We start from the raw sequence: 55,279 nt of genomic DNA, 5'->3' as shown, positions 1-55,279 counted from the left end.
GGATTTCCAGGGCGCCGGGAACGGTGGCGATGGCCATGTCGTCATCGGCCACGCCGAGGCGCTTGAGTTCGGCGATGCAGGCAGAGAGCAGGCCTTCGCAGACGGGCAGGTTGAAGCGGCTCATCACGACGCCGACGCTCAGGCCGGTACCGTTCAGGTTGTTGTCGTATTCGTAAACGTTGTCAAAGCGGGACATGGTTCAAAGCTCGGCGGGAGAAGAGACAAAACCGGTGACTTCCAGTTGGAAGCCGGTCATGGATGGCATCTTGCGTGGGCTGGAGAGCAGGCGCATCTTGGTCACGCCCAGGTCGCGCAGGATTTGTGCGCCGATGCCGTAACTGCGCGGATCCCACTTTTGCTGCGCCCGTGGGGATTTTGCATGGGCTTCGCCGGTCAGGCGAGTGAGCAGGGCTTCACCATCTTCCGGGCGATGCATCAGCACGATGATGCCGTGGCCGTTTTTAGCCAAGGCCGCCTGGGCTTCGTCAATCGAGAAGGATTGCACCTTGCTGCCGGGGTCGAGGAAATCAAGTACTGACAGCGGTTCATGGACGCGAACCAGCGTTTCGCCATCGGCCGGGATGTTTCCCTTGACCAGTGCCAGATGCGTTGCGCCATTGGCGCGGTCGACATAGGCGTGCAGGCAAAAATCACCGTGGGCGGTCGCTACTGTCTTGCTGACAATCCGCTCGACCAGGGTTTCCGAGGCCGCGCGGTAATGGATCAGGTCGGCAATGGTGCCGATCTTCAGGCCGTGCTCCTTCGAGAATTCGATCAGTTCCGGCAGGCGGGCCATCGTGCCGTCGTCGTTCATGATTTCGCAGATCACCGAGGCGGGTTCCAGGCCGGCCATGCCGGCCAGATCGCAACCGGCTTCGGTGTGACCGGCACGGACCAGCACGCCGCCTTCGCGGGCGGTGATCGGGAAAACGTGGCCGGGTTGCACGATGTCGTCGGCGACAGCCTGGCGGGAGACGGCGGTGCGGATGGTATGCGCCCGGTCGGCTGCGGAAATGCCGGTGGTGACGCCTTCGGCGGCTTCAATCGAGACGGTGAAGGCGGTACCGTACTGGGTCTTGTTGTTGCGCGCCATCTGGGTCAAGCCAAGCTTCTTGCAGCGTGCGTCGGTCAGCGTCAGGCAGATCAGACCGCGCCCGAATTTGGCCATGAAATTGATTGCCTCCGGGGTGACGTGCTCGGCGGCCATGACGAGGTCGCCTTCGTTCTCGCGGTCTTCTTCATCGACCAGAACGACCATGCGGCCGGCCTTCAGTTCGGCAACGATTTCTTCGGTAGAGGCAATGGCGGGATGCGGGGGCATGGGATTCCGGGGAGGCGAAAAAGGGTTGCTATTTTCGCAGAAACAGGGGGGGGCAGGGAAAGTTTACTATTGGCGGCAGGGACTTGCGGGTATTGGTCGGGGTTGCCCGGCCAGGGCTCAGTCTGCTGCGTTACGTTGTGTTGTGACAAATTCAATGATGTCGGCAGCCGGCAGTGCCCGACTGTACAGGAAGCCTTGCAGGGCATCGCAGCCGAGTCGGGACAGGAAGTCTCGCTGGGCGCAGGTCTCCACCCCCTCGGCAACGATTTCCAGCCCCAGGTTATGCGCCAGTGCGACGGTGGCTGAGCAAATTGCCGCATCGTTGGTGTCGGTTTCGATGTCTTTGACAAAGGAACGGTCAAGCTTGAGCCGGTGAATGGGCAGGTGCTTGAGGTAAGCCAGCGACGAATAGCCTGTGCCGAAATCGTCAATGGCCAGCGTGATGCCCATATCGGCAAATTGTTGCAGGATGTCCCGAGTCAGTTCCGGGTTCTGCATGGCGGTACTTTCGGTGATCTCGAGTTCGAGATCGCCGGGTGCCAGTTCGTAGCAGTCCAGGATGCCGCGTACGATCAGCGGCAGATTTTCGTGACGCAATTGCTGGGCAGAAATGTTGACTGCAACCCGCAGGTCATTCAAGCCGGCATCATGCAATGTTCGGATGTTGCGGCAAGCTTCCCAGAGAATCCAGTCGCCCAGCGGCTGGATCAAGCCACTTTCTTCTGCGATCTGGATGAAGCGCACCGGGGATATCTCGCCAAGAACCGGGTCGTGCCAGCGCGCCAATGCTTCGAGGCCGCAGATGCTGCCGGTAGCCACACTGATTTGTGGCTGGAAATGCAACATGAATGGTGAATGCTGGGGTGTGATGCTGGCCAGCGCCTGACGCAATGCATTTTCCATTTGCAGGCGTTCGCCGGCAGCCTCGTTCATCTGGTGGGCGTAAAACTGGTAGTTGTTCCGCCCGGCATCCTTGGCGTGATACATCGCCACGTCGGCGTTGCGCAGCAGGGTTTCGCGGTCCACGCCATCATCCGGGTAAAGACTGATGCCGATACTCGGTGTGGCATACAGGCCGTGCGGGCCGATGGTGTGAGATTGCTCGGCGAGATAGCGCTGAATTTTGCCGGCCATGGAGGACGCCATCAGGATGCCGTCAATGTCGGGCAGCACAATGACGAACTCATCGCCGCCAAGACGGGCCACGATGTCGCTGCTTCGTACACATTCGCGCAGACGGGTGGCAACACTTTTCAGCAGTTCGTCGCCGGTTGCATGGCCGAGCGTGTCGTTTACCGCCTTGAAGTGATCAAGATCGATCAGCATCAGAGCGAGCTTGGTGTGGGCGCGCTCGCATCCACGAATGGCAAGTTCGGTCTGAGACTCGAAAGCCAGACGGTTGGGTAAGTGAGTTAACGGGTCGTGGTAGGCAAGGTGCAGCAGCTTTTGGCTTGCCGCCATCCGTTCGCCGATGTCGGTGAAGGTTGCCACGTAATGGGTTAGCTGCCCGGCCTCATCGCGGACTTCGGAAATGACCAGCCAGACCGGATGGACGCTGCCATCCTTGCGTTGGTCCCAGATTTCACCGGTCCAGATGCCAGATTCATGCAGTGCTTGTTGCATCGCGCAGTAGAACTCGGGGGTGTTGCGGCTGGCGAACAGGATCTGCGGATTGCGGCCGAGTATTTCGTCCAGTCGATAACCGCTTAGATGCAGGAAGGCCGAGTTGGCGGCAATGATGCAGTTTTCGCCATCGGCGATCAGGACAGCCTCGCCGGATTGCAGGAAAAAACGCTGCAGGACGGCTGGGGCAAGTCCGGCTACTGCTTGTCCGACGGCGAGTGCATCCGCGTCAGTCACGATGCTTGCGTACCTGCCAATGTTTTCATTACTACGCTCTCAGACAAACCGCCATTGTGCCAGTACGGCGGACTTGTAGCGAGTTGCCGCACTTGGCACAGTGTTGATGTGCCGGGTGTTGTCTAAGGCGGGCGTTGGAAAACCAGGCAATTACACAAGATTCACACTCTGAACAAAGAGGCGGCTTGCGCCAGGCTCTTGCTACTTTCTTCCGTCTGGTTGGCGAGCCGCCAGGACGATTCGGCATCTTGGGCATTTTCGCCACAGAGTCGGGCAATGCGGTCAATTTGATTCGCCACTACGTCAGCGGCAACTTCCTGATTGATCACTGTCTGGGTAATGTCGCCGACGGCGGCGTTAATCGAATCCAGCGCACTATGGATTTCGATGATCATGCGGGCGGCTGACTCGGCCGTTGCTACGCCACTCTCGGCAAAATCTCGTCCAGCTTCCATGCAAGCTGCTGCCGAGGCGGTTTCCTGGCGGATTGTGCCCATGGTTTTCTGGATCTCTCCGGTGAAGTGGCGCGTCCGCTCGGCCAGTTTTCTGACCTCGTCGGCGACAACGGCAAATCCACGTCCTGACTCTCCGGCCCGCGCAGCTTCAATGGCGGCATTCAACGCAAGGAGGTTGGTTTGATCGGCAATTTCGGAGATAGCGGAAACAATCGCATCGACTTCGGCCGATTTTTTATCCAGTTCACGGATGTCGTTGGCTGCGATCTGGACTTGTTGCGCCACCTTGCTCATTTCCGCTGCCGTGCCTTTGACGATTTCGCTGCCTTGGTGGCCCAGTCTGGCGCCCGAGAGCGTAAGTTGCTGCGTTTCGGCGGCTCGTTGAGCGATGGCGTGGATATTGTCGACAATCTCGGAAATTTGCTCGCTAGCCTGACGTGTCACCTGATTTTGTTGTCCTGCACTCGCCGCGACGGATGCCGCCTTATCCAGCAGTATTGCGGTCGACACGATATTTTGCTCACTTTGTGTCCTGACGGAATTGGCAAACTGGCGCATCGATTCAAGAAGTTTATTCACCGCTCGGGCAATATCCGAGAGTTCGTCGCACCCCTTGACGGGAAGTCGCTGTGTCAAATCGTGTTCTCGCTCGATTTGCAGCATGCCATCCAGCAGCTCGAACGTATCGCGACTAATCGTTTTTAGTACTGCGCCGCCAAACACAATGGCCGTCAGAATCCCCACGCCGATGATGGTCGCAATCAGATTGAGGGTCATGCGGTAAATTGCGTCGGCTTCCTGGCGTTTTTTCTGGGTTGAGGACTCGATTGCTGCCATGAGATCGTTTCTGCTTTGTTTGATCGGGCTGTAGTACTTGTTCCCCACCGTGTTGATCAGTTCGTTCAGGCGCCCTGCATCACCCGCGAGCAGGGCCTGCTCAACCGGGCGCAAGTAATTCTCGATAAACGTACTGACGGTGCTGACAAACGCCCGGATGACCACGCCGTTGTCGGTTCGGTCAGCGAGTTTTTTAAGCGCCTCGATGTCCTGCAGGGTTTCCTGATTGTTTTCGCTCAGCACCTTGCCTTCCTTGACTAGATTGGCGCTATCGGTGTTATTGCGCGCTTGAGCCAGATGCAGGCGCGAGTCAAAAACCTTCACGTTAAGGCGCCCGACGATAACGATCACCGATTCGTCTTCGACCACCTGCTCAGTGACTTTGTGATTGACGACCGTGCCATAAATGCCAAGCCCGCCAACAGCCGACATGGCCAGACAAAGCAGGAAGAAAGTCAGCGCCAAACGCGTTCTGATCGTGAGATTTCTTAGCATGCTTTTTTCCTCGGGGTTTTATGCATTACTGATCTGTTCGTACGCGGCCGGGAAGGCAATCCGGATATCAAAACCTCTGCCATTTTCATAACAGGGTGAGTGGAGGGAAAATTGCCTGCCGCATTGCCCAAGAATCGTGTCTACGATGGATAAACCGATACCGGAGCCCGATTTCGTCTGGTCCGCTCGAACGAATCGATCACACAGGTTTTTTAATATTTCATCCGGTATTGCGGCGCAGTCGTTCCTGATGCTCAAGGTAGCATCGGCCGACAACTTGATCTGCAATGGGCTGTCGGGGGAGGCATAGCGATCCGCATTTTCCAGTAGATTCTGGATGACGATACCTAGCGCATCGAGATCACCCATGACCCACACGGCGTGCTTCGGGCTGGCAAACTGTACTGAACGTGGCGATCTGAATGAAAGGTCACGCACAAGCATTTCAATCAGCGCGCTCAAATTCATTTTTTCCACATTGAATGCAGCCCCTGATTCGGCCCTGGCCAGTTGTAACAACTTGACCGTCATCTGCTGCAGCCGCTCCATCATGCCTTTGGCGTCGGCTACGCGAGCTTGAGCGGACGGGCAAGTCAATTCCTCCCTGAGTACATCCAGTTGGGCCATTGCCGAGGCGATGGGGGTTCTCAATTCATGGGCACTATTTGCCGTGAAGGTCCGTTCGGCTTCAAGTGCAACTTTCAGTCGCGCCATCAACAGGTTGACGGTATTGCCCAGACCCATCAATTCACGGGGCAACACCTTGGTGTCGAGGGGGTGGAGGTCTCTGCTGCCGCGGGTTGAAAGTTCGTTATCCAGTTTGAAAATTGATTTCTGGACCGTTCTGACTGCGAAGTAGACCGCCAGAATAGCGAGCGGCAATAGCGCACCCAAGGGTAGAAGCAAGAGCCTCAGCGTGCTGTAAAAGGTACTTTTACGATGCCCCTTGCGCTCCGCCAGCTTGATCCAGTAAGCCCCATCCTTGCTTGATTCGACATAGAAGTGCTGATCGTCTGTTTTGTAAAAGCCAACTTTCAGGGGGGCTGCAAATGCTGTCTCTGGCGCAATATGCGAGCGCATCAGCATTGCACCGTCCTGACTGAATAATTGGTAAGTCAGATACTCGTCATGATCGCCGGGTTCCGCGAGTGGCAATTGCCGGTTCGATTCCTGCAACTGCAACTCGCGCACCGCGAGGGACAAAATCCGCTGCGAGGTCTCCTGAAGACTGCTGTCAAAAACCTCATTGGTTTCATATTCAAGCACCCAGGTCACTGAAGCAACGACGCCCAGCCACAGCGCAAGCAGCAGGAGAATCAACGAGTAATAAAGCTTTCTGGCGATACTTGGGCGCATCAACCATCTCCCGCCAAAAGTCGAGAGCATAAAACGCCAAGCTGAACATCAGCTTAAGGCGGTACGGTGTAGTCGGTTTGCGCTGAAGTGGTCGAAGAAATTATGGCGATGGAAGTCATGGGCTGAGATGGCCCAGACGTAAGAAACCCCGCTAAAGCTGCGCTTTGCGGGGTTCGGCGAGGTTTGGTACAAGCTCGTTGGCGACAGTATTGTTAGACGTTAAACAGGAAGTTCAGCACGTCGCCATCCTTGACGATGTATTCCTTGCCTTCGGCGCGCATCTTGCCGGCTTCCTTGGCGCCGGCCTCTCCCTTGTAGGTGATGAAGTCATCGAACGCGATGGTCTGGGCGCGGATGAAACCACGCTCGAAGTCGGTGTGGATGACGCCGGCTGCCTGCGGTGCGGTGTCGCCCTGGTGGATGGTCCAGGCGCGGACTTCCTTGACGCCGGCGGTGAAGTAGGTGGCCAGGCCGAGCAGCTTGTAGCCGGCGTGGATCAGGCGGTCGAGGCCGGGTTCTTCGAGGCCGAGGTCGGCCAGGAACATCTGCTTTTCCTCGTCGTCGAGGTCGGCGATTTCCGCTTCGATGGCGGCACAGACCGAGACGACTTCAGCCTTTTCGGTCGCGGCATGGGCGCGCACAGCGTCGAGCAGCGGATTGTTCTCGAAGCCGTTTTCGGCGACGTTGGCAACGTAGAGCACCGGCTTGCCGGTGATCAGGCAGAACGGCTTCAACAGCGCCAGTTCTTCCTTGGAGAAATCGAGGGCGCGGATGGCCTTGGCCTGATCAAGCTGGGCAAAGCACTTTTCCAGCACGGCGACCAGGATCTTCGCTTCCTTGTCGCCGGAGCTGGCCGGACGACGGTAGCGGTTGAGCGCCTTTTCCACGGAGGCCATGTCGGCCAGCGCCAGTTCGGTATCAATGACTTCGATATCGCGCAGCGGATCGACGCCGCCGGAAACGTGGATCACGTTGTCGTCGGCGAAGCAGCGCACGACATGCACGATGGCGTCGGTTTCACGGATGTTGGCGAGGAACTGGTTGCCTAGGCCTTCGCCCTTGGAAGCGCCGGCAACCAGACCGGCGATGTCGACGAATTCAACGATGGCCGGCTGCATGCGCTGCGGCTTGACGATTTCAGCCAGCTGGGCCATCCGCTTGTCCGGCACTTCGACGATGCCGACGTTCGGCTCGATGGTGCAGAACGGGTAGTTTTCCGCCGCGATGCCTGATTTGGTCAGGGCGTTGAACAGGGTGGATTTGCCGACATTGGGCAGGCCGACGATACCGCATTTGAGTGACATGGTTTTTCCTTTGGAGTCCGGTCAGACGGCTTTGCCGTGCAACTGTTGCTGGGCGCCGGCAAAGTCGCCGGCGGCAATTCTGGGCCAGGCCAGCAGACTGCGATGCAGGGCCTGTTCGATATCGGGCGCTTCTTCCTTGCGCGGCGGGTGGAGGACGAAGTCGACCACCTGTTGGGCAAGATTCAGGGTGCGTGGATGGCCGATGCCAAGCCGCAAGCGCCAGAAGTCGGGGGTGCTGAGTCGGGCCTGGATATCCTTCAGGCCGTTGTGGCCGCCGTTGCCGCCGCCCTGCTTGAGACGGATGCCACCGGGCGGCAGGTCGAGCTCATCGTGAATGACGAGAATTTCGGTCGGAGAAATCTTGTAGAAATTGGCTAGTGCCACCACCGATTGCCCGGAGCGGTTCATGAAGGTGCTCGGCTGCAGCAGCCAGAGTTCGCCAGCGCGCGCCGCCTTGCCGAAAAACTTGGCTTGCGGGGTGAGTGTTACCTTGAGCTGGCTGGCCAGTCGGTCTATGAACCAGAATCCGACATTGTGCCGGGTGGCTTCGTATTCCGGGCCGGGATTGCCGAGGCCGACGATGAGGCGGGGCGTGGTCATGGTTTCAGTACGTAAAAAGGCCGCCGGGGCGAAAAGCCTGCGGCGGCCAGTATAGCGGAGCGCCGAAATTACTCGGCGGCAGCGACGCCTTCAGCAGCAACAGCACCACCCTTGCCGACGATGCTGACCAGGATCGGGTCTTCACCACCGTGCTGAACCAGCTTGACGCCCTTCGGCAGCTTGACCTGCGAAGCGTGGATGTTGTCGCCAATGTTCATTGCGCCGAGATCGACTTCGACGAATTCCGGCAGATCGCCAGCCAGGCAATGGATTTCGATTTCGGTATTGACGTGGTTGACCAGGCCGCCGTTGAGCTTGACGCCCGGACCTTGTTCTTCGTTAACGAAGTGCACCGGTACCTTGATGTGCAGTTCGTGCGTCGCATCAACGCGCTGGAAGTCGATGTGCAGTACCAGCGGCTTGTAGGCGTGCGTCTGGTAGTCGCGCAGCAGAACCTGTTCTTTCTTGCCGTCGATCACGAGGTTGATGATGGAAGAGTGGAAGGCTTCCTTCTTCAGCTTCAGCAACAGGGTGTTGTGATCGGTTTCGATGGCGATCGGGGCGGCTTCGCCACCATAAACGATGCCCGGTACTGTGCCGGCGCGACGCAGGCGGCGGCTCGCACTCGTTCCCTGCAGATTGCGCGCATTGGCGATGACTTCGAATTGCATGTTGATGCTCCAGAATGGATTCCTGTTCCGCGACCAGAACAGGAAGTTAAAAAAACTTGCTAGCTACTTAGTCGATGAACAGCGACGAAACGGAATCGTCGTTGCTGATCCGGCGAATGGTTTCGGCCATGATGTCGGCCACGGAAAGCTGGCGGATGCGCGGGCAGGCAGCGGCATCGTCGCGCAGCGGAATGGTATCGGTGACGACCAGGGCATCAAGATCAGAGTCGTTGAGGCGTTCGATCGCCGGGCCTGACAGCACCGGGTGCGTGCAGTAGGCGACGACCTTGCTGGCGCCATTGGCTTTCAGCGCGGTGGCGGCCTTGCACAGCGTGCCGGCAGTGTCGACCATGTCGTCCATGATGATGCAGGTACGGCCGTCGACTTCGCCGATGATGTTCATGACTTCCGAAACGTTGGCTTTCGGGCGGCGCTTGTCGATGATCGCCAGGTCGCATTCGAGGCGCTTGGCCAGCGAGCGGGCGCGTACGACGCCGCCGTGGTCCGGCGAGACGACCATCGGATTGACGTAATTCTGCTTCATGATGTCGTCAAGCAGAATCGGCAGGGCGTAAATATTGTCGACCGGAATGTCGAAGAAGCCTTGAATCTGTTCGGCGTGCAGGTCCATGGTCAGCACGCGGTCAACGCCGGAGGCAGCCAGCATGTTGGCGACCAGCTTGGCGGCGATGGGCACGCGTGAGGAACGCGAGCGGCGATCCTGGCGGGCGTAACCGAAATAGGGGATGGCAGCGGTGATGCGGCCGGCTGAAGCGCGTTTCAGCGAGTCGACCATGACCAGGAGTTCCATCAGGTTGTCATTGGTCGGGGCGCAGGTGGATTGCAGGACAAAAATGTCGCGTCCGCGGACATGCTCCTGCAATTCAACGCTGACTTCGCCGTCGGAAAAACGGCCGACATTGGCGCGGCCAAGGTCTACGTTGAGTTGTTCTGCGACGTCGGCGGCCAGTTTTGGGTTGGCGTTGCCGGTGAAGACCATCAGGCTGTTGTAGGCCATTACCGCATTCCTCCGGACTTTTTGCATAGGCTTGCTTTTCGTCCGCCACAATGAAAATCGGGCAGGCTTGCGACCTGCCCGAAGGAAACTGGCTGAGGAGGAAGGATTCGAACCTTCGAATGCCGGAATCAAAATCCGGTGCCTTGACCAACTTGGCGACTCCCCAGCGGGTCGTTGAACGGGTTCGCGTTCAAACGAGGCGCAAATTCTATAGTGCGATTCTTCTGTTGTCCAGTCTTTTTATGGAATTTTTGCCAATGGATGTTCGGCGAGGCCTTCGGCAATCCAGCCTGTCATGCCTTGGGGTAGTCTGGAGAGTGCCGATTCGGCCGCTGCGCGTCCGGTAAAGCTGGCGAAAACACAGGCGCCTGAGCCGGTCATCATGGCGTTGCTTGAGTACTGCTTCAGCCAGGCGAGATGTGCGCCAACTTCAGGGAAACGGGTGCAGGCGACGGCTTCCAGGTCGTTGTGGCCGATGCCAGGGCGCCAGTCAGCCGCTTGCATGGCCGGGGTGTCGCGTTTGAGTTCGCTGCTACCAAAAATGGCCGCCGTCGGCACGTTGACTGCAGGATGCAGGACCAGGTAGCTGGCGGCCGGCAGATCGACGTCGCTGAAGTTTTCACCGATGCCTTCGGCAAAGGTATTGCGGCCATGGACGAATACCGGGACGTCGGCGCCTAGTGTCAGTCCCAGTTGTTCCAGTGTTTGGCGCTCGAGACCGGTTTGCCACAAGTGGTTGAGGGCGAGTAATACGGTGGCAGCATCGGATGAGCCGCCGCCCAGCCCGCCACCCATCGGCAGTTGTTTGTCGAGATGGATGGTGGCGCCTTGCCGGCAGGCCGTGTGCTGTTGCAACAAGCGTGCGGCACGCACGGTCAGGTCGCTGTCGGGCGGGACGCCCGGAATCGGCGTGGCGAGTACGATTTGTCCGTCGTCGCGCGGAGAAAAGGACAGTGTGTCGGCGCGATCAATGAAACGGAATACGGTTTGCAGCAGGTGGTAACCATCGGCCCGCCGACCGACCACATGCAGGAATAAGTTGAGTTTGGCCGGTGCCGGCCAGTGGCTGTTCCAGTTCCAGCACGGGTTCAAGTCGTTCACGGGGTGGTTTTCCAGGTTTCGATGCGCAGGCGCAGTTCCATGCCTTCGCCAAAAGCGCTCAAACGGCTCGGCGCTGTGTCCGGGTTGTCGTCTTCATAGGCGTATTCGATGTGCCAGCCGGCTTCCTGCAGCTTGAGCGGACGCCCCTGCGGGTCGCGCTCGATGTGGCCATCGCCATTTGGGCGGCCAAGCAGCCAGGCCGGCAGATGGCTGATTGGCAAGGGTTGGCCGGTGACTTCGGCGATCAGGCGTTCGGGATCGTCGGCTTCAAATGTCTTGCCATCACCGGTGCGCAGACGGGTTTTGTCGGGTGTTATTTCGATTTCGGCCAAGCCGATACCCAGAGGGTTGGCCAGCAGCACGCGGTCCATCCGGTTTTCGTGTGTCCAGCTCAGGCGACCACCCGAGGTTTCGTTTTGTCCGTCGGCGTGGGTGATTTTCAGCGCAAAACGGCCGTCGACCGCGAAATTCCGGATTTCGTCGCGCGGTGTATGCGGTAGCGTCGGGGCAACGGCGCAGGCGCTAAGGAAACTTGCGGTCAACAACCCGATCAGCAGGTTTTTCAAGGCTGGAATTTTTCCAGTGTCGCATTCAGTGCGCTGTTTTCCGGATTGCGCTGGCGGGCTTCCCGCCAGACCTTGCGGGCTTCGTCGCGGCGTTCGAGTGCCCACAGGACTTCACCCAGGTGCGCGGCAATTTCCGGGTCGGACTTGATGCGATACGCTTTTTCCAGCGTTTTCAGGGCTTCGGGCAGGAGGCCCTGGCGGTATTGCAACCAACCCATACTGTCCATGATGTAGGCGTCGTCCGGGGCCAGCGCCAGGGCGCGGGCGAGGAGTGTTTCGGCTTCGTCCAGTCGAACGTTGCGTTCGGCCAGCGAGTAACCGAGCGCGTTCAGGGCGTGCGGGTGGTCCGGGTGGCGGCTCAGCAGGTGCTTGAGGTGGACTTCCAGTGCTTGGTGGCGGCCCAGTCGTTCGGCGGTCAATGCAGCGTCGTAGCGCAGTTCCGGGTCGTCCGGGCTGTTGTTCAGTGCCTTTTCCAGTGCGGCGTAGGCGCCTGCCTGGTCGTCAGACTCGCGCAGCAACTGTGCCTCGGCAAGGGCTAGTTGGGTTCGCTCGGCGGGGTTGGTACCGCGTGTGTCGCGCAGCAAGGCCAGTGCTTCGTCGCGTTTTCCCTGTTTGAGCAGGAGAATCGCCAGGCGGGCGCGGGCTGCGATGTAGCGTTCGCCCGTGCTGACCTGGTGAAAGTGTTCCATGGCCCGGTCGGTTTGCTCCGCTTCCTGGGCGATTTGGCCAAGGAAATAGTGGATGTTGCTTTTGTCCGGGAAGGAAGTTTCCAGCAAACGTTCCAGTTGGACTCGGCCACTTGCCATGTCCCCGCTCTGCAGGGCAAGGATGGCTGTCGGGTAGAGAATGCTGGGTTCGTCCGGATTGTTCTTGAGCAGTCGTTCGTAATGCTGACGTGCTTCGGCAAAGCGCTTTTCGCTGACCAGAATCTGGCTCAGCGCCAGGCGTGCATCGTTGGCGCCGGGGTTGCGTTCGACAAATTGTGTTAACTGGTCGATGGCGATTTTCATGTTTGCCCGGCCGAGTAGCTTGGCATGGGCAATCGCCGCGATTTCCCAGTTCGGGCGCAGTTTGAGGGCGGCTTCGGTTTCTTCAGTGGCGCGCTTTTCGTCGCCGACGGCCAAGGCAGCCTGGGCCATGGCGAAATGCGCTTCCGGTATTGCCCGATAGGGGGCGGTCAGGTTTTCGATCAGTTCAAAAATGGCTGCCTTGTCGGTGATGCGCGCCAGCATGCGGTTCAGTTGCAGCAGGTTGGTCGGCAGATTCTCCTTGTCCGTTTTGAGCAGTTCGCTCAGCGGGGTGGCCAGAAGATCGATTTTGCGTGCCTGGATCAATAGCGCAACCTGCGCTTGCCGGGCTTTTTCGGAATCCGGTTCGATGCTTTGCCAGAGGCGGACGAGGCGCAGGCCGCGTTCATTGTGTCCGGCGAATCCGGCAATTTCGACCGCTCTGGCGATCACCCGAGGGTCGCGCGTGCGTTCGGCCAGGTCGGACCAGGCGTCAAGGCTCAGGTCGACTGCGCCTTGACGCAAGGCCATTTCGCCGATCAGCACCTGAAAGACCGTGCGCCCGAGCAGGTCTTCGGTGGATTGTTCGGCGGCCCGCGCAGGCAGGCTTGGCGCGAGGCTCAGAGCCAGTGACAGGGCGATGACAAGATGCTTCGGCGACATGGCTGCTTTCCGGATGGGGGTGCGTGTTTGAACGCATAATAACGGTTAAGTTTGCGATGTTATTTGGGATTGTGCAGAGGAACAAGCCATGCCGGAATTGCCGGAAGTCGAGGTATGTCGTTTGGGGATCGCGCCGGAGCTCGAAGGGGCGCTGATTCGCGCCGTGGCAATCCGCGTGCCGAAGCTGCGCCACGACATTCCGCCGTTGCTGCGCGAGGCTTTGCCGGGCTGCCTGATTGTCGCGGTGCGCCGGCGCGGCAAATATTTGTTGATTGATTGCCGGCGCGACGGTGTCGAAGGCACGCTGATCATTCACCTAGGCATGTCTGGTAACCTGCGCTTCGTGCCGCCCGACTTGGCGCCGGAAAAACACGATCATTTCGATCTGGTGCTGGATCGCCAGATTTTGCGTTTTGCCGATCCGCGCCGTTTCGGTGTCGTGCTCTGGCAGCCCGGGCCGCCATCTGCCGTTGCGACGCATCCGCTGATTGCGGTGCTCGGTGTCGAGCCCTTGTCGGCCGATTTTACGGTCGACGGCTTCTACGCGGCGATTTCGCGGCGCAAGGGGCCGGTCAAGCCGATCTTGATGGACAGCCATATGGTGGTCGGGATCGGCAATATCTACGCCTCGGAAAGCCTTTTTCGCGCGGGGATTTCCCCTTTGCGGGCAGCCAACCGGATCAGCCGCCTGAGCTACGATGTGCTGTTCGAGGCGATCCGGGCGACCTTGTCCGATGCCATTGCGGCTGGCGGCAGCAGCATTCGTGATTACGTCCATAGCGATGGCGGTGCCGGATGTTTCCAGATCCAGGCCGGCGTCTATGATCGTGCCGGGGAACCCTGCTTGCGCTGTGGCGGCGTGGTTCGTCAGGTGCGTCAGGCCGGACGCAGTACCTATTACTGCAATGCCTGCCAGCACTGAAAGGCGGCTGAAGATGGCCACTTTTATGCTAAATTGAACCCCCTGTATGTAGCCGGGGTCGCTCTTAATGTCGCTCGCCAACCAATTTGCTGTTTACACCGCGTGGCGCACGCTGCTGTCCAACGACATCGCCCAATTTCAGGCATGGTTGGGCCAGAATGAATTATCCGATGGGCAAATCGATCTGCGCCTGAGCCAGTTGCAGGATCGTTTGCGCGAAGACCGCCTGATCGTCGCTTTCGTCGCCGAGTTCTCGCGCGGCAAGTCGGAATTGATCAACGCCATCTTCTTCGCCGACTACGGCGACCGCATGTTGCCCTCTTCGGCCGGGCGCACCACCATGTGTCCGACCGAACTTTTGTACGATGCCGGCAAGCCGCCGGCTGTTGAATTGCTGCCTATCCAGACGCGGGCATCGCATTCCGGCATCAGCGAATACAAGCGCTTTCCGGAAGAGTGGACCGTATTGCCGCTCGATGTTGATTCGCCCGAAGGCATGCAGGACGCCTTGCGTCATGTCAGCCAGACCATTCGTGTCACGCCGGAAGAGGCCGGGCGCCTCGGCTTTGAAGTCGGTCAGGCTTCCGACCTGTATCGGGTTGGTGAAGACGGCATGGTCGAAGTGCCGCGCTGGCGTCATGCGCTGATCAACTTCCCGCATCCGCTGCTCAAGCAGGGGCTGGTCATTCTCGATACGCCGGGCCTCAATGCCATCGGTGCCGAGCCGGAACTGACCCTGTCGATGTTGCCGAATGCGCATGCCGTATTGTTTATCCTGGCCGCCGACACCGGAGTAACCCAGTCCGATCTGACGATCTGGAAGGAGCACATCTGCACCGGCGCTTCGGCGCGACGTGGTCGCATGGTCGTGCTCAACAAGATCGACGGGCAATGGGATGAATTGAAAACCGAAGCGGAAATCGACGCGGAAATCAGCCGGCAGGTACAAAGTTGCGCCGGTATTCTCGATTTGTCGGTCAACCAGGTATTTCCCGTGTCGGCCCAGAAGGGCTTGGTCGCCAAGATCAACAACGATGCCGTGCTACTGGAGCGCAGTCGTCTGGCTGAGCTGGAATCTGCCCTGTCGGGCGAACTGATTCCGGCCAAGCGTGAAATCGTTTGTGACAGCGCCGAGAGTGAATTCGGCGATGTCAGCCGCCGCATCCGTGGCTTGCTTGATTCGCGGATGGGCGGCTTGTGCGAACAGTTGACCGAACTGACCGAGTTGCGCGGCAAGAACAAGGGTGTGGTTGAGTACATGATGGGCAAGGTGCGGGCCGAGAAGGAAGAGTTCGAGTCCGGTCTGCAGCGCTACTACGCTGTGCGTAGCGTTTTTTCGACGTTGACCAACAATCTCTTTGGTCATCTCGGTCTGGATCGCCTGCGCCAACTGACCGGAGAAACCCGCGAACTGATGCTTGAGGCGAGTTTCTCGAAAAGCCTGTCGGGCGCCATGCGCACCTTCTTCGTTCAGGCGCGTGAGGCCTTCAGTCTGTCCGGGCACGAAATCAACGAGATTTTGACCATGATGGAGGCGGTGTACAAGAAGTTTGCCGTAGAGCATGGTCTAAAACTCGGTTCGCCGACGACCTTTTCCCTGCTGCGCTACGAGAAGGAACTGGATCGTCTGGAGGCTTGGTGCGACAGCCATCTGAACACGATGGTGACTTTGCTGACTCACGACAAGAAAAACATCACGCAGACTTTCTTCGAGGAAGTGGCCATTCAGGTTCGGCGGGCCTTTGAACGGGCGAACAAGGATGCCGAAGTCTGGCTGCGGGCGATCATGGCGCCGATGGAAACCCAGGTGCGCGAGCATCAGATCCAGTTGAAGCGACGTCTGGAGAGTATCAAGCGCATTCACCAGGCGACCGATACGCTGGAAGACCGGATTGCCGAGCTGGAAAGTGTCGAGAAGGTGCTGACTCAGCAGTTGGCTATGCTCGACGACTTTGAATTGCGTATCCGCGACTTGTTGTCCCCCGCACAGATGGAAGAGTTGCGCGCCGCCTGAGTTTGACCAGATGCTGCGGTCCACGCAAAAAAACCCGCGATTTTCATCGCGGGTTTTTTTGTCTGTGACTGCGTTCAGGGACGGGCGTTGCCGGTCAGCTTTTCATACTTGACCCACAGGACGTCTTCGGATTCGACGTGGTCCGGATCCTTGGGGATGCAATCGACCGGGCAAACCTGCACGCACTGCGGTTCGTCATAGTGCCCGACGCACTCGGTGCACTTGGCCGGGTCGATGACGTAGATTTCCTCGCCCTGGGAAATGGCCTCGTTCGGGCATTCCGGTTCGCATACGTCGCAATTGATGCACTCGTCGGTAATAATCAGAGACATGCTGTTGTTCCTCTCTCGTTTATTCAGTGGTTGTTGCCCGCAGGCGTTTTTCTACAGAAGGATGGACGAATTTTCCTACATCGCCGCCCAGACGCGCAATTTCCCGGACCATGGTGGCCGAGACGAACATGTATTGCTCGCCCGGCGTCAGGAACACCGTTTCGACCTCGGGATAGAGGCTTCGGTTCATCCCTGCCATCTGGAATTCGTATTCGAAATCGGAAACCGCCCGCAGGCCGCGCACGATGACCTTGGCGCCCATTTCATGCACGAAACTCATCAAGAGCGTGTTGAAGCCGACGATTCGTACGTTGGGCACATCGCCCAGCACCTCTTTCGCCAATTCCACACGATCCGCCAGCGTGAAGCGTGGCTTTTTCGCTGGGCTTTCGGCAATCGCCAGGATCAGCGTATCAAACAGGGTGGCGGCACGGCGCACGAGGTCTTCGTGGCCGCGGGTAATCGGGTCAAAAGTACCCGGATAGATCGCTACGCGATGGTTCAGTTTGTTCAATCTGTCAGTCGCCGCAACAAGTGAAAGTGGACTTCCCCCGCCTTGCCGTGGCGCACCGTGTGCCACTCGCCAAGCGATTCGATTTCGTTTTCCGCTTCGACGTAGAGCGCTCCATCTTCCTTCGTGACCCCCGGCAGCAACGGTGCCAAGCGGGGAATCCAGCCCTTGTGGTAGGGTGGGTCGAGAAAGATCAGGTCGAACTTCGTATTGGCGGAAGCCAAATATTGTAGCGCATCCCCGCGTTTGATCTCTATCGCTGGCGGTTTATCGAGCAATTCGTGGTTTTCATGCAACGCTGCCAGCACGCGCGGTATTTTTTCCACCATGACGACACGCGCCGCGCCGCGCGATGCCGCTTCGAAGCCCAGCGCGCCGCTGCCGGCGAACAAGTCGAGGCAGTGCAGTCCATCGAGTTCCTGGCCGAGCCAGTTGAACAACGTTTCGCGCACGCGGTCCGGCGTCGGGCGCAGGCCTTCGCTGTCCGGAAAGCGCAGGACGCGGCGGCGGAATTCGCCGCCGACGATGCGGACCGAGTTCAATCTGCGGCTACCGTCACGGTGACCAGGTCGGCCGGTCGGACATGGCGGGAAAATGCCGCTTTGACGTCGCCTGCCGTAACTGCCTGCACCTTGGCCTGGTACTGGTCGAGATAATCCAGTGGCAGACTGTAGAAGGCGATGGCGGCGACATTGGCGAGCAGTTTGCTGTTGCTGTCCAGGCGCAGCGGGAAACTGCCGCTCAGGTTGGCCTTGGCGGCGACCAGTTCTTCCTCGCTCGGCCCCTTGTTGACGAAGTCGCCCAGCACTTCGCGCACCACCTTGATGGCTTCACCCGCTTGCTTGCGCTGCGTCTGCAGGCCGATCTGGAAAGGGCCGGTCTGGCGCAGCGGGGCGAAGTAGGAGTACACGCTGTAGGCGAAACCGCGCTTGTCGCGCACTTCCTTGACCAACCGGGAGACGAATCCACCGCCGCCCAGCGTGTAATTGCCGACGAGCAGCGGGAAATAATCCGGGTGGCCGCGTTCGATGCTCGGCATGCCGAGATAAATGTGGGCCTGGCTGGCCGGGTGGGCCAGCGCCTGGCTCGTCGCCTTGGCTGGGGCGGGGGGCGGCGGGAGCGTCGGCGCAGCACCATTGGGCAGGGCGGTGCTCAGTTGTGCGGCAATCTGTTCCGCCTGCTGACGCGACAGGTCGCCGACCAGCGTGATGCTGGCGTTGCCGGCGGTGTACAGGCGCTGATGGAAGCCGAGCAGATCGGCGCGACTCAATGTCGCAACGCTTTCCGGGCTGGCTTGCCGTCCGTAGGGGTGCTGGGGATAAAGCGCTTCCCAGAAAGCCTTGCCGGCAATACTGTCGGGGCGCGTCATCGCCTCCTTCAGGCTGGTGATGGTGCGGGTCTTTTCGCGTTCGAGAATGGCAGCATCGAAGCGCGGCTGGCGCAGGATATCGCGCAGGATGGCCAATGCCGGTTCCAGCTTGTCCTTGGCTGACAGGGTACGCAGCGTGACGCTGGCACGGTCGGTGTCGGCACCGCCGCCGAGGACGGCGCCGAGATCGGCCAGTTGTTCTGAGATCAAGGTCTCGTCCCGCTCAGCCGCTCCAAGGTCGAGAATGCCCCGGGTCAGCGCGGCGAGCCCGGCTTTGTCGGCCGGGTCGAACATCGAGCCGGCAGCGAAATCGATCTGCACGTCGAGCATGGGCAGGCTGCGCGCCGCGACGAAATGGACGCGGGCGCCGTTGGCGGTGGTCCAGTGTTCGATGGCGACGCCGGCCTGGGCGGCGTGGCTGATGAAAAGGGCAAATATTGCGGTCAACAGTGGTTTCATGATGATTTTGCTCAATGACGGATGGCGACGCCGGGGCGGCGTGGCTTGCCGTCCAGCGGTTGCGGATCGAGGATGCCGATGGTCAGCGCATCGTCGTTGAAATACTTTTTCGCCACGGCCTGAACATCGGCGGCACTGACCTGCTGCAACTTGGCCAGCATCACGTCGACGTCCTTCCAGTGCAGGCCGACGGCTTCCATCTGGCCGACTTCCATGGCCTGGCCGAACATCGAGTCGAGCTTGTAGACCTGCCCGGCGACCAGTTGCGCCTTGGTGCGCTTCAATTCGGTTTCGCTGACGCCGGTTTCCTGGATACGCTTGATCTCGGCGCGCAGCGCAGCTTCCAGATCATCGACACTGCGCCCTTCCGACGGGCTGCCGTAAAGGAACAGCATGCCCGGGCCGCGTGCCGTGTTGTCGTAGTCGATGCCGGCCGACAGGGCGACCTTGTCTTCGCGCACCAGCTTCTTGTTGAAGCGGGCGGCGTCGTGGCCGTCGAGAATGGCGGCGAGAATCTGCAGCGCGTAAGGGTCTTGATCGGTTTTCGGGTCGCGGATGATCGGTGCCTTGTAGCCCATGATCAGCACCGGCAGTTCGGCCGGCGCCTTGACCGTCAGCTTGCGCGTGCCTTCCTGGCGCGGTTCGACCTGCGCCTTGCGGGGCGGCAAGTCACGGCTGGGCAGTGCGCCGTAGTGTTTTTTTGCCAGGGCGAAGACTTCCTGATGCTTCACGTCGCCGGACACCACGACGTAAGCATTGTTTGGCACGTACCAAGTGTCGTACCAGGCCTTGGCGTCGGCCGCGGTCATCGTTTCCAGGTCGCTCATCCAGCCGATGATCGGCCGGCGGTACGGATGCGCCTGGAAGGCGGCAGCGTTCATCTGTTCGAACAGCTTGGACTGTGGATTGTCGTCGGTGCGCATGCGGCGCTCTTCCATGACAACCTTGATTTCCTGCGCGAATTCCTTCGGATCGACCGTCAGGTGGCGCATGCGGTCAGCTTCGAGCTGCATCATTTCGTCCAGCTTCTCTTTCGGAATCTGTTGGAAATACGCCGTGTAGTCGCGGCTGGTGAAGGCATTGTCACGCCCACCGGCGGCCGCGACGCGCTTGTTGAACTCGCCGGGGCCGACGCTTGGCGTGCCTTTGAACATCATGTGTTCTAGTACGTGAGCGACGCCGGAGGTGCCATCGACTTCGTCCATGCTGCCGATCCGGTACCAGACCATGTGCACGGCTGTCGGGGCGCGATTGTCTTCCTTGACGATAATGCGCAGGCCGTTGTCCAGCGTGGTCTCGTAGGGATTGGCTAAAGCTGCGGTCAACAGCCAGGGAGCAAGTAAAACGGGAAGCAGGTGTCGCATGGTCATGGGAGGTGTGGGCTTTCTGCTAGAATTCAACGCTGTTTTTGCATCGCTTTTTGCATCTGTTTTTGCACAAAATTGGACGGCATCTTAATGCTTGCCTGTCCACCTGTCAGCAAGGCCTGAGACCTTAACACCCATGTTCAGTTTCCTGAAAAAATCCAAACCCGAGGCTGCCGCGCCGGCGGTGCCCGTCGTTGATGCCACGCACAACGCGGTTGAAGCCCCAGTTGCGCCAGCGGCCGAGGCGCCTGCCGCCAAGCTGTCCTGGCGCGAACGTCTGTTCAAGGGGCTGGCCAAGACCCGAGCCCAGCTCGGTGGCAAGCTTAAAGGCATTTTCTCGCGCGGCAAGGTCGATGACGAATTGCTCGAGGAGCTGGAAACCCTGCTGCTGACCAGCGATGTCGGCGTCGAGGCGACCACGCATCTGCTCGACGAACTGAAGAAGGCGGCCAAGCGCGACAAGCTGGAAACGCCGGAAGCCATTCAAAAAGCGTTGTCCGACGCCTTGCTGACCATCCTGCAGCCGCTCGAGCAGCCGCTCGATGTCAGTACCCACAAGCCGTACGTGATCATGATTGCCGGGGTGAACGGTGCCGGCAAGACGACTTCCATCGGCAAGCTGGCCAAATATTTCCAGCAACAGGGCAAGAGCGTGCTGCTGGCGGCGGGCGACACCTTCCGCGCCGCTGCCCGCGAGCAGTTGCAGACCTGGGGCGAGCGCAACAACGTGACGGTGATTTCGCAGGAGTCCGGCGATCCGGCAGCCGTGATTTTCGATGCGATTTCCGCCGCCAAGGCACGCGGCATCGACATCGTGCTGGCCGATACCGCCGGTCGTCTGCCGACCCAGTTGCACCTGATGGAAGAAATCGCCAAGGTGCGCCGCGTGATCCAGAAAATCGATCCGGCTGGCCCGCATGAAACTTTGCTGGTGCTCGATGCCAACATCGGCCAGAACGCCTTGCAGCAGGTGCGCGCTTTCGACAAGGCGGTCAATGTGACCGGCCTTGTCCTGACCAAGCTCGACGGTTCGGCCAAGGGCGGCGTGGTGGCGGCGATTGCCCGGCAGTGTCCGAAGCCGATCCGTTTCATCGGTGTGGGCGAGCAGATCGATGACCTGCGCCCGTTCTCCGCCAAAGATTTCGTCGACGCACTGTTCGACCAATGATCGTTGCCAGCAATCTGACCAAGCGTTATCCCGGCGGCTACGAAGCGCTGCGCGATATCAGCTTTTCAATCGACGCCGGCGAGATGGTGCTGATCACCGGCCACTCCGGCGCCGGCAAGACCACGCTGGTCAAGCTGATTGCCTCGATCGAACGACCGACTTCGGGCAGCCTGGTGGTCAACGGACAAAACCTGTCGGCCTTGCGGCGTAGCGCGATTCCCTACGTACGGCGTCACTTCGGCCTGATCTTTCAGGACCAGAAACTGCTGTTCGACCGCAGCGCCCTGGATAACGTCATGCTGCCGCTGCACATCGCCGGCCTGTCGCACAAGGACGCCATCCGGCGTGCGCAGGCGGCGCTCGACAAGGTCGGCCTGCTGGCCCGCGAGAAAGCCAATCCGATTGCCTTGTCCGGCGGCGAACAGCAGCGTCTGGCCATCGCCCGGGCCGTGGTCAACCGGCCGACCGTACTGCTGGCCGACGAGCCGACGGCCAATCTCGATCAGGAGTCGGCGCAGGATATTCTGGAACTGTTTGCCGATTTTCACCGGGTCGGCGTAACGGTCGTCGTCGCCACGCACGATCAGGCCTGGGTCGAATATTGCCAGGGCAACGTGCTGCGCCTGGATCACGGGAGGCTCATATGAATCCCTGGCTGTCGCAGCATCGTGCCGCCCTCGGGCTGGCCTTGCGCCGCTTGTGGGCGACGCCGTTCAATACCCTGCTGTCCCTGCTGGCCATCGGTATTGCGCTGACCTTGCCGGCCTTTGGCTACGTCGCGCTGGACAACTTGCGCGAGTTGGGGCGCAGTGCGTCCGGTGTGCAGCAGATCAGCCTGTTCATGGAGGTCGGAGCGACAAAAGCCGAAGTGGCGGCGATAGAAAATCGCCTGCAAGCCCTGTCGACCGCAAAAATCACCTTCGTGCCGCGCGATGAGGCGCTCAAGCGCCTGAAAAAGAGCGAGGAGATGACTGAAATCGTCGCCAGCCTGCCGCGCAATCCCCTGCCCGATGCCTTCATCGTCGATCCGGCCGACACCGCGCCGGCCACGCTGGAAGCTTTGCGTCAGGAAATGGCCGGCTGGCCGAAGGTCGCACATGTGCAACTCGATTCGGCCTGGGTCAAACGTTTCGACGCTTTCCTGCGCCTCGGCAAGCTGGCGGTGCTGATGCTGGCCGGGCTGTTCGGCGCCGGGCTGGTGGCCGTCACCTTCAACACCATTCGCCTGCAGGTCATGGCGCAGGCGGCGGAGATCGAGGTGGCGCGGATGATCGGGGCGACCGATGCCTTCATCCGCCGTCCCTTCTATTACTTCGGCGCCCTGCAGGGGGCCTTGGGCGGTCTGCTTGCCGCCTTGCTGGTGCTCGGCGCGCTGCATCTGCTGGCCACACCGATTGGTGAATTGGCAGCACTTTACGGTGGCAGTTTCACGCTGCATGCGCCGGAAGGCAGCGAAGTCATGCTGCTGGCCAGCTTGGGCGCGCTGCTCGGCTGGCTAGGCGCACAATTGTCGGTCAGCCTGTCCTTGCGCAGTTTTGATTAAGCGGCGGGTTGCTCCGGTGAGGTCTGCTTTTCCTTGGGCAAGCTGACCCGGAAACAACTGCCCTGTCCGGGCTGGCTGTTGACGTGGATTTGTCCGCCGTGTTTGCGCACGATGTCGTAGGACACCGATAGCCCGAGCCCGGTCCCCTTGCCGACCGGGCGGGTGGTAAAGAAGGGCTCGAAAATCCGGCGAAGCACCTCGGGGGCGATGCCGCTGCCGGTATCGGCGACTTCGAACCAGACCGTATGCGCATCGTGTCCGGTGCGCAGCGTGATCGTGCCGTGTTCGGCGATGGCGTGGGCGGCATTGAGCAACAGATTCATCGCGACCTGGTTTATCTGTGCGCCAACGCAGCGCAGCAGCGGGATTTCGCCGTAATCGCGAACCACCTCAGCCTTGTATTTCACCTCGTTCCAGACGACGTTGAGCGTACTGTCCAACCCGCCATTCAGGTCGAAATCCTGCTCCTCTGCCCGGTCGACGCGGGAAAAGTCCTTCAGATCATTGACGATGCGCGTGACCCGTCCCAGCCCATCCTGTGATTCCTGTAGCAGATCGAGCACGTCGTGCCGCAGGTAATCGAAGTCGGCAGCAACGAAATCGGCTTCCTTGCCTTGCCCGGCACGGCATTGTTCGAGCAGGGCGATCATCTGCTGGCTGTAGTTGCGCAGGCTGCCCAGATTGGAATTGACGAAGCCGACCGGGTTGTTGATTTCGTGTGCGACGCCGGCTGCCAACTGGCCGATGCTGGCCAGCTTTTCCGCCTGCAGCAACTGGTGCTGGGTTTCTTCCAGCTCGTGGAATTGGCTCGCCAGTTCCATCCAGCGGCGACGCAACAATTCCAGCAACAGCCAGCCCAAGCTGCTGATCAACAGGAAGGTGCTCAAGGTGGCAATCAGCGTTTCGTGGCTTTGCCGGGCCACCGCTTGCTCGATTGCTTCGTATTTTTGCGACACGCTGATGCCGCCGCGCACGTCGCCCAGCTTGTAGCCTTGCTTGGCGTGGCAATGCAGGCAGCTTTCCTGAATCAGCAGTGGTGCCATGTAGCGCAGCAATGGGCCTGTCGGACTGGCTTCGACCGACCAGCTTTCGCGTTGCCCCTGTTCAAAATGCTGCAGAGCCCGTGCTTCCCAGGCGTCGGCGGCATTGGCCGGGCGCATCGGGCGCAGGCTGGTCAAGCGGAAAATCGCGCCGGCATTCAACTCGGCCATTTCACCGATCAAGCGGGTCATGTAGGCGGGGTTGATCATGGTCAGCGCCACGCCGTCCGTTGTCATGAGGTCGCGGCGGGGATGTTCGAGATAAGGGTTGGGCTGGGTGCGCGGCGTCACCGGTACGTAGATGCCGCCGTGCGAAGAATTCCAGTTGCGCGTCAGCACCACCATGCGAAACATGTTGCGCGCACCTTCGATGGCAATCGCCATACTTTGTTCGCGTACCTGGCGCTGGTTGTTCAAGTAATAGAGCGTGCTGCCCAGCGCCCAGAGTGCCAGCGGCAGCAGCCACCAGCGCCGCAATCGGATGATCCGGGGAACATTGCGACCGGCTTTTCGGGAGGGTTGTGCTTGCATGATGGGCGCGAAATCTCGGGCAGAGAGGCGGGTCCTTAAGATTATAGAGCCGGCAACCTCAAAGGCAGAGCCAGACAATGGCCAAGGTAATCAAGCTGACCGGCAGGCCGATGGCGAAGTGTTGCCGCCAGTCGATGCGGATACCGGCGCGGCGCGCCAGATCGACGACGATCAAATTGGCAATCGAGCCAACGAGCAGCAAGTTGCCGGCCAGCGTGCTGACCAGCGCCAGCGTGACGCCGGCTTCCGGGGTTTTCAGGTGGGGCAGCAGCAACATCACGGCCGGTACGTTGGAGACCAGGTTGGACAGGCTGACACCGATGACGAACAGCGGGCCGGTGTCGCCGAGATGAATCCCGTGGCCGGTCAGCCAGCCGACGGCCAGGGCGGCCAGCCCGGTGCTTTGGAAAGCGTGGTTGACCACGAACAGGCCGATGAACAAGACCAGCAGTTCCCAGTCGACAAAGCCCATCACGTGCGATGAATGGAAGCGACGCGAGAGCAGTAACAGGCCGGCACCGACCAGTGCGGCAACTTCCCGCGGCCAGTCGGTGAACAGGAAAATGACGAGCAGCGCCGTAGCGACGATTAGTCCCTTGATGGTCTGGAAGCGGTCGAAAATGGGCAGTTTTTCCTCGTCGACCGCAAATTTTTCAATTTTTGCGGTCGACTGGGTTATTTGGGCCAAATCCGGCGCAAAAACCAGCCATAGCCACAGCGCGAGCAGGCCGAGGGCGACCGGCGGCAAGGCGTGCAGCAGGTAGTCGCCAAAGGAGAGTTGCAGCACGCTGCCGATCAGCATGTTCTGCGGGTTGCCGATCAGCGTTGCGGCCGAGCCGATATTGGCGGCGCAGGCCAGACCGACCAGCCAGCGCACCGGCGGATAACCGCGTTCGAGGCAAAGATGGGCGACGATGGGCGTCATCGCCAGACAGACGATATCGTTGGAGAACACCGCCGACAGTGCACCGGCGACCAGGATCAGCACGCCGAGCAGGCCGCGTTCGCCGAGCGGCAGCGCGACGACGCGGCGGGTGACTTCGGTGTAGAAGCCGCCGAGCCGCATCTGTGCCGACACGACCATGAAAGCGAAGAGCAGCAGGATGGTCGGCAGGTGGATGGCGCGCGCCGCTTCATCGGTCGTCATGGCGCCGATGCCGACCACGGCAATGGCGCCGAGCAGCGCCACGCCGCTGCGGTCGAGCTTCAGCTTGGGCAAGCCACCGAGGAACATGCCGAGGTAGACGACGGCAAAGATCGCGACGATGGCCGTCTGCAGCGGGTGCTGCTCGATGGTCAGGAAGGGGGCGGCGAGATCGAGATTCAAGAATGACTGATGTGTTTGCCGGATTCAGCGGGCGACCAAGGGAAAGGCATCCGGGTGGCGAATCGATTCGACCGAAAGGTCAATATCCAGCGCAGGCCAATAAAGATGCGCCGGGGTTGGCGCTTCAACGTGCGATATCTGTTCGATGGTCGCTTGCCGGAACCACGGAAAATGCTCGAACGGCAGAAGGATTTCTTCGTCGGCAATCAACAACCACAGACCGTGTTTTGAAATGTGCGTTACTTCAGGTGCCGAAATGACGGTGCCAGGCATTTTTGATCTCCCCGAGATGGGTTTCGATAACGGCTTGCGCTTCGCGAAGCTGTTTTTGATTCAGTCCGGTGGACGTCGCTAGATAAACTTCAGGCGTCAGCCAGAATTTCGCCTCTCCTTCCGGGTGAGAAACGTGCACATGAATGCGCGCTTCCTCGCGGGAGAAGAAGAAAAGGCGGAACTGTCCTTCGCGGAGTACGGTGGGGGCCATGTTCATGATTTATACCATCGTGCAGCCGGTAGTGAAATCGCACTCACCTGACCACCGAATCGCGTCTGCCTGATCGGCTCGTTTCGACCCAATGCGGAAGTTGGTAGCTTGGAAAAGCGGACATTCAACGTGCTAGCTCAGCCGACGGCAGGCAGCGCAGGTGGCTGACAGTCGGCTGGAGCGGGATGTTAGGCAAGACGCCACTCGCCACGTTTTGACAGCTCCGCAGACTGCACAATTTTGCGCTCACGAAGGCGAGTACAAGCCCACCGCATGTCGTACTGCCATGTAAAGAAAAGGTCGCCAGAGGCGCGCAATTCTTTCTCGTGGTTTTTCCAGATGTGCTCTGCCGCTTGAACAATTGATGCTGAGCCCCCCTTCGCACTAATTGCTTCAACAACCCAGTCTTGTAGTTCTTCTCGTGTTGCCAAGATAATCTCCTTAAAAACCCAACGAAGCTGTAGAAAAATAGTGTTCATCCCGGCATCGTGCCGTGAACCATATGGAATAACAAGGTTCAAACCTGAAGACGAGTTCAGGAGACGGCGATGGCACGCTACAAAGCAATCGACACCAGCCCGAGGTTCCTGGCGGTGGATCTGGAGAAGCTGCTGCTGCCGGGCAGTTTCGAGCATGCCGTGCATCACCTGCTTGAGCACGAATTCGACCTTTCCCTCGTCGACATCCGTTACCGCAACGACCAGAGCGGCGCCTGAAGTGCCAAAGGGGCCAGGCTCAAATCTTCGCGTACTGCTATGCTTGCCCAGCGTAGAGTCCTAACGGCAAAACCATGCCTAAACCGGAGGGTTAGGCATCAGTTTCTTGTGAGGACAGTAGTCGGATTGCCTCATTCAGCGCGCTTTCATTGCCCTCTTCCCATGCGCGAACTCTTGTCATGGCGCTCGCTGCCTCTTCGAGAAGAGTGGTTTGGGCTGGGCTAGCCCTCAAAACGAATCCATCTCGACCTCGAAGGTTTGCTTTCGTTCGTACCCACTGTCGAGGTTCTCCCTTTACGGACCAGAGTGAGTGAACGATGCGATTACGGAATTCCTCTGCCGTAACCAGTGCTTTCTTCGCAATCACTTGGTTGAACGAAGAACTTGGCTGTCCATGTCTGGCATAGAGTTCGAAAAGAAGGTCAACTTTTTGCCGGTAGCTCATCGCGGCTGAAATAAGGTGGCGATCGGTTTCAGACGTCATGCTCAATTTCGAACTCAGCGCTTCTGCTACCCAGAGTTCCAACAACTGAAACTGGACAACGACCCGTCCGATAGCTCGAAAGAGTTGATCTGTGTCTTCAGACAACTGCGGCTGGGTGTTCATGTTGATGCCTAGTATTTGAATTTTCTTAACTGGTGCGGCTTGCTGCGACATGTGAGCACGCAACCGAGCCCAGCTAAGTTGCATTGTACTGACACGCTCAATGCAATTGTCATCCTGAGTGTCAGTTTTGGAAAAATTTGCTGAACGACCGATGAGGGCCGAATGTTGCCAAATGGATTGCTGCTCAGGATATCGATAATCAATGGTCAGCTCCGATGACTTCAGGTGGTCAACTCAGGTGATATTTCGCAGTCGGTGACAGCTACTGGATTAGGGCGCTGCGGGGGCTTGATCAGCGGTAAATCAAATACGGCTCGCGGGCTGCGGTCCACGCGCTTTCATCGGCCAGAAGCGCGCTTTCCAGGTCGGCCGGGGTGGTTGCCGGATCGTCGACCCATTCGCGCAGCAGCGGCGAACCGTTGATCAGGTCGATGGCCAGCCGGTCGAATTCATATTCGTAACCGAAGTCGCGCCAGATCGGATAATCCGGGTAAAGCTGGCGGATGGCCTTGAAGGCCAGTGCCTGCAGGCGCCAGGGCTTGAAGGCGGCGTGCTCGTAATGCGGGCTTTCGCAGTGGATTTGCAGCCCGTGGCACAGTTGACCGCAGAATTTGTGAAAGGTCGGCTCGAACCAGCATTCGCGCAGCTTGCAGCCGGCCAGCCAGTGCGGCGCCGATTTTTCCGCCATCTGCTGCATTGTATTGAGTACGGCGCGGGCGTCGATGTCCGGTGCGCCGAACAGCAGTTCCAGCGGCCGGGTGGTGCCGCGGCCTTCCGACAATGTTGTGCCTTCAAGCATCACGGTGCCGGCGTAGGCGCGGGCCATGCTCAGGTTGGGGGCGTTCGGGCTGGGGTTGATCCAGGCCCGCTCGCCGAGCGGCCAGCCGTAACCGGGTGCAGCGTCGGGCTGCCAGCCCTGCATTTCGATGACGCGATAATCCACGTCGAGTTGCAACCGGTCGATGAACCAGCGGCCGAGTTCGCCCAGCGTCAGGCCGTGACGCATCGGCATTTCGCCAGCGCCGACGAAACTTTCCCAGCCGGCCCGCAGCGTGAAGCCCTCGACCGGCCGGCCAGCCGGATTCGGGCGGTCGAGCACCCACACGCTCTTGCCATGCGCGGCAGCGGCTTCGAGCACGTAACGTAGCGTTGTGATGAAGGTGTAGATGCGGCAGCCGAGATCCTGAAGGTCGACCAGCAGCACGTCGAAGGTTTCCATCATGGCCGCGGTCGGCTGGCGGACTTCGCCATACAGGCTGAAGATCGGAATGCCGTAGCGCGGGTCGATGAAATCCGGCGACTCGACCATGTTGTCCTGCTTGTCGCCGCGTATGCCGTGTTGCGGGCCGAAGGCTGCACTCAGTTGCAGGCCGGGCAGCGCAGCCAGCGCATCGAGACTGTGCGTCAGATCGGCCGTGACGGATGCCGGGTGCGCCAGCAGGGCGATGCGCCGACCGGCCAGCGGGGCGCGCAGGGCAGGGTCGGCGATGAGGCGGTCGATACCGAATTGCATGATGAAAGCCTGATTCAAAAGGACTGATTCAAAAGGAGTCTGGGGAGTCAAAACTTGGGGGCAAACTATCCAGGTGCAGCGTGAAGCTGGCGCGCTGGTGGAAGTCCGGGCGCTCGCCTGCATGGCTGAGCGCCCGGTAGTCGACCGAACCGTCGGTGTATTTCAGGATGCAGCTCAGGCCAATTTGCCAGGGCGGCGGGCCGAGCAGGCTACGCGGCAGATCAACCGTCAATACGAAGCCATCGGGAGTCGGCTGGCAGTCGATTTTTGGGGGGGCGTCCGGCAGGTGTCGGCGCATGGCTTGGCGGTAATCGGCAAAGTCATAGATCGCCCACTGCCCGGAGGGGGAAAAATTGAACTCGCGATAGGCCGTTCGGTCTGGTAAGGCGACAAAGGCTTCGCAGCAGGTGTCTTGCCAGAGTTCGTCGGCAAATCCGCTTTCTCCAACCGCGGCTGGCAGGCTCAGGCACTCAGTGTTCTTCCGGCAGGCGGCGACAATGCGATAAACCATGCGGCAAAGGCCATTTTCTCCGCCAGTCACGCTGGCTTCGACATGGTTATCCGGGAAATGCGTTGCGGAATGGGAGGGAAGTAAAACCTGCACGACAAATGAATGTTTTGTTTGGCCGCTGGAATTGGTAGCGTGGCGGTACTTTAACCCAGTCTGCCGGGACTGTTGCCTTCTGTTGTTTGGTTTGATCGGATAGCATCCCGGTTGCGGCGGAAATTTCTCCTTTTTTTTGCAATTCCTCTGGGGTACTCATGAAAATCCAGACTAAAACCCGACTTGTTGTATTGATCGCCTTGCTTGGCATCGCCCTCAGCATTGTTGTCGGACTGTTTACCCTGCGGGACAATCTTCTTGAAGACCGCAAAAACAAGACGCGAAACGTGGTTGAAACCGTTCATGCCTTGCTCGGGCATTACCATGCCGAGCAGCAGGCTGGCCGCCTGAGCGAAGAAGCGGCACAGCAAATGGCAATGAGTGCGGTCAGCAAGCTGCGCTATGACGGCAGCGAGTATTTCTGGCTCAACGACATGCAGAACAAGATGCTGATGCATCCGATCCGGCCGCAGATGGATGGCACTGATCTGTCCGCGCTCAAGGATGCGAACGGCAAGCACTTCTTTTCCGAGTTCATCGAAATTGTCCGCCGTGACGGTGCAGGTTTCAGTGATTACATGTGGCCGAAGCCCGGCTCGGATGTGCCGCAAGCCAAACTGTCCTACGTCAAGGGATTTGCGCCCTGGGGCTGGGTGATCGGTACCGGTATTTATATCGAAGACATGGATCAGGAAATGATCCGGCAATCGAAGGTACAAGCCCTGATCGCTGTCGTGATCTTTGCGCTGATCATTCCTTTTGCCCTGTCGCTGATGCGCGATTTGTCGCGTTCCATTCGCCAGGTGGTCATTGCGACGGACAAGCTCGCGGAGGGCGATTTCGATCACGCCGCCGATGTCGTGCTGAAGAACGAGATGGGCGATATTCTTGTGGCCACCCAGCATGTGCAGAAAAGCTTGCAAGGCATGCGGGCAGAAGTGGCGACCCTGACCGAGGCGGCCATTGCCGGTCGGTTGTCGACGCGCGCCGATGTCGCGCAGCATCACGGTGGCTTCCAGCAAGTCGTGACCGGTTTCAATGCAACGCTGGATGCAGTGATCGGGCCGCTCAACGTGGCGGCATCTTATGTCGACCGGATTGCCCGCGGTGATATTCCGCCGGCCATCACCGATAACTACAATGGCGATTTCAATACGCTGAAAAACAATCTCAACACGTGTATCGCCTCGCTCAATACCCTGATCGAAGAGATGAACCGCATGTCGGCTGAGCATGATGCTGGCGAAACCGATGTCCGGATCGACGAGAAACGTTTTGAGGGCGCTTATCAGGCAATGGCCAGTGGCGTGAACGCGATGGTCGCCGGGCACATTGTGCTCAGTGAAAAGGCCATGGCGTGCGTGCATGAATTCGGCGAAGGCAACATGGACGCGCCGTTGGAGTCGTTTCCGGGCAAGAAGCACTCGATCAACGACACCATTGAGCAAGTGCGCGCCAATATCAAGGCCCTGGTGGACGATGCCAACCTGCTGTCGGATGCCGCAGTGGCCGGTCGTCTGGAGACCCGGGCCAATGCCAGCCAGCATCGGGGTGATTTCCGGCGCATTGTAGAAGGCGTCAATGCCACGCTGGATGCCGTGGTTTCCCCTGTGCGAGAAATTCAGAAAATCATGCAGGCGATGGAAAAGGGGGACATGACGCAGAGTGTGCGCGGTCAATATCAGGGTGACTTTGCCACGCTGAAGGAGACGATCAACAATACGCTGGACCGTTTGAATACGACAATTGCCCAGATTATTGTGGCCGCCGATGCGTTGTCGAATGCGGCGGGTCAAATTTCATCGACTGCCCAGTCACTGTCTCAATCGGCGTCGCAGCAAGCCTCATCCGTCGAGGAAACCACGGCCAGCCTGGATCAAATGACCGAGTCGGTGACCCAGAATACGGATAACGCCAAGGTGACCGACAGTATGGCGGCGCGCGCAGCGAGCGAGGCGGATGAGGGCGGCCAGGCTGTCGGCAAGACGGTAGCGGCGATGAAGTCAATTGCCGGCAAGATCGGCATTATTGATGACATTGCCTACCAGACCAATTTACTTGCGCTCAATGCAGCTATCGAGGCGGCACGCGCAGGTGAACACGGCAAGGGCTTTGCGGTGGTCGCGGCCGAGGTGCGAAAACTGGCCGAACGTTCCCAGGTGGCGGCACAGGAAATCAGCCAGGTTGCTGCTTCCTCCGTCAAATTGGCCGAGCATGCGGGCGTCTTGTTGCAGGATATGGTGCCGAATATCAGGAAAACCTCCGATCTGGTGCAGGAAATTGCCGCTGCTTCGCAGGAGCAGACGACAGGCGTCGGCCAGATCAATCGCGCCATGGGCTTGCTGAATAATGCAACCCAGCAAAATGCTTCTGCCTCCGAGGAGCTTGCCGCGACAGCGGAAGAGTTGGGTGGACAGGCTGCCCAGTTGCAGGATTTGACCAACTTCTTCCAGGTCAAAGGCTGAGGTCGGAGCGTTGGTGGGGCATGGCTCTTTTAGCCCCCGCTGACGCGCTGAAGATTGTGCCCGGTCACTGATCGAAGCAAAAAAGTTCGGAGAGATGGATTTCGTGACACCATTGCGCATGATCAGTTCGCGATGGTGTCGAATGCCCCGTATTTCTCCGGGCAACTGGTGGACCTTGCAAGATACCCAGCTGTACCCATCGTCGAGTCGTTGAAGTCTTTGCCCTAGTTTGGTTGATTCCGTGAAACCGCTCATTTTTTTGCTCGTTCTGGCTAACTTGATTTTTTATGCTTTTTCGGCCGGCCATTTGGGAGGCTCCGCTGCGCATGACGCCGTGCATCTTGAGCAGCAGGTCAGTCCGGAAAGTATTCGCATCGTGTCGCGCGGAGAAAAGCCGCCACTGCCCGTGTTGCCGGAATCTGTGGCAAAACCTCCGCCGCTGCCAGAGCTGGTTGAGCCTCCGGCTGTAAGTGAGCCGCCGCCTGTTTCTGAAGCTCCGCCGGTCTTGGTTTGCCTGGCTTGGGGGGCTTTGGCACAAGTCGAGGCTGAGCGTGTTTCCCGTGTGGTCAGCCGGGGGTTTCCCGAATTCAAGCTGCAGCAGGTAGCAACGAATGGTGAGGGTACCGGGTGGTGGGTACATATTCCGCCCCTTGCCGATCGGGCTGCTGCAGACAAAAAATCGGGTGAGTTGCGGGCGCTTGGCGTGAATGAGTACTTCATCGTTCAGGATGGACCCGGCCGGAATGCAATTTCCCTTGGCGTGTTCAGCAGCGAAAAAGGTGCTCGGGAACGGCTGAACCAATTGCAGGCGCAGGGGGTTCGTTCCGCACGGCTTGGCGTTCGGCCGGACAAGGATGGGAACGTACGCCTTGAGGTGCGAGGCCCTGTAGATGCGCGTGAAACACTGCTGGCAGCCGTGCTCAAGGCGATTCCCAAGAATAAACCGCAAGATTGCCAGTGAGCGATTACGTTGTCGGCTTGACGGGCGGGATTGGCAGCGGGAAGAGCACCGTCGCGGATATGTTCGTTGCTCTGGGGGTTGTGCTGGTCGATACCGATGCCATTGCCCACGAACTGACTGCCCCAGAGGGGGCTGCCATGCCGGCTTTGATCGAGGCATTTGGCACTGGTGTGTTGGATGCACATGGGGCATTGGATCGGGGCGCGATGCGGCGCCTGGTTTTTGCCCACCTTGAGATGCGGGAGCGACTTGAGGCCATCCTGCACCCGCTGATCCGGACGCTGTCAGCCGAGCGCTGCCGGATGGCGGAATCCTCTTACGTCATTCTGGCTGTGCCGCTTCTCGTCGAGTCCGGGACTTACCGTGAGCGCTGCGACCGGGTTCTTGTGGTCGACTGCCCGGAAAGCTTGCAAATAGAGCGGGTTCGGAGGCGCAATGGTATGACTGTCGATGAAGTCAGGGCAATTCTGGCGGCACAGGCAACGCGTGCCCAGCGTTTGGCAATTGCCGATGATGTGTTGCTGAATGACAGCGGGTTGGCCGCTGTAGCAGGGCAAATCGGGGATTTGCACCGGAAATATCTGCAACTTGCGGCGAAGAAACTTAAAGCAAGCTGTTGAGATTTGCATGCAAATGGCTCAGAATAAAGAAAATTTTTTCAAAATTCCGGGACATAAGCTGCGTGATCACCTACGAATATCCGTTCAATGAGCGTATCCGAACGCTCTTGCGCCTCGAAGATCTCTTCGAGAAGACGGCATATTTCGCACAGTCCGATGGTCAGCACGAGCACCACGCAGCACTGGTGACCCTGTTTGAAATTCTTGAGGCAGCCGGTCGCGCCGATCTCAAGATGGATCTGATCCAGGAACTCGAAAGGCAGCGTCAGACGCTGCTGGCTTTTCGCAATAATCCCGATATTTCCGAAGAGGCGCTATCTGGCGCGCTTTACGAAATCGAACAATCCTCGGCGGCTTTGCTGGGCATGAGCGGCAAGATTGGCCAGTATTTGCGTGACAACGACTGGTTGATGAGCATCAAGAGTCGGGCAGCCATTCCGGGTGGCGTGTGTGAATTCGATCTGCCGTCCTACCACTGGTGGTTGCATCGTTCGGTGGAAGTGCGCCGGACAGCGCTCGAAGCCTGGAGCAAGCCTTTGTTCGCCCTGCGCGATGCGTCGGCGATTGTGCTGCGCTTGCTGCGCTCAAGCGGGCATCCCCAAACGCATACTGCGGTCAACGGGCAATTTCAATTGAATCTCGGCGGTACATCGGCCCAGATGGTGCGCGTTTCTCTGTCGGCCAACGAAGCCGCCGTGCCGGAAGTCAGTGCCAATAAATATTTTCTCAACATCCGCTTTACCAAGCCGCCAGTGAATGAGCTGAAAGCACGTGGTTGCGAGCGCGATGTCGAGTTCGACCTGACGTTCTGTAATCTGTGAGCAAGCCGCGTTACGTTCGCTGCCCACAGTGCGGCAAAGATGCCTTGTGGTCGCCGGAGAATGCCTGGCGGCCGTTTTGTTCCGAGCGCTGCAAGCAGATTGACCTCGGTGCCTGGGCGTCCGAAAGCTATTGCATTCCCGGTCAGGTCACTGACGAGGAACTCGGTGCGCCAGGGCCTGATTTCCTCGAGCAAAACCGCTAGCATTCCTGCTTACCAGCCGCGCATCAGTGCAATGCCGTGTGCTCCGTGCTGGGTTGCCGTTTCCTGAAGCGCCTTGCGCATGCCACCCAGGGCAAATACGGGCAACGCGTTACCTGAACAACGCGTGGCAAACTCTGTCCAGCCCAGGCCCGGATTCTCCGGATGGCTGGGGGTCGCCAGCACGGGGCCGAGCACGGCGTAATCCAGCCCCAGTTCGCCGGCCCGTCTGATTTCTTCGTTCGTATGGCAAGAGGCCCCAACCCAGTTGAAGTCTGGACGCTCGGTGCAGTTTGCCAAGCTGGTCGACGACAGGTGCAAACCATCGGCACCCAAGGCGCGGGCGAGTTCGGCATCGTCGTTGATGACGACGATGGCATCGTGTTGGCGTGCCAGCTTGATGACATTCGTCGCGAACGCCCGGCGTTGTTCGCTGGGCAGTTGTTTGTCGCGGATCTGGATCAGGCTTGGTCCGCTGTCTTTCGTCTGCTCGAGAGCGGCTTGCAGGCGTTGCATCTGCATCGTCTCGCCTTCAATTTCCGCCATCGTGATGAGCATGGTGTCGGGTAATGACAGGGCTTTCAGAATCGGTCCATTGGCTGGCAAGATGGGGGCGACGTTGGCGGTTTTGCCGCATTGCTGCCAGTCGACCGCAGAATGCTCCAATGGCGCGGTGATGCCGATTTCTCCGGTCCACGCGGTGACACGCCAGAAATTCAGCCGGACCTTGGCGTGCGGATAGGTGAATTCCCGGATCAGCCAGGGCGAGCATTCGGTGACCGTAATGCCGAGTTCTTCATGGAGTTCGCGAATCAAGGCAGCGCGAATGCTTTCCCCCGGCTCGACCTTGCCCCCCGGAAACTCCCAGTAACCGACATAGACCTTTCCTTCCGGGCGCTGGGCAAGCAGGAATTCCTGCCCGTTGGCGCGCAGCATCACTGCGGCAGCGACTTCAACGACGGGGCTCATGGGGTATTTCCATTGTTTGACGAGTGGCGTCCCGCCAGATCGCGGGCAAATTGCCAGGCCACCCGACCGGAACGGGAGCCGCGTGACAGCGACCAGTTCAGTGCTTCGCGCTCGCAAGCTGCGATGATGGCCTCGGCAATGCCGAATTGCCGTGCCCAGTGCGCGTAGACCGCAAGATAATCATTCTGCGAGAAGGGGTAGAAGGAAATCCACAGGCCGAATCGCTCGGACAGGGAGATTTTTTCCTCGACGGCTTCGCCCGGATGAATTTCGTCATCAACTCGCTGGGTGTCCAGGTTTTCCGAAAAATATTCCGGCATCAGGTGGCGCCGGTTCGATGTGGCGTAGATCAGCACATTGTCGGGTGGCGCGGCGACCGAGCCATCAAGGATGGACTTCAGCGCCTTGTAGGCCGTTTCTCCCGCCTCGAACGATAGATCGTCGCAGAAAATGATGAATTTCTCCGGTCGACCGTCAAGCAGGTCAACAATGTCTGCCAAGTCGATCAAGTCGTTCTTGTCGACTTCGATCAAGCGCAGACCTTCGCCCGAAAATTCATTGAGTACCGCCTTGACCAGCGAAGACTTGCCGCAGCCTCGGGCACCAGTCAGCAGCACGTTGTTGGCCCCTTGGCCGGCGACGAACTGGCGAGTATTGGCAACGATACGGGCTTTCTGGTCGTCCACGGTTTCGATATCCGCCAGCCGGATCGGATGTGGCTTCGCTACCGCCTGCAACCAGCCGCGCCCGCTTGATTTGCGCCAGCGGAAGGCAACGGCAGCTTTCCAGTCAGGCATCGGCGGGGCTGGTGGCAGGGCGGCTTCCAGGCGGCCGAGAACGTGTTCGGCACGGGAGAGCAGGCGTTCGAGTTGGACTGAGTCGATCATGGGGAAAGGTATACTGCGTGACAAAGTTGCCCACTCTAACGAAAGCCATGCGAAAACTCCAAGTTACCTTGTTTGCCGTCAGCCTTTTTCTGGCGGGTTGTTCCATGCTTCCCTCGAAAGGGGCGCCGACCGAGAAGGCAGCGGAGAAGCCTGCGCCTTGTCCGGTCTGTGTGGCCTGTCCGGTTTGCCCGGCACCCGGCAAGCCGGTCACGCCAGTGGAGTTTTCCCGCACGCTGACGCCTGCTGACTGGTCGGCATTGCCAGGCTGGCAGGATGACGCCCATTCGGCAGCTTGGCCGGCATTCCTGCAAAGTTGCCGTGGTCTGCGCAATCGGGCCGGCGCCGAAGCCTGGCGGCCGGTCTGCGCCCTGAGCGCCGAGGTCGATGGAAAATCGGACAAGGCGGTGCGCGAGTTTTTTGAAAAACACCTGCAGCCGCATGGCATTTCAGCGGCCGATGTTGCGGTCGACGGCATGGTGACAGGCTATTACGAACCGCTGCTGAACGGCAGTCGCCAGTCCGGCAAGAAATTTGCCCATGCCTTGCACGCAGTGCCGGACAACTTGTTGACGATTGAATTGGGCGATCTTTTCCCCGAATTGAAAGGCAAGCGGGTGCGTGGCCGGGTCGAGGGCAACAAGGTGGTGCCTTACTGGCCGCGCGGCGAGATTCTTGCCCAGGGCAGCAAGCTGCCAGCCAGGACGCTGGCTTACGTGGATGATCCCATCGAACTGTTCTTCCTGCAGGTTCAGGGTTCTGGGCGGATTCGCCTGCCCGACGGCAGCCTGATGCGCGTGAACTATGCGGATCAGAACGGCCATCCTTATCGTTCGATTGGTCGGGTACTTGTCGAGCGCGGTGACCTCAAGCTGGAAGAGGCTTCGATGCAGGGCATACAGGCTTGGGCAAGGGCCAATCCGGCACGTCTGAATGAGTTGTTGAACGCCAATCCGAGCTACGTCTTTTTCCGTGAAATGCCGGCCAGCGACGATGGCCCGCAGGGGGCGTTGGGCGTGCCGTTGACGGCTGAGCGCAGCATTGCCATTGATCCTCGTTCGGTGCCTTTGGGGGCGCCGGTGTTCCTGGCAACGACCCGGCCCAATTCGACGCAAGCCATGAATCGTCTGGTCATGGCTCAGGATACCGGCGGTGCGATCAAGGGGGCGGTGCGCGCCGATTTCTTCTGGGGCTTTGGTAAAGAGGCCGGCGCACTGGCGGGGCGCATGAAACAAAATGGCCGGATGTGGGTGTTGTTACCCAAGGGATACAGCCCGAACTGATCTTCGCGCACGATACCGGGGCATCGCTTGCATTGATGCACGGTAATGGTGCTGTATATATTGGTGCATTATTTTCCACTGCACTGATTTGAAACGATTTTTGCGCACTGGAATGGTGCTTGCTTTTCCTGCTCCAAAATTTCATTTGGGGAAGTCTGATGGAAAGCTATCAATCCGGCAGCAATGTATTGTTCATCTTGTTGGGCGGCATCATGGTGTTGGCCATGCACGCAGGCTTTGCCTTTCTTGAGGTAGGCACGGTCCGCAAGAAAAATCAGGTCAATGCGCTGGTCAAGATTTTGACCGACTTCAGCATGTCGACCATTGCTTATTTCTTTATCGGCTACAGCATCGCCTACGGCATCAACTTCTTCTCCGGTGTCGAAACCCTGATGGAGAAGAATGGTTATGAACTGACCAAGTTCTTCTTTCTACTGACTTTTGCCGCGGCAATCCCGGCGATCATCTCCGGTGGAATTGCCGAGCGCGCCAAGTTTTACCCGCAATTGATGGCCACTTTTCTGCTGGTCGGTTTCGTCTATCCCTTTTTTGAAGGAATCGCCTGGAATCAGGCTTTCGGTGTTCAGGCCTGGCTGAAGGCAACTTTTGGTGCAGAGTTCCACGACTTTGCCGGCTCCGTTGTGGTGCATGCAATGGGTGGCTGGATTGCGCTGCCGGCTGTGCTCCTGCTTGGTGCGCGTTATGGCCGTTACACCAAGGATGGGCGTATTTCGGCACATCCACCTTCATCCATCCCGTTTCTTGCGTTGGGCGCGTGGATTCTCACCGTGGGTTGGTTCGGTTTCAATGTCATGAGCGCGCAGACCATTGAAAACATTTCCGGTCTGGTCGCCATTAATTCCCTGATGGCGATGGTCGGTGGCACCCTGGCCGCTTTGGTCTTCGGCAAAAACGATCCGGGTTTCGTGCATAACGGCCCCTTGGCCGGCCTGGTGGCTGTCTGTGCCGGTTCAGACCTCATGCACCCGATGGGGGCGTTGGTGGTTGGCGCTGTTGCCGGCGCACTGTTTGTCATCATGTTCACCTTGACCCAGAATCGCTGGAAAATCGACGACGTACTCGGCGTCTGGCCGCTCCATGGCCTGTGCGGTGCCTGGGGTGGAATCGCTGCCGGGATCTTTGGTAGCCAGACGCTGGGTGGTGCCGGCGGCGTATCTTTCATGTCGCAGTTGATCATGACCTCGTTGGCCATTGTTGTGGCACTGGCCGGCGGTTTTGCGGTATACGGCCTGCTCAAGCGGGTTTTCGGCTTGCGCCTCGATCAGGAAGACGAATATCAGGGAGCTGACCTGAGCATCCACCAAATTACCGCAACGCCGGAGCGCGAACCGAGCTGGTAATGATTGCGGAAAATAAAGTCCATCGAAATCATGTGGCAACTAAGTCCGGCAAGTGCTATTGGCGGACTTAGCACTATCTGGACATCTACTTCTCGGCCAAAGTTGTCGCTGACACCATAAAAATAGAAGTCAGTAAACGGTCGAGTTCCGGACGTTCCCGTCGATAAGCTGTATGGGTCTATTGAGTTCGGCGAACTGCCGATTGAAATCCTCCGCGACCGGCACGGCACTGTCGAGCCGTAGCTGATTCCCAAGCACCAGACCCGCTGGACGGGTTTCGACTACAAGATTCTGTCGCACTGCCCGCGGCATGACGGTCCGTGAGATCCACGGATAGCCGTTATGTCTATTTCCTGATCGGCCCGATGGTTGATCATCACATTACAACCATTCTTAAATGATCTTCGTGCTCAAGCGTTTTGCTACTGTCTTGTGCCGCCTCGTTCGACAAAAAACAGAAACAAACGGAAGACCGCGACACTGAAAATGGAAGTCAGCAGCACGGTGATCCAGGACAAATCTGGAAAAAGGTAAGCACCCAAAGCAGAAAGAATCAGGAAGATGAAGACCAGAAACACGGGTTGATGTCCTTCCGGTGTATTGATCAGGGGCGCGCGTTGCCCGTGAGTGTTTCATATTTCGTCCAGAGCTGCTCTTCCGACTCGGCATGGGCCGGATCTTTCGGAATACAGTCTACCGGACAGACTTGAACACACTGCGGTTGATCATAGTGGCCGACACATTCGGTACACTTCCCCGCGTCGATTTCATAGATCTCGGCACCTTGCGAAATGGCCTCATTCGGGCATTCCGGTTCGCACACATCACAATTGATACATTCTTCAGTAATCATTAACGCCATGGCAGTTCTCCTTTTAAATTTCAGTCTTTAAACACATAACTCAAGAACACATTCAGTGTCCCGGCACGCAAATCTCCCGCCGCAAAACAGCACCCGTGGTTCGCCAGATCAACATAAAAACCAGGGCGCTCAGCAGGGCAAGCAAGCCACCGCCAATCCAGAGGAACATGCCTTGTCCTGTTGTTTTGGCCATGAGAAAGCTGGCAATCGTCATGGCGGCCAGCGGGAAGGAATAAGCCCACCAGGACAGAAAAAACTGGATACGCCGGAAGTGATGGAATTGACACAAGAGCAGCAGGGTGAACACCATGGCGATGGAATACAGAATGCGCCCAAAGGCATCCACTCCGCCCGTCAGGTTAACCCACGAGACAAAACCAACGGCCGGCGGGGCAATAAAAATGAATAAAGTTGGCATCAACCGCTCTGGCAGAGCGGTGTGAAAGATCAGTCGATAGAAAATACTGGCCGTCAGCACTGGCCAGAAGAACAGGCCAAGACTGAAGAAAAACCAGGAAATTTCCGGAATGCCATGTTGCATGCCGGGAATCGGGATCAGAATGTTGCCGACCACCGGAATGAACCAGGCCGGATTCAAATGGGCGATTTCATACTTGTCATGATGCATCCACGAAGACAGTACATAGAAGGTCAGGCCAAGATGGAGTGGCGCACCGATCACCCATAACCAGTAGGAAAACTCCGGTGCGGTTTGCATGAACGCAATGGAGAGAAGAATTAGGCTGATTGAGAGGGTTGGGACAAAGGCCTGTTTCACCGGATGAGTCACTTCTGCCAGCACATCTTCCGGATAGTTGATGATTTTTCGGGCGTAGATAAAGAGCAGTAGGAAAAACCAGATACTGGTCAGGGCAAGCAGGACGGAGCTGATACAAAACCCCGAGTCAAGAAAGTGCTCGGCCCGATTCCAGGCAATCGACAGGCCGGACAAGCCCATCACCGTGGAAAACCACGACACGGGAAAATATTTGAGGCGGGGGGGATTTTGTTCCACAGGGTTTTGGCTCATCGCTTCATGAATCAGTAGTCAAGATTTAACCAAGATACGCATTTCCGGTAGCCGGAAATCAAAAGCACTGTCCTCATACTTCGGTGGCCCCATCACTTTCGGATTATTCGACAAGCCGTAACCCTCTATCGGGAAGATGCTCAGGTGCAGCTTGAGTATTGGTTCAGTGGGCATGGTCATGACATGGGTGATGGCTTTGTGGCGGAAAACGCTCCAGCGCATTGGCGAGAAAGGCGGCTATCGCCTGATCCGGGATATCCTCGACGGTGATGACGGGCAGGATGCCGCTCTGTATCAAGCGGCGATAAAGCCCGGACCCCATGCCCCCGCTGATCAGGACGTTGATCCCGGCGAGAGGTTCAGGCCAGACGTCTTGTTGCGCGTGCAGGGGCATCTTGATGGGAAGCTCCAGCAGTTGCTTGCCCTTCACGCTGCCCTGCTCGATGTCGTACACCCAGAACCTGTGGCATTTGCCGGCGTGACCGGTGATGTTGCGGGAGTTCTGGCTAGTCACGGCAATGTACATAAGTAAATCCTAATGCAAAATAAAAGTACGCCCAAGTGCCATCATTCGCCAGATTGCCAGTGCCAGAAAAAGCAGTGTGGCGGGCGTGGATAACAAAAGACGCAGAACCCGGTTGTGCGGAATGAAGCCGACCCCGCGCACGAAGCCAGCACTCATCGCGGCGAAAAGCAGCGTGGCAAGCGGATGATCAGCCCGACCGGCCGGATCAGTGGCGATGCTCGGCAGGATGGTCATGACCATGAGAATGGCCATCGCGATTAGCAATGGCAGCCAGCCGACACCGGCCAACAGCTTGGGATCGCACTCAGTGCTGGTCGTGTTCATTGCCTCGCGCGCCAGCTCGGGCGGCCTCGTTTTCACCCCAAAGGGCATTCAGGATGGCCAGCAGCACGGCAAAACCGATACCGAGAACCCAGGCGAAGTACCACATGATGTTTTCCTTTCAGGTCTTGTCGAACTCGTCGGCGCCGATGATCAGGCGGCTATCCGAGAGATATTGATGCGGTGGCACTTCAAGGTTGGTTGGTGCCGGCTTGTTCTTGAAGACACGGCCGGCTAAATCGAAGGTCGAGCCGTGGCAGGGGCAGAGAAAGCCCCCAGGCCAATCGGCACCCAACGCCGCCTCGCCCGGGGTAAAAGCGGCTGAAGGTGAACAGCCGAGGTGGGTACAGATGCCGACAGCGACCAGCAATGCCGGTGTGCGTGACCGGGTTTCATTGCGGGCATAGGCCGGTTGTTGCGGTTTTTCCGATGTCGGGTCGGCGAGCATTGGCTCGGCTTTTTTCAGCGCGGCCAGCATTTCCGGTGTGCGATTGAGAATCCAGACCGGCTTGCCTCGCCATTCGACGACCATCATTTCGCCCGGCTGCAGTTTCCCGATATCGACTTCGACCGGCGCCCCGGCCGCCTTGGCCCGATCCGACGGCGTCAGGCTGGCAATGAAGGGGATCACGGTAGTGGCGCCCAGCACGCCCCCGGCAGCCACCGTTGCCATCAGCCAATGGCGGCGGGCAGAACTGTCACAGGCGGTAAAGGACGGACCCTGGCAGGCATATTCGGACATGGCATTCTCCTCAGTAAGCCGCATGTTCGTTTTCGCGGATGTAGGCGGCGGTCACCTTGCCGGCCATGACCTTGTAGGCCCAACTGGTGTAGGCAATGATGATGGGCATGAAGATCACCGTCGCCCAGAGCATGATGTTCAGCGTCAGTTGGCTGGAAACGCTGTCCCAGACCGTCAGGCTGGCGCGAGGATCAGACGACGAAGGCATGATGAACGGGAACAGCGAAGCCCCTGCTGTGCCGATGATGCCGAGAATGGCGAACGAGGAGGCGACGAAGGCAGCAAGTGTCGTCCCTTGCGCTGCCAGCAGCATGGCGATCAGGATGCCGGCGTAGGCGATGGCTGGAAGCGCCATCGTTGCCGGGTAGCGTTCGTAATTGGCAAGCCAGGCACCCGCCTGCCGGACAACGGTTTTGTCAAGCGGATTGGGCAAGGATTCCGGGGTCACCGCAGACGTAATGGTGTAACCATCGATGCCCTGCCACAGCCAGAGGCCTGCCACAGAGAACGAGAGCAACAGCAGGCCGCCGAAAAGCATCATGGCGGTGCGGCTGCGGGCGTAGACCGCGCCATCTGTACGGTGCATCAGATAAATCGCACCGTGGAAAGTGATCATCGCCGTAGACACCACGCCACACAGCAGGGCAAAGGGATTGAGCAGCGCCCAGAACGTGCCGGTGTAGGTGGACATCAAATTGTCGGCAAACTGGAAGGGCACGCCGAGAAAAAGATTGCCGAAGGCAACGCCGAAGATCAGCGGCGGCACGGCGCCCCCGATAAAGAGGCCCCAGTCCCAGGTATTGCGCCAGGTCGGGTTGTCGATCTTGCTGCGGTAGTCAAAGCCGACCGGGCGGAAAAAGAGTGCCCAGAGCACCGCCAGCATCGCCCAGTAAAAACCTGAGAAAGCAGTGGCATAAACCAGCGGCCAGGCCGCGAAGATGGCGCCGCCACCGGTGATGAACCAGACCTGGTTGCCGTCCCAGTGCGGGCCGACGGTATTGATGACGATCCTGCGTTCGACATCGTCGCGACCGACGAAGGGAAGCAAGGTTCCGACGCCCATGTCGTGGCCGTCCATGATCGCGAAGCCGATGAGCAGGACGCCCACCAGCAGCCACCAGATGATTTTCAGGCTTGGATAGTCAAGCATGTTCTTTCCTTGTGAGTCGAGGTTGGGGCGTGCTGCTCATTGGGCATCGGCGATGGCAAGCTTGAGCAACTTGCGGAACTGGGTTTCGGAAATGGCCGCCTGAATGCGGTTGACCGTGGCGATCTGCGCTTCTGTCGCTTCGCGTTTCAGTTGCACCAGTTCATCCAGCCGGGATTTGATGTCGGTCACGCTTTGGCGCTGATAGAGAACGTCGCTGGCGATCGCCTGTTCGAGCTTTTCCGCCTTTTGCAGACGGGACATGACTTGCAGCGGTGCTTCGGCCATCAGCTCGCGGACCAGTTGCTTTTGCGCTTCATTGAGGCCCAGTTTGCCGGCCTGGCCATTGGCCGTGCGCAGGATATGCGGCAGGTTGGCTGGCAGAATCAAGGCGTAATCGACGGTCTCCGCTTTCATGTGCACCTCGTGCGGTGCTTCGGCCAGGGACGGGGCGGCGTTGAGTGCGAACAGGACCAACAGGGTGGTGAATCGGGTTTTCATTGTGTTTCCTCAGGCGTGAGCGTATTCGTTGTCATAGCGGCCAGTACCGAGACTGCCCGGCCCCAGCTTGGCGAACTTGACCATCAGGTACATCTCGACGATCAGGAGGATGGTGTAAAAGCCGATGAAGCCGGCCAGCGAGCCGTACAGGCTGTTCACCGACAGCGTCGACACGGACATATGGGTAGGCAGCACGCCGTAGATGGTCCAGGGCTGCCGACCGTACTCGGCTACGAACCAGCCCAGTTCGCAGGACAGCCAGGGAACCGGCAGCATCCACAGGGCGGAACGCAGGAGCCAGGGTTTGTCGGCGAAATTGCCTTTCAGTGAGTAGACCAGTGCCGCGCCGAACAGGCCGAGCATCAGAAAGCCGAAGGCGACCATCAGGCGGAAGCTCCAGAACAGCGGCGCGACCCGCGGAATGGTGTCGGCGACTGCCTTTTCGAGAATTTCCGGGGTGACCTGACGGACATCGACCAGGTATTTTTTGAGCAGCAGGCCAAAGCCGAGGTCGGCCTTGTGCTCCTCGAATTCGGCCTTCATCGCGGCGTCGGCCGGGTTCTTGCGCAGCGCTTCGAGGGCAACAACGGCTTCCATGCCGGACAGGATGCGCTCACGGTTTTTCTCGCGAATCTCCTTGATGCCGGGAATCTGCTTGTCCAGCGAACGGGTACCGATGATGCCCATGACCCACGGAATCTCGATGGCAAAGTCGTTCTTCATCTCTTTTTCGTTGGGAATGGCGATCAGGTTGAAGCCGGCCGGTGCCGGTTCGGTCTCCCACATCGCTTCCATCGCAGCCAGCTTGGTCTGCTGGGCTTCGCCGACGGTGTAGCCGGATTCGTCGCCGAGGACGATGACCGAGCAGATTGAGGCAAAGCCGAAGGCGGCGGCAATGCGGAAGCTTTTCTTGGCAAATTCGACGTCGCGACCGCGCAACAGGTAGAAGGCCGAGATCGACAGGACGAACATGGCGCCGGTGACATAGCCGGCGGATACGGTATGGACGAACTTGGCCTGGGCATCCGGATTGAACAGCACGGCCCAGAAGTCGACCATTTCCATGCGCATCGTCACGTAGCTGAATTCGGCGCCGACCGGGTTCTGCATCCAGCCATTGGCGATCAGTATCCACAGGGCCGAGAGATTGGTGCCGACGGCCATGAGGATGGTCACCAGCAGGTGCTGCCGGCGCGACAGGCGATCCCAGCCGAAGAAGAACAGGCCGATGAAGGTCGATTCGAGGAAGAAGGCCATCAGGCCCTCGATGGCCAGCGGCGCACCGAAAATGTCACCGACGTAGTGGGAGTAGTAGGCCCAGTTGGTGCCGAACTGGAACTCCATGGTGATACCGGTGGTCACGCCGAGCGCGAAGTTGATGCCGAAAAGCTTGCCCCAGAAGCAGGTCATGTCCTTGTAGATCGTTTTGCCGGTCATCACATAGACCGACTCCATGATGACCAGTATCCAGGTCATGCCGATGGTCAGCGGCACGAACAGGAAGTGATACATCGCGGTCACGGCGAACTGCAGGCGCGAGAGATCGACGAGTTGCTCACTGAGCATGGGGTTCTCCTGAATGAAGACGTTGGGTGGCCGCGCTTGCCGGTTGGGCCAGATGTTCGGCAAGGCGCTGACCATCCACCTCGACCCGGGCGTCGCGAATGAATGCCCACCACAGGCCAAAAATGATCAGTAACTTGATGATCACAATGGCGTAGATTTCTCGGCGGAGGCGGGTGTTTCCTTGTGACATCGGAAGCGAGGTTTGGATTAATATCAGTACTTGCTTATCAATCTTCGTGCCAGCCGATCCATGTTTATTTTTCCATTTAAAAACAATTGACTGAAAGCCCTGTGGCAAATTGCCGCAGGGCTTTCATGGCGGAAGCGATGGCAGTGTGGCAGTATTTGACAGTCCAAATTCATGCCATGGCAGACAAATGACAGTAGCCGCCAACGCCCCCGTCGAACTGGTGTCCTTTCTCGAATCGCTCAGCGAGCCGCATATCCTGTGCGACCGCGACTACCGGATTCTGGCCGCCAACAAGGCCTACCGCGACAAGTGGGAGGGCCAGCAGCGCATCGTCGGCCGCACCTGTTACGAGGTGTCGCACCGCTACAAGCTGCCCTGCGATCAGGCTGGCGAATCCTGCCCGCTACAGCGCAGCCTGCGTTCCGGCGAACGTGAGCGGGTTGTGCATCTGCACCACACGCCGCACGGCGAGCGTTTCGAGAACATCGAACTGTCACCGATCCGCGATGCCAGCGGCGAGATTGCCTATTTCATCGAAAAGATCGACCCGCTGCCGGTGCCGCGCACCGACGAACACGCCCGGGGACTGATCGGTCGCTCACCGACCTTCATGGCGATGATGGACATGGTGGCGCGCGTCGCGCCTTCCGATGCGGCCGTGCTGCTGCAGGGGGAGTCCGGCACCGGCAAGGAATTGGTGGCCAGTGCCATCCACCAGATGAGCCGGCGGGCCGAAAAACCCTTTGTCGCGGTCGACTGCTCCGGGCTGGCGGAAACCCTGTTCGAGAGCGAGTTGTTTGGCCACGAGCGCGGCGCCTTTACCGGTGCCGTCACGCGCAAGATCGGGCTGATCGAGGCTGCCTCGGGCGGCACGCTGTTTCTCGACGAAGTTGGCGACATTCCGCTGTCGATCCAGGTCAAGCTGCTGCGTCTGCTTGAAACCGGCACCTTCCGCCGCGTAGGATCGACCGAGGTTCAGCAGGCCGATATCCGGGTCGTTTCCGCCACCCACCGGCCGCTGGCCGAGATGGTCGAGGCCGGCAGCTTCCGTCAGGATCTGTTTTATCGCCTCAACGTCTTCCCCGTCTTTTTGCCGCCGCTGCGCGAACGCCGCGACGACATCGCCGTACTGGCGGAAGCCTTGCTGCCGCGCGTCAGCAACGGCCGCAAGCTGCGTCTGAGTGACGAAGCGATCCGCTGGCTGCGCGATTACAGCTTCCCCGGCAATGTCCGCGAGTTGCGCAACCTGCTGGAACGCGCTTGCCTGCTCTGCGACAGCGACGACATCGACTTGCGCCATCTTCCGGCCGGCGCGGCGGCCCCCCTGCTGCGGTCAACGCCGATAAGTGCCCAAAACCGCAAGTCCGCCGGCAAACTCAGCGACCGCGAGCTGGCCGACATTGCCGCCGGCTTTCCCGGCAGCCGCAAGGAACTGGCGCGCCATCTGGGCATGTCGGAGCGTACGCTTTACCGGCGCCTCGGCCGACACGAAAACAGCAGCGACGCGTAACCGGGCTTATACCGCTAAGTGCGCGTCAGCCGGGCCCCCAACCAAGTGATGAAGGTCGCGGCAGCTGGCAGCAACACGGCGATCAAGGGGCTGTCGAGGCGTTCCGGCATCAGCAGTAGCAGGATGCCGAGACCGAGCATCATCAGCCCGGAGAGCAGCTTGAGCAGGCGCCCCTCGCGCTCGCTCAGCTTGCGCGCCCCAAGCGTGCGGACAAAGCCAATGACGATCAGCAACAGCGGCAGCACGTAGATCAGGTTGTACAGCGCCAGATAGAGGTAATGCGTGGCGGGATCATTTTCGCGCAGGGTCAGCACACGGGTGAACACCATCGGGAAACCGGCCGTGCACAGCAATTCATAAAAGTTGGCGGCAATCGCCAGCAGCACGGTCGAGGCCAGCATGGCCGGCAGACTGTCGGCCTGCATCAGCGTCCTTACCCGCTGGAAGAGGCCCGCCTTGCCGCGCTCGCTGATTGACAGCGACACACCCTGCTTGAAAGCGAAGAAGTCCTTGATATTGATCCCCGCCACCGTCAGGGCCAGCAGGCCGGCTGCGGCGGTGATCCACGGCAGGCTGCCGACGACGAGGAAAAGATTGAGCCAGGCCGCCATGAACGCGAAATACATGAGTCCGGAAACGCTGACGAAAACCCCACCAATAAGCAGCATCCGCCGGCGTTGGTGCTGATGGGCAAGCAGCGAGAGCAGGAAGAGCAGGACGAAAAATGCGCAGGGATTGAAGGCATCCAGCCCGGCGAGCAGCACGGTGAGCACCGGCAGCGAGAGTGCCGCCGGATCGAGCTCGCCCAGCAACGGCAAGGCGATACGTGAAGGTGTCGCCACCCCGGCCGGTGCCGGTTCGCCCGACTCGCAGGCCCGCAGGCGCCCGATCAAAGCTTCCCGGCCAGCGGCGTTGTCATCCCAGCCAACCGCCATTTGCCCGCAATAAATCAGGGTTGGCACCGCCTGCGCCGTGCCGCCCAGCGCCTCGGCGCGAGCCACAAAGCGCTGCAGGTTATCCGGCGAACGGGTGATCTCCCGCGTTTCGACCCGCAGCCAGGGGTTCTCTTTCGCCATCGCCTCGATCTGCGGCAAGGCCTCCAGGCAATGCGGGCACTTCAAGGACCAATACACCTCCAGCACCACCTCGGCACGTAGCGTAGCGGCAAAGCAGATCAACCCAATAAAGAGGAGAAATCGACGCATGATCCAAACGCCTTGTTTTTCGAGTTTACTTCAGTCTAGCCCCGGCTGGAAAAATTGCGACCAGTGCGATGCCAGACAAAAAAATGGCGGGGACGAGCCCCGCCAAAAAAGTCACGCAAGGAAGTGACTAAGAACGGAAAATCAGTGGTGTTCGTCGACCTCCTCCCAGCCGGTGATCATCGCCTTGATGTGGGCGAAGATGGTGTGGCCGGTGGTGGTGAGGTAGACGTGGATGAAGAAGAAGGCAGTGATCATGTAGGCGCCGAGCACGTGCAGGGTAGCGACCCATTCCAGCGACAGGTTCTGGTCGATGCCGAGCTGCTCCCAGTCACCGTAGAACAGGTAGAAAATGCCGGTGCCCCAGATCAGCGGCGAGATGAAGGCGAGTAGCGCGAGGTAGGCCAAGCGTTGCAGCGGGTTGTGCTTCTGCACCACGGTCTTTTTGAAGGGATGCGGCGAGTTGGTGAATATGCCGATGGTGTAATACTTGATCATCGCGCCGACATTCTTGATCGATGGCAGGTATTGCCGCCATTCGCCGGTGGTGAATTGCCAGAAGATGGTGAAGGCCCACAGCGTCAGCAGCGTCCAGGCCGCCAGGGTATGCAACTGCACCGCTTTCTGGAAGCCGATCAAGGTGTAGCTGCCGTGCACTTCAAAGCCGGTGATCATCATGACGATGATCAACAGCGCCTGCGACCAATGCCAGAATCGTTCGTAACGCTTGTAGATATAGATGCGTTCGCTCATTTTGCCTTCTCCTTGCGACGGGTGGCGAAGCGGATGCCGCCGTGCAGCAGGCCGCCGCCGATGGCGCCGGCAATCATCAGACCACCGAGCAGATCGACCCAGTCCTTGGTATCGCGGCCGGGCAGGTAAATATCGGTGATCGCCGCCAGCCGGCCATCGGTCGCGCGGGTGTGGCACTCCTGACAGGGCACGGCCTTTTCTTTGGGCGCGACCATGTGGGTGATGAACCAGTTCATCCGTGTTTCGATGAAGCCGAACTCACCGCTGTAGGGCAGCCCTGCGGTTTCCATGCCGGACTTGATCGACTTGGCGTAGTCGTAGTGCTTCCAGAAAGCGGTATCGTCGTCGCCCCACACGTGGTTTACCACCAGCGTCTTGTTGACCTTGTCGTAGGGCTGCTTGCCATGCATCACCTTGAACGGCCAGATGCGGGCGTTCGGGTCGCTGGCCGAGCCTTCGATGCGGTTCATTTCGAGCACCTTGGTGTCGTCGAACTTGTCGGTGATCGCCATCTGTTGAACGACGCCGTTGTACCACTTGTATTCGGGGCGGACGTTTTCGCCGAGCTTGAAATCACCCTTGGCTGCGGAATAGGTCAGGTGGCCGTGGTCATCCTTGATGAACAGCGGCTTGCCGTCGGCATCCTTCTTTCCGGCGGTTGACCAGTCCCAGAGCATCTTTGTGGCGACACCGCCGCGGGCGTACTCGGGAATATGGCAGGTCTGGCAGGCCACCTTGTTGGCGTGGTTGTTGATCTTCGCTTCCTTGTGCGGCTTGGCACCATGACAGGATTCGCACGTCGCCCGGTTGTGGTCGTCCTTGGGCAGGTCCATGCCATGGCTGTCCTTGGCCGTCGGCGCATAGCGGCTGCCGGAAGGCTGGTGCGCGTTGAAGGTGTGGCAGTCAGAGCAGGCCATGTTGGCGCCGTCCGAAGCCATGTGCACATCGAGTTCGCGCTTGGGCTTGAGCAGCGAGGAATCGAGGTCGCCGTGTTTGACCGCATCGCCGCCACCACCGTTGAAATGGCAGTTACCGCAATTCTTGCGGCCAGGACTGCCAACGTGCTGCGCGATTTTGGTCAGGTCCGGCGCCTTGAACTGCTTCTTGCCCGGCGGGCCTTCCATCGGCTCGAACTCGCGGTCGATATAGAGCGGGTGACCTGCATCGGTGCCGAACTTGCGGTAGGTGCCGGTGGTGTCATGGCAGGCCAGGCAGTCGACATTGCTCTGATCGGCAAAGTCGAAGTTCTTGTCCTTCCAGCCGTAGCCGGCGTGGCAACTGGTACAGCGCGCTTCGTTGGATGTAATTGAGCCGCAGAAATTGTTGGCGGCGTGCTGCTTGCCCAGTTTCTTACCGGTCTTGGTGTTGGTTGCTTCCCAAGTCCAGTGGATGCTCTTCATCACCTGATGGCCGGCCTTGTTATGGCAGGTGAGGCAGGCCTTGGTCACCTCCGGGCCGGAGGTGAACGGACCCTTGAGGGCTTCAAGCTGACTGTGGTCGGCGGTCGACTTTTCCTTGGCCGACGGCGGTACGGCAGGTGCCACAACCCCTGATACGGGCGGTGGTGACGCCTGCGCGGCCAGACTGACCGCGACAACCATGCACCCCCCGGTGAACATTCGCCACATTTTTTTGTACATAAGGCCTCCTTGCATATTAGAGACCTCTAATCAATTACCATGCCACCCAGAGAAAATTGCCTAATTCCGCTACCTGCAACGATTTGGCAATAATTAAACTACATATGGCAGCGTCGCCGCTGCCAATATCACTACACGCTGGCAGTATTGGCACACCACTCAGCCCGACAGACAACTGCGGTGAACACGGAAAACCATCGAGAATCCGGTATCCTGAAATCATTCAGCAAGAAGGTAAAACCTGGCGATCTCGCGGTGCTGGGTTAGGGAGATGTGGATCTGCGGCCAACCGTAAAAGCATCCGAAAACAGGCCATCGACCAAATCGGTCTTAGAGTTCGTCGGCGCGTAAGCCCTCGAGTGCGTCGACCAGCCACCAAGCACCGCTGAAATCCTCATCGCGGGTATAGCGTTATGACTTACCAAAAATCGCAGGCCGGCACGGAGTTCAGCCTGCAGGCCGTTGCGTGAATCCTCGATGGCGAGTACGCATCCGACGGACTATTTTTTTCCTGCCTCAGTAATCGGGAATTTGGCCGAGGATTTGTCTGGAGAAAACGGCGATTCAGGTCTCCGTTTTCTTTTATCCTGAAAAAGCTGGGCGGAAATATCCGAAGCATTTCATGTATCCCCGGTTTTTTTGCATAAAATGTCCCCGACCATGACTTTTCGCCCCAACCTGAACAGCCTGACCACACGCATCATTTTGCTGGGTGTGATGTTTCTCATCGTTGGGGCGCTGGGAAGGCTTTTTTTCCTGACGGATTATCTGCGGGAAGATCTGACCGAACTGACGGCTTCCCAATTGAGTACCATGGCAAATTATGTCGCGCAGGATGTGGACCGCGATATTGTGGCCCGGCGGGACTTTTTGCAGCATGTTGTTGAGCGTCTGCCGCTGCGCTTGCTGGGCAAACCACTGGAATTGCAGGAATGGCTGGGAGAGCGACAGGCCATCAATCCGCTATTCTCCCTGGGTATGTTCGTGCTTGATCCACGCGGCGTTGTGCTGGCCGATTTCCCGGTATTGCCGGATCGTTCTGGTGCTTCTTATGCAGACCGCGATTACTTTCAGCAAGCCATGCGCGGCGAGTTTGCGATTGGCCGGGCGATTGTTGGACGCTATGCCAAGGTTCCCGTACTGCCCATGGCCATGCCCTTGCGTGACAGTGCCGGTAAGGTACAGGCGGTTCTGGTCGGCATTTCCGCCTTGCAATCCCCGAATTTCATGGAAGCTTTATACGCCACCCGAATTGGCAATACCGGCGGGCTATTGCTGATTTCTCCACGCGACAGGCTCTTCGTGGGGGCTTCCGATCCCAGCATGATCCTAAGGGAAACGCCGCCGGAAGGGGTGAACCTGTTGCATGACGAAGTAATGAAAGGCCGCCGGGTGCCCGGCATAACGATTAATGCGCGTGGCGTCGAAGAACTGGCGGCCGCGGCCTCGGTGCCGAGCAGTGGCTGGTTTGTTGTGGCTCGTCTGCCAACCAGTGAGGCATTTGCACCGGTTGCCCGTTTATATGGTTTTGTATTGAAAAACACGGCAGTCATCCTGCCCATTTTCTTTTTCGTCATGTTCTTCACGATGCGCCATCTCATGCGCCCCTTGATGAATGCTGCCCGGCACGCCGATCGCATGACGCAAGGCGAAATGCCATTGGAGCCGCTGCCGGTAGTGCGTAACGATGAAGTGGGGCATTTGACGGCAGCATTCAACCGGGTTCTCTCAAAGTTGCTGGAAAGTCGTGCCGAACTGGACCACCTTGCCCATCATGACATGCTCACCGCTTTGCCCAATCGACAGCTACTGGCCGACCGGATGAAACAAGCACTGGTCCGCGCGCAGCGCAAGCATGGCAAGGTCGCGGTATTGTTCCTTGATCTGGATGGATTCAAGCCGATCAACGACAGCCTCGGCCATGAAGCGGGCGATATTGCCTTGCGTGAAGTGGCGGATCGCTTGAGCGCAGCCATTCGTCGGGAGGACACGCTGGCTCGGGTCGGCGGCGATGAATTCGTCGTTTTGCTGTCTGATTTGGGCGATCGGGCGCGGGAATCGGCGGAGTTTGTTGCCAACAAATGTCTGGCAGTCTTCCGCCAACCTTTCGTGATCCGGGGCCAGGATTGCCGTTTGGGTACCTCAATCGGTATCGCCATCGGCAACGGTGAGTGTTCCACCGATAAATTGCTGATCGCCGCCGATCAGGCAATGTACCAAGCGAAAGACGCCGGTCGTGGTCAGTTTTGCTGGGCACAGGAATGCCTGCTTTGCACGGATGGCGATAACGCCAGGTGCGATATTCACTGAGGGTTGTTCTGAGTCCGCGCTGAAACTGAGCGATTGGCGACAACGAACTCGTTGTGATTAACCAACTTGATGGCTGGTATCGTGATTGGGTGAGTCGCGTTCTAGTTGGTTGCTGCTTTTCGGCGAGGCTGTGTGGAAACGCTCGGAAACTTTGGGTGCTACAGATCGGAGGCAGGAATTTTGCCCGCCAATTTCGGGTTTGCCGGTTGGCATTCTGAATAGGAAGGGCAAAAAGGCCTGGTTAGGCCTGCATGGCTGCCTTTAGATCTGCAACGCCGATGATCTTCATGACTCGTTTCAGATTGTAGGCAAGGACATGCAGGCTCATTTCGGTACTGACCCGATCCAGGGTCCGGGTCAGGAAATGGGTGGCACCCATCCAATCCTTCAGCGTGCCGAATGGATGCTCAACAGTCTGTCGTCGCGTCCGCATGGCTTCGGGTTTCTTATCGAGGCGTTTCTGCATCGCTTCCAGGCTAGATTCATATTCCCCGCGAGCAACGCGCCGATAGGGGCTCGGCGTACATTTCTCCTTCATCGCGCAGCGTGGGCAATCGGAGCTCCAGTATTTATGGATCAGTGCGCCACGTTCAACGGTTGAGAAACGCCAGATCAGTCGGCTGCCGGCCGGACACTGATACTCACCAGTCTCTGGCTCGAAGACGAAATCCTCCTTATCGAATCGGCCATTTGCTTTGGCCAAGGAAGTCATGGGCTTCGAAACAAACGGGGTGATTACCGTCGACAAACAGATCAATAATACGGGCCGGATTCTCTGCATCGATATACTCATCAAGTGATTCCGGTAGGAGCGTAATCTGCTGCCGATTGTCACCCTCAATGAGGCGCTTCATGCTAGCCTCAGAAAACCATTTGTCATGGATGGTCTAGCGCATCAACCCCGTTTGGACTACACACCGTCCGGATGTTTTCACACAGCCTCCAGCCAAAGCCGACTTAGGATCTCTGACCTGAATCGGACAGCCAGTCGCCGATTAGCTGCCGCTCAGCAACGCGTGGCGACTTTGCAATCTCCCTCGGTTTCAGAAGCTAAATCAGCCGGTGGATTGACAGGTGTCGAATCGCTGACTGCAACGGCGCTGTCGTAGGCACAACGAAGCGCACCACAATAAAGATGGCCCCAGTAAATTTCCGGGGCCATCGTGTTTGCAGCTGACTCAGCGAGGGGTCAAGTTACCGTCCAGTCGGCTACGCCGATTGCTGCTATCTGGAGGTTGCTGGCCAGGGCGAAGAAGTCGGTAATCGCGTACTGCACACCTGTTACGATGAGCGGATGATCCGGCTTGATCTGGCCGAAGACCATATCACCGAATTGCAGCAACTCGATGTCGCGAATCACAGTCTGTGCACCGCTGTAGCGGTTCGACACGACGATCTGCTGTGCTTCATTAACAGCAATCTGCCAGTCAGCGACGTGACCGAAGAACACCGCGAGATCGCTCCCCGCCCCACCATCCAGCACGTTGTTCCCGCTCCCGGCGACCAGCACATCGTTGCCGGCACCGCCCAATAGCTGGTCGTTACCGCCATCGCCCGACCAGCCGGTTTCCTTCAGCGTCCAGTCCTGGGCGAGCTTGAGCCGGCCAGCCGCATCCTTGATCTGGCCGCTGTTGTTCTCATGCCGCGCCAGGTA

At 58.9% G+C, this 55,279-nt stretch carries 57 protein-coding genes, 1 tRNA gene and 3 pseudogenes (1 of these 61 cut by a window edge); 16 read left to right on the top strand and 45 right to left on the bottom strand.

Features of this window, described 5'->3' with window-relative positions:
* The 13 genes from ribH to RCI20_RS09545 form a co-directional block, all read right to left on the bottom strand.
* On the bottom strand, positions 1 to 196 hold the start of the coding sequence (gene ribH / locus RCI20_RS09605) for a 6,7-dimethyl-8-ribityllumazine synthase (protein ID WP_306604768.1). The gene continues 278 nt to the left of window position 1, outside the view; only the first 196 of its 474 coding nucleotides appear in the window; it begins with the start codon at positions 194 to 196; its stop codon lies off the left edge, out of view.
* Between the two features lie 3 nt (positions 197 to 199).
* Positions 200 to 1,321, bottom strand: coding sequence for a bifunctional 3,4-dihydroxy-2-butanone-4-phosphate synthase/GTP cyclohydrolase II (gene ribBA / locus RCI20_RS09600; RefSeq protein WP_306604767.1), 1,122 nt, complete (start codon positions 1,319 to 1,321; stop codon positions 200 to 202).
* A gap of 117 nt (positions 1,322 to 1,438) precedes the next feature.
* Entirely contained in the window at positions 1,439 to 3,181 is a 1,743-nt protein-coding gene (locus RCI20_RS09595; RefSeq protein ID WP_306604766.1) for a bifunctional diguanylate cyclase/phosphodiesterase, read from the bottom strand.
* Positions 3,182 to 3,342: 161 nt separating this feature from the next.
* On the bottom strand, positions 3,343 to 4,968 hold the full coding sequence (locus RCI20_RS09590) for a methyl-accepting chemotaxis protein (RefSeq protein ID WP_306604765.1): 1,626 nt from the start codon (positions 4,966 to 4,968) through the stop codon (positions 3,343 to 3,345).
* An 18-nt stretch (positions 4,969 to 4,986) separates the two neighbouring features.
* The gene (locus RCI20_RS09585) at positions 4,987 to 6,324 is read right to left on the bottom strand and encodes a HAMP domain-containing sensor histidine kinase (protein WP_306604764.1); all 1,338 of its coding nucleotides are present in this window, start codon (positions 6,322 to 6,324) and stop codon (positions 4,987 to 4,989) included.
* A 212-nt stretch (positions 6,325 to 6,536) separates the two neighbouring features.
* Positions 6,537 to 7,628 carry a redox-regulated ATPase YchF gene (gene ychF / locus RCI20_RS09580; protein ID WP_306604763.1) on the bottom strand — a complete coding sequence of 364 codons (1,092 nt, stop codon included), beginning with the start codon at positions 7,626 to 7,628 and terminating at the stop codon, positions 6,537 to 6,539.
* Between the two features lie 21 nt (positions 7,629 to 7,649).
* Complete coding sequence (pth, locus tag RCI20_RS09575; RefSeq protein WP_306604760.1) at positions 7,650 to 8,228, bottom strand: aminoacyl-tRNA hydrolase; 579 nt, start codon at positions 8,226 to 8,228, stop codon at positions 7,650 to 7,652.
* A 68-nt stretch (positions 8,229 to 8,296) separates the two neighbouring features.
* Positions 8,297 to 8,899: a 50S ribosomal protein L25/general stress protein Ctc gene (locus RCI20_RS09570; protein WP_306604758.1), complete on the bottom strand. Its 603-nt coding sequence runs from the start codon at positions 8,897 to 8,899 to the stop codon at positions 8,297 to 8,299.
* Between the two features lie 67 nt (positions 8,900 to 8,966).
* A complete protein-coding gene (locus RCI20_RS09565; protein WP_306604756.1) occupies positions 8,967 to 9,917 on the bottom strand; it encodes a ribose-phosphate pyrophosphokinase in 951 nt (316 codons plus the stop codon).
* Between the two features lie 89 nt (positions 9,918 to 10,006).
* A tRNA-Gln gene (locus tag RCI20_RS09560) sits at positions 10,007 to 10,083 on the bottom strand.
* 74 nt (positions 10,084 to 10,157) lie between these two features.
* Complete coding sequence (gene ispE, locus RCI20_RS09555) at positions 10,158 to 11,009, bottom strand: 4-(cytidine 5'-diphospho)-2-C-methyl-D-erythritol kinase (protein ID WP_306605028.1); 852 nt, start codon at positions 11,007 to 11,009, stop codon at positions 10,158 to 10,160.
* Positions 11,010 to 11,014: 5 nt separating this feature from the next.
* Positions 11,015 to 11,584 carry a lipoprotein insertase outer membrane protein LolB gene (gene lolB / locus RCI20_RS09550; protein ID WP_306604754.1) on the bottom strand — a complete coding sequence of 190 codons (570 nt, stop codon included), beginning with the start codon at positions 11,582 to 11,584 and terminating at the stop codon, positions 11,015 to 11,017.
* A complete protein-coding gene (locus RCI20_RS09545; protein ID WP_306604752.1) occupies positions 11,581 to 13,254 on the bottom strand; it encodes a tetratricopeptide repeat protein in 1,674 nt (557 codons plus the stop codon). Before RCI20_RS09545 ends, lolB begins: the two co-directional genes overlap by 4 nt.
* 88 nt (positions 13,255 to 13,342) lie before the next feature.
* Here RCI20_RS09545 and mutM point away from each other — a divergent pair, with 88 nt between their 5' ends.
* The gene (mutM, locus tag RCI20_RS09540; protein ID WP_306604750.1) at positions 13,343 to 14,176 is read left to right on the top strand and encodes a bifunctional DNA-formamidopyrimidine glycosylase/DNA-(apurinic or apyrimidinic site) lyase; all 834 of its coding nucleotides are present in this window, start codon (positions 13,343 to 13,345) and stop codon (positions 14,174 to 14,176) included.
* 67 nt (positions 14,177 to 14,243) lie between these two features.
* Positions 14,244 to 16,190, top strand: coding sequence for a dynamin family protein (locus RCI20_RS09535; RefSeq protein ID WP_306604748.1), 1,947 nt, complete (start codon positions 14,244 to 14,246; stop codon positions 16,188 to 16,190).
* A gap of 74 nt (positions 16,191 to 16,264) precedes the next feature.
* Here RCI20_RS09535 and RCI20_RS09530 read toward each other — a convergent pair whose 3' ends face one another.
* The 5 genes from RCI20_RS09530 to RCI20_RS09510 are packed head-to-tail and all read right to left on the bottom strand — an operon-like array spanning position 16,265 to position 20,231.
* Positions 16,265 to 16,522: a YfhL family 4Fe-4S dicluster ferredoxin gene (locus tag RCI20_RS09530; RefSeq protein ID WP_306604746.1), complete on the bottom strand. Its 258-nt coding sequence runs from the start codon at positions 16,520 to 16,522 to the stop codon at positions 16,265 to 16,267.
* Positions 16,523 to 16,541: 19 nt separating this feature from the next.
* Entirely contained in the window at positions 16,542 to 17,027 is a 486-nt protein-coding gene (coaD, locus tag RCI20_RS09525) for a pantetheine-phosphate adenylyltransferase (protein WP_306605025.1), read from the bottom strand.
* A gap of 5 nt (positions 17,028 to 17,032) precedes the next feature.
* Positions 17,033 to 17,575 (bottom strand): 16S rRNA (guanine(966)-N(2))-methyltransferase RsmD, encoded by a 543-nt coding sequence (gene rsmD, locus RCI20_RS09520; protein ID WP_306604744.1) that lies wholly within the window; start codon positions 17,573 to 17,575, stop codon positions 17,033 to 17,035.
* Complete coding sequence (locus RCI20_RS09515) at positions 17,572 to 18,861, bottom strand: pitrilysin family protein (RefSeq protein WP_306604742.1); 1,290 nt, start codon at positions 18,859 to 18,861, stop codon at positions 17,572 to 17,574. The genes rsmD and RCI20_RS09515 overlap by 4 nt, the downstream gene beginning before the upstream one ends.
* An 11-nt stretch (positions 18,862 to 18,872) precedes the next feature.
* The gene (locus tag RCI20_RS09510; protein ID WP_306604739.1) at positions 18,873 to 20,231 is read right to left on the bottom strand and encodes a pitrilysin family protein; all 1,359 of its coding nucleotides are present in this window, start codon (positions 20,229 to 20,231) and stop codon (positions 18,873 to 18,875) included.
* A gap of 133 nt (positions 20,232 to 20,364) precedes the next feature.
* On the opposite strand from RCI20_RS09510, the gene ftsY reads away from it, so the two are divergent.
* Genes ftsY through ftsX form a run of 3 tightly spaced genes read left to right on the top strand, consistent with a single transcriptional unit; the run spans position 20,365 to position 22,939 of the window.
* The gene (gene ftsY / locus RCI20_RS09505) at positions 20,365 to 21,396 is read left to right on the top strand and encodes a signal recognition particle-docking protein FtsY (RefSeq protein ID WP_306604737.1); all 1,032 of its coding nucleotides are present in this window, start codon (positions 20,365 to 20,367) and stop codon (positions 21,394 to 21,396) included.
* A complete protein-coding gene (locus RCI20_RS09500) occupies positions 21,393 to 22,043 on the top strand; it encodes a cell division ATP-binding protein FtsE (RefSeq protein ID WP_306604734.1) in 651 nt (216 codons plus the stop codon). Before ftsY ends, RCI20_RS09500 begins: the two co-directional genes overlap by 4 nt.
* Positions 22,040 to 22,939 (top strand): permease-like cell division protein FtsX, encoded by a 900-nt coding sequence (ftsX, locus tag RCI20_RS09495; RefSeq protein ID WP_306604732.1) that lies wholly within the window; start codon positions 22,040 to 22,042, stop codon positions 22,937 to 22,939. Before RCI20_RS09500 ends, ftsX begins: the two co-directional genes overlap by 4 nt.
* On the opposite strand, the gene RCI20_RS09490 is transcribed toward ftsX, so the two are convergent.
* The 5 genes from RCI20_RS09490 to RCI20_RS09470 form a co-directional block, all read right to left on the bottom strand.
* Positions 22,936 to 24,510 carry an ATP-binding protein gene (locus RCI20_RS09490; protein WP_306604730.1) on the bottom strand — a complete coding sequence of 525 codons (1,575 nt, stop codon included), beginning with the start codon at positions 24,508 to 24,510 and terminating at the stop codon, positions 22,936 to 22,938. The genes ftsX and RCI20_RS09490 overlap by 4 nt on opposite strands.
* Before the next feature lie 58 nt (positions 24,511 to 24,568).
* On the bottom strand, positions 24,569 to 25,837 hold the full coding sequence (locus tag RCI20_RS09485) for an SLC13 family permease (RefSeq protein ID WP_306604728.1): 1,269 nt from the start codon (positions 25,835 to 25,837) through the stop codon (positions 24,569 to 24,571).
* A 24-nt stretch (positions 25,838 to 25,861) separates the two neighbouring features.
* Positions 25,862 to 26,110 (bottom strand): DUF2442 domain-containing protein, encoded by a 249-nt coding sequence (locus tag RCI20_RS09480; RefSeq protein WP_306604725.1) that lies wholly within the window; start codon positions 26,108 to 26,110, stop codon positions 25,862 to 25,864.
* Positions 26,082 to 26,327, bottom strand: a complete 246-nt coding sequence (locus RCI20_RS09475; RefSeq protein ID WP_306604723.1) for a DUF4160 domain-containing protein — start codon at positions 26,325 to 26,327, stop codon at positions 26,082 to 26,084. Before RCI20_RS09475 ends, RCI20_RS09480 begins: the two co-directional genes overlap by 29 nt.
* A 182-nt stretch (positions 26,328 to 26,509) precedes the next feature.
* Positions 26,510 to 26,800 (bottom strand): hypothetical protein, encoded by a 291-nt coding sequence (locus tag RCI20_RS09470; protein WP_306604721.1) that lies wholly within the window; start codon positions 26,798 to 26,800, stop codon positions 26,510 to 26,512.
* A gap of 69 nt (positions 26,801 to 26,869) precedes the next feature.
* Between RCI20_RS09470 and RCI20_RS09465 the strand changes: the two genes are divergently transcribed.
* Positions 26,870 to 27,037, top strand: coding sequence for a hypothetical protein (locus tag RCI20_RS09465; protein ID WP_306604719.1), 168 nt, complete (start codon positions 26,870 to 26,872; stop codon positions 27,035 to 27,037).
* 91 nt (positions 27,038 to 27,128) lie between these two features.
* Here RCI20_RS09465 and RCI20_RS09460 read toward each other — a convergent pair whose 3' ends face one another.
* The 3 genes from RCI20_RS09460 to RCI20_RS09450 all read right to left on the bottom strand — a co-directional run bounded on the left by RCI20_RS09460 (position 27,129) and on the right by RCI20_RS09450 (position 29,698).
* Complete coding sequence (locus tag RCI20_RS09460; protein ID WP_306604717.1) at positions 27,129 to 27,695, bottom strand: hypothetical protein; 567 nt, start codon at positions 27,693 to 27,695, stop codon at positions 27,129 to 27,131.
* A 241-nt stretch (positions 27,696 to 27,936) separates the two neighbouring features.
* Positions 27,937 to 29,157 carry a DUF1343 domain-containing protein gene (locus RCI20_RS09455; protein ID WP_306604715.1) on the bottom strand — a complete coding sequence of 407 codons (1,221 nt, stop codon included), beginning with the start codon at positions 29,155 to 29,157 and terminating at the stop codon, positions 27,937 to 27,939.
* Positions 29,158 to 29,185: 28 nt separating this feature from the next.
* Positions 29,186 to 29,698, bottom strand: a complete 513-nt coding sequence (locus RCI20_RS09450) for a DOMON-like domain-containing protein (protein ID WP_306604712.1) — start codon at positions 29,696 to 29,698, stop codon at positions 29,186 to 29,188.
* Positions 29,699 to 29,919: 221 nt separating this feature from the next.
* On the opposite strand from RCI20_RS09450, the gene RCI20_RS09445 reads away from it, so the two are divergent.
* The 5 genes from RCI20_RS09445 (at position 29,920) to RCI20_RS09425 (ending at position 34,831) form a co-directional block, all read left to right on the top strand.
* Entirely contained in the window at positions 29,920 to 32,226 is a 2,307-nt protein-coding gene (locus RCI20_RS09445) for a cache domain-containing protein (protein ID WP_306604711.1), read from the top strand.
* Positions 32,227 to 32,467: 241 nt separating this feature from the next.
* Positions 32,468 to 33,187, top strand: a complete 720-nt coding sequence (locus RCI20_RS09440) for an SPOR domain-containing protein (protein ID WP_306604709.1) — start codon at positions 32,468 to 32,470, stop codon at positions 33,185 to 33,187.
* Positions 33,184 to 33,807: a dephospho-CoA kinase gene (gene coaE, locus RCI20_RS09435; RefSeq protein ID WP_306604707.1), complete on the top strand. Its 624-nt coding sequence runs from the start codon at positions 33,184 to 33,186 to the stop codon at positions 33,805 to 33,807. The genes RCI20_RS09440 and coaE overlap by 4 nt, the downstream gene beginning before the upstream one ends.
* A 62-nt stretch (positions 33,808 to 33,869) precedes the next feature.
* Complete coding sequence (zapD, locus tag RCI20_RS09430; protein ID WP_306604705.1) at positions 33,870 to 34,628, top strand: cell division protein ZapD; 759 nt, start codon at positions 33,870 to 33,872, stop codon at positions 34,626 to 34,628.
* Complete coding sequence (locus RCI20_RS09425) at positions 34,625 to 34,831, top strand: DNA gyrase inhibitor YacG (protein WP_306604703.1); 207 nt, start codon at positions 34,625 to 34,627, stop codon at positions 34,829 to 34,831. Before zapD ends, RCI20_RS09425 begins: the two co-directional genes overlap by 4 nt.
* A gap of 9 nt (positions 34,832 to 34,840) precedes the next feature.
* Here RCI20_RS09425 and RCI20_RS09420 read toward each other — a convergent pair whose 3' ends face one another.
* Both RCI20_RS09420 and RCI20_RS09415 read right to left on the bottom strand, forming a co-directional pair.
* Positions 34,841 to 35,797 carry a Nudix family hydrolase gene (locus RCI20_RS09420; protein WP_306604701.1) on the bottom strand — a complete coding sequence of 319 codons (957 nt, stop codon included), beginning with the start codon at positions 35,795 to 35,797 and terminating at the stop codon, positions 34,841 to 34,843.
* Positions 35,794 to 36,684 (bottom strand): ATP-binding protein, encoded by an 891-nt coding sequence (locus tag RCI20_RS09415; RefSeq protein ID WP_306604699.1) that lies wholly within the window; start codon positions 36,682 to 36,684, stop codon positions 35,794 to 35,796. Before RCI20_RS09415 ends, RCI20_RS09420 begins: the two co-directional genes overlap by 4 nt.
* Positions 36,685 to 36,731: 47 nt before the next feature.
* Between RCI20_RS09415 and RCI20_RS09410 the strand changes: the two genes are divergently transcribed.
* From RCI20_RS09410 to RCI20_RS09400, 3 genes and pseudogenes are all read left to right on the top strand, one after another.
* Entirely contained in the window at positions 36,732 to 37,964 is a 1,233-nt protein-coding gene (locus RCI20_RS09410; protein WP_306604697.1) for a murein transglycosylase A, read from the top strand.
* A 158-nt stretch (positions 37,965 to 38,122) separates the two neighbouring features.
* Positions 38,123 to 39,325, top strand: a complete 1,203-nt coding sequence (locus RCI20_RS09405) for an ammonium transporter (RefSeq protein ID WP_306604695.1) — start codon at positions 38,123 to 38,125, stop codon at positions 39,323 to 39,325.
* A 183-nt stretch (positions 39,326 to 39,508) separates the two neighbouring features.
* Positions 39,509 to 39,653: pseudogene (locus RCI20_RS09400) on the top strand (transposase); the annotation flags it as partial.
* 276 nt (positions 39,654 to 39,929) lie between these two features.
* On the opposite strand, the gene RCI20_RS09395 reads toward RCI20_RS09400, so the two are convergent.
* The 11 genes from RCI20_RS09395 to cydP are packed head-to-tail and all read right to left on the bottom strand — an operon-like array spanning position 39,930 to position 46,318.
* Positions 39,930 to 40,187, bottom strand: coding sequence for a YfhL family 4Fe-4S dicluster ferredoxin (locus RCI20_RS09395; RefSeq protein ID WP_306604693.1), 258 nt, complete (start codon positions 40,185 to 40,187; stop codon positions 39,930 to 39,932).
* Positions 40,188 to 40,239: 52 nt separating this feature from the next.
* Complete coding sequence (locus RCI20_RS09390; protein WP_306604691.1) at positions 40,240 to 41,217, bottom strand: SLAC1 anion channel family protein; 978 nt, start codon at positions 41,215 to 41,217, stop codon at positions 40,240 to 40,242.
* An 18-nt stretch (positions 41,218 to 41,235) separates the two neighbouring features.
* On the bottom strand, positions 41,236 to 41,391 hold the full coding sequence (locus tag RCI20_RS17745) for a DUF2141 domain-containing protein (protein ID WP_373691506.1): 156 nt from the start codon (positions 41,389 to 41,391) through the stop codon (positions 41,236 to 41,238).
* A complete protein-coding gene (locus tag RCI20_RS09385; RefSeq protein ID WP_306604690.1) occupies positions 41,381 to 41,743 on the bottom strand; it encodes a NifB/NifX family molybdenum-iron cluster-binding protein in 363 nt (120 codons plus the stop codon). The genes RCI20_RS17745 and RCI20_RS09385 overlap by 11 nt, the downstream gene beginning before the upstream one ends.
* Before the next feature lie 9 nt (positions 41,744 to 41,752).
* Positions 41,753 to 42,067, bottom strand: a complete 315-nt coding sequence (locus tag RCI20_RS09380; protein ID WP_306604688.1) for a cyd operon YbgE family protein — start codon at positions 42,065 to 42,067, stop codon at positions 41,753 to 41,755.
* Positions 42,048 to 42,173: a cytochrome bd-I oxidase subunit CydX gene (cydX, locus tag RCI20_RS09375; RefSeq protein ID WP_306604686.1), complete on the bottom strand. Its 126-nt coding sequence runs from the start codon at positions 42,171 to 42,173 to the stop codon at positions 42,048 to 42,050. Before cydX ends, RCI20_RS09380 begins: the two co-directional genes overlap by 20 nt.
* A 12-nt stretch (positions 42,174 to 42,185) precedes the next feature.
* Positions 42,186 to 42,806, bottom strand: a complete 621-nt coding sequence (gene petA, locus RCI20_RS09370) for a ubiquinol-cytochrome c reductase iron-sulfur subunit (protein ID WP_306604683.1) — start codon at positions 42,804 to 42,806, stop codon at positions 42,186 to 42,188.
* A 10-nt stretch (positions 42,807 to 42,816) separates the two neighbouring features.
* Entirely contained in the window at positions 42,817 to 43,956 is a 1,140-nt protein-coding gene (gene cydB, locus RCI20_RS09365; RefSeq protein ID WP_306604682.1) for a cytochrome d ubiquinol oxidase subunit II, read from the bottom strand.
* 36 nt (positions 43,957 to 43,992) lie between these two features.
* Positions 43,993 to 44,454 carry a hypothetical protein gene (locus RCI20_RS09360; RefSeq protein WP_306604680.1) on the bottom strand — a complete coding sequence of 154 codons (462 nt, stop codon included), beginning with the start codon at positions 44,452 to 44,454 and terminating at the stop codon, positions 43,993 to 43,995.
* A gap of 9 nt (positions 44,455 to 44,463) precedes the next feature.
* Positions 44,464 to 46,020, bottom strand: coding sequence for a cytochrome ubiquinol oxidase subunit I (locus RCI20_RS09355; RefSeq protein ID WP_306604678.1), 1,557 nt, complete (start codon positions 46,018 to 46,020; stop codon positions 44,464 to 44,466).
* The gene (gene cydP / locus RCI20_RS09350) at positions 46,010 to 46,318 is read right to left on the bottom strand and encodes a cytochrome oxidase putative small subunit CydP (protein ID WP_306604676.1); all 309 of its coding nucleotides are present in this window, start codon (positions 46,316 to 46,318) and stop codon (positions 46,010 to 46,012) included. Before cydP ends, RCI20_RS09355 begins: the two co-directional genes overlap by 11 nt.
* A 79-nt stretch (positions 46,319 to 46,397) precedes the next feature.
* Between cydP and RCI20_RS09345 the strand changes: the two genes are divergently transcribed.
* Entirely contained in the window at positions 46,398 to 47,720 is a 1,323-nt protein-coding gene (locus RCI20_RS09345) for a sigma-54-dependent Fis family transcriptional regulator (RefSeq protein WP_306604674.1), read from the top strand.
* Positions 47,721 to 47,734: 14 nt separating this feature from the next.
* On the opposite strand, the gene RCI20_RS09340 is transcribed toward RCI20_RS09345, so the two are convergent.
* The 3 genes from RCI20_RS09340 to RCI20_RS09330 all read right to left on the bottom strand — a co-directional run bounded on the left by RCI20_RS09340 (position 47,735) and on the right by RCI20_RS09330 (position 51,315).
* Positions 47,735 to 48,925 carry a thioredoxin family protein gene (locus RCI20_RS09340; RefSeq protein ID WP_306604672.1) on the bottom strand — a complete coding sequence of 397 codons (1,191 nt, stop codon included), beginning with the start codon at positions 48,923 to 48,925 and terminating at the stop codon, positions 47,735 to 47,737.
* 141 nt (positions 48,926 to 49,066) lie between these two features.
* On the bottom strand, positions 49,067 to 49,675 hold the full coding sequence (locus RCI20_RS09335) for a cytochrome b/b6 domain-containing protein (RefSeq protein ID WP_306604670.1): 609 nt from the start codon (positions 49,673 to 49,675) through the stop codon (positions 49,067 to 49,069).
* Positions 49,672 to 51,315, bottom strand: a complete 1,644-nt coding sequence (locus tag RCI20_RS09330; protein WP_306604667.1) for a tetrathionate reductase family octaheme c-type cytochrome — start codon at positions 51,313 to 51,315, stop codon at positions 49,672 to 49,674. The genes RCI20_RS09335 and RCI20_RS09330 overlap by 4 nt, the downstream gene beginning before the upstream one ends.
* 648 nt (positions 51,316 to 51,963) lie before the next feature.
* Between RCI20_RS09330 and RCI20_RS09325 the strand changes: the two genes are divergently transcribed.
* Positions 51,964 to 53,625 (top strand): diguanylate cyclase domain-containing protein, encoded by a 1,662-nt coding sequence (locus tag RCI20_RS09325; protein WP_306604665.1) that lies wholly within the window; start codon positions 51,964 to 51,966, stop codon positions 53,623 to 53,625.
* Positions 53,626 to 53,866: 241 nt separating this feature from the next.
* Here the strand turns inward: RCI20_RS09325 and RCI20_RS09320 are convergent.
* From RCI20_RS09320 to RCI20_RS09310, 3 genes and pseudogenes are all read right to left on the bottom strand, one after another.
* Positions 53,867 to 54,385 (bottom strand): annotated as a pseudogene (locus RCI20_RS09320) (transposase); the annotation flags it as partial.
* Positions 54,300 to 54,479, bottom strand: a complete 180-nt coding sequence (locus RCI20_RS09315) for a hypothetical protein (RefSeq protein ID WP_306605032.1) — start codon at positions 54,477 to 54,479, stop codon at positions 54,300 to 54,302. The pseudogene RCI20_RS09320 and the gene RCI20_RS09315, both read right to left, overlap by 86 nt.
* A 335-nt stretch (positions 54,480 to 54,814) precedes the next feature.
* A pseudogene (locus RCI20_RS09310) lies at positions 54,815 to 55,279 on the bottom strand (hypothetical protein); the annotation flags it as partial.

This window comes from Azonexus sp. (assembly GCF_030824335.1).
GTDB lineage: Bacteria > Pseudomonadota > Gammaproteobacteria > Burkholderiales > Rhodocyclaceae > Azonexus.
Note: the sequence above shows the minus strand (reverse complement) of the source record. Positions and strands in the feature narration are given on the sequence as shown.

Coding starts and splice junctions, on each gene's coding strand:
- RCI20_RS09405 (WP_306604695.1), top strand. CDS start 38,123: ATGGAAAGCTATCAATCCGGCAGCAATGTATTGTTCATCTTGTTGGGC.
- ftsY (WP_306604737.1), top strand. CDS start 20,365: ATGTTCAGTTTCCTGAAAAAATCCAAACCCGAGGCTGCCGCGCCGGCG.
- RCI20_RS09335 (WP_306604670.1), bottom strand. CDS start 49,675: ATGAGCGAACGCATCTATATCTACAAGCGTTACGAACGATTCTGGCAT.
- RCI20_RS09385 (WP_306604690.1), bottom strand. CDS start 41,743: ATGTACATTGCCGTGACTAGCCAGAACTCCCGCAACATCACCGGTCAC.
- pth (WP_306604760.1), bottom strand. CDS start 8,228: ATGACCACGCCCCGCCTCATCGTCGGCCTCGGCAATCCCGGCCCGGAA.
- cydX (WP_306604686.1), bottom strand. CDS start 42,173: ATGTGGTACTTCGCCTGGGTTCTCGGTATCGGTTTTGCCGTGCTGCTG.
- RCI20_RS09455 (WP_306604715.1), bottom strand. CDS start 29,157: ATGCAATTCGGTATCGACCGCCTCATCGCCGACCCTGCCCTGCGCGCC.
- RCI20_RS09475 (WP_306604723.1), bottom strand. CDS start 26,327: ATGAACATGGCCCCCACCGTACTCCGCGAAGGACAGTTCCGCCTTTTC.
- ftsX (WP_306604732.1), top strand. CDS start 22,040: ATGAATCCCTGGCTGTCGCAGCATCGTGCCGCCCTCGGGCTGGCCTTG.
- RCI20_RS09410 (WP_306604697.1), top strand. CDS start 36,732: ATGCGAAAACTCCAAGTTACCTTGTTTGCCGTCAGCCTTTTTCTGGCG.
- RCI20_RS09535 (WP_306604748.1), top strand. CDS start 14,244: ATGTCGCTCGCCAACCAATTTGCTGTTTACACCGCGTGGCGCACGCTG.
- RCI20_RS09325 (WP_306604665.1), top strand. CDS start 51,964: ATGTCCCCGACCATGACTTTTCGCCCCAACCTGAACAGCCTGACCACA.
- RCI20_RS09565 (WP_306604756.1), bottom strand. CDS start 9,917: ATGGCCTACAACAGCCTGATGGTCTTCACCGGCAACGCCAACCCAAAA.
- RCI20_RS09315 (WP_306605032.1), bottom strand. CDS start 54,479: ATGAAGCGCCTCATTGAGGGTGACAATCGGCAGCAGATTACGCTCCTA.
- RCI20_RS09345 (WP_306604674.1), top strand. CDS start 46,398: ATGACAGTAGCCGCCAACGCCCCCGTCGAACTGGTGTCCTTTCTCGAA.
- RCI20_RS17745 (WP_373691506.1), bottom strand. CDS start 41,391: ATGCCCACTGAACCAATACTCAAGCTGCACCTGAGCATCTTCCCGATA.
- RCI20_RS09445 (WP_306604711.1), top strand. CDS start 29,920: ATGAAAATCCAGACTAAAACCCGACTTGTTGTATTGATCGCCTTGCTT.
- RCI20_RS09545 (WP_306604752.1), bottom strand. CDS start 13,254: ATGTCGCCGAAGCATCTTGTCATCGCCCTGTCACTGGCTCTGAGCCTC.
- RCI20_RS09510 (WP_306604739.1), bottom strand. CDS start 20,231: ATGACCATGCGACACCTGCTTCCCGTTTTACTTGCTCCCTGGCTGTTG.
- ribBA (WP_306604767.1), bottom strand. CDS start 1,321: ATGCCCCCGCATCCCGCCATTGCCTCTACCGAAGAAATCGTTGCCGAA.
- RCI20_RS09380 (WP_306604688.1), bottom strand. CDS start 42,067: ATGAACACGACCAGCACTGAGTGCGATCCCAAGCTGTTGGCCGGTGTC.
- RCI20_RS09590 (WP_306604765.1), bottom strand. CDS start 4,968: ATGCTAAGAAATCTCACGATCAGAACGCGTTTGGCGCTGACTTTCTTC.
- RCI20_RS09330 (WP_306604667.1), bottom strand. CDS start 51,315: ATGTACAAAAAAATGTGGCGAATGTTCACCGGGGGGTGCATGGTTGTC.
- RCI20_RS09490 (WP_306604730.1), bottom strand. CDS start 24,510: ATGCAAGCACAACCCTCCCGAAAAGCCGGTCGCAATGTTCCCCGGATC.
- ychF (WP_306604763.1), bottom strand. CDS start 7,628: ATGTCACTCAAATGCGGTATCGTCGGCCTGCCCAATGTCGGCAAATCC.
- mutM (WP_306604750.1), top strand. CDS start 13,343: ATGCCGGAATTGCCGGAAGTCGAGGTATGTCGTTTGGGGATCGCGCCG.
- RCI20_RS09470 (WP_306604721.1), bottom strand. CDS start 26,800: ATGAACACTATTTTTCTACAGCTTCGTTGGGTTTTTAAGGAGATTATC.
- RCI20_RS09500 (WP_306604734.1), top strand. CDS start 21,393: ATGATCGTTGCCAGCAATCTGACCAAGCGTTATCCCGGCGGCTACGAA.
- RCI20_RS09480 (WP_306604725.1), bottom strand. CDS start 26,110: ATGCCTGGCACCGTCATTTCGGCACCTGAAGTAACGCACATTTCAAAA.
- cydB (WP_306604682.1), bottom strand. CDS start 43,956: ATGCTTGACTATCCAAGCCTGAAAATCATCTGGTGGCTGCTGGTGGGC.
- RCI20_RS09360 (WP_306604680.1), bottom strand. CDS start 44,454: ATGAAAACCCGATTCACCACCCTGTTGGTCCTGTTCGCACTCAACGCC.
- RCI20_RS09460 (WP_306604717.1), bottom strand. CDS start 27,695: ATGTCGCAGCAAGCCGCACCAGTTAAGAAAATTCAAATACTAGGCATC.
- RCI20_RS09530 (WP_306604746.1), bottom strand. CDS start 16,522: ATGTCTCTGATTATTACCGACGAGTGCATCAATTGCGACGTATGCGAA.
- RCI20_RS09420 (WP_306604701.1), bottom strand. CDS start 35,797: ATGAGCCCCGTCGTTGAAGTCGCTGCCGCAGTGATGCTGCGCGCCAAC.
- RCI20_RS09570 (WP_306604758.1), bottom strand. CDS start 8,899: ATGCAATTCGAAGTCATCGCCAATGCGCGCAATCTGCAGGGAACGAGT.
- RCI20_RS09515 (WP_306604742.1), bottom strand. CDS start 18,861: ATGAAACCACTGTTGACCGCAATATTTGCCCTTTTCATCAGCCACGCC.
- petA (WP_306604683.1), bottom strand. CDS start 42,806: ATGTCCGAATATGCCTGCCAGGGTCCGTCCTTTACCGCCTGTGACAGT.
- RCI20_RS09395 (WP_306604693.1), bottom strand. CDS start 40,187: ATGGCGTTAATGATTACTGAAGAATGTATCAATTGTGATGTGTGCGAA.
- RCI20_RS09355 (WP_306604678.1), bottom strand. CDS start 46,020: ATGCTCAGTGAGCAACTCGTCGATCTCTCGCGCCTGCAGTTCGCCGTG.
- RCI20_RS09465 (WP_306604719.1), top strand. CDS start 26,870: ATGGCACGCTACAAAGCAATCGACACCAGCCCGAGGTTCCTGGCGGTG.
- RCI20_RS09415 (WP_306604699.1), bottom strand. CDS start 36,684: ATGATCGACTCAGTCCAACTCGAACGCCTGCTCTCCCGTGCCGAACAC.
- RCI20_RS09585 (WP_306604764.1), bottom strand. CDS start 6,324: ATGCGCCCAAGTATCGCCAGAAAGCTTTATTACTCGTTGATTCTCCTG.
- RCI20_RS09340 (WP_306604672.1), bottom strand. CDS start 48,925: ATGCGTCGATTTCTCCTCTTTATTGGGTTGATCTGCTTTGCCGCTACG.
- RCI20_RS09390 (WP_306604691.1), bottom strand. CDS start 41,217: ATGAGCCAAAACCCTGTGGAACAAAATCCCCCCCGCCTCAAATATTTT.